This is a genomic window from Actinoplanes solisilvae (genome assembly GCF_003999975.1).
Lineage (GTDB): Bacteria > Actinomycetota > Actinomycetes > Mycobacteriales > Micromonosporaceae > Actinoplanes > Actinoplanes solisilvae.
On record NZ_RJAC01000003.1, the window covers coordinates 57,672 to 115,342 of the forward strand.

The window sequence follows — 57,671 nt, forward strand, 5'->3', positions numbered from 1 at the left end:
TCGGAGTAGTAGTCGTCAAGCTCGGTCGCCGAGATCTCGCTGCACACCCCGGTGAACTGGGCCCCGTCGGTGGCATCGATGTCGAGCCCGGCCGTGCTCGGCGGCAGGAACAGAGCTCCACTGACGGCGGGATTGGCGGCGACGTCGAGCCCGTGCCGGGAGCTGGTCGCCGAGCCGAACACCAGCCGCAATGGCGCCGCGAACCAGACGTACTCCAACGTGGCGACCCAGGGCTGCCCCTGCGGCGACACCGTGGCCAGGTTGATGTAGCGCGCGTGATCGAGAAGCCGACGCGTCCTGTCGAGCGGTGTGCTGCCGAGGGTCATCAGCTCTCCTCCGCGGTGCACGGGCGAACGCCGCCGACCCTGTCGCGTTCGACGGCATCGGCCAGTGCTCGCCAGAACTGTGCTTCGTACGCGTGCACCATGCCGGCCGTCCGCAGAGCGTCGCCGGGACTGTCGTGCGCGGCCAGGCCGTCGCGGACGGTTTGCGTCGCCCGGTCCAGCAGTTCCTCGGGTGTCTCGGCGAAGAACCGGAAGTGCCCGACCGCCTCCTCGTCGAGCCCGTACTGCTTGACCAACGCATCGGCTACCCGCGTGTACAGGGTTCCCGAGTCGGCGGCATTGGCGAGCAGCGCCAGAGCGACCCCGCTGCGTGTGCCGTGCTGTGCCGTTTGAGCCAGATAGGCAGGGTACGCCTGGGCGAGGGGTGTCGGCTTGTGCGCCCGCAGATCCTGCTCGTTGAGGCCGACGGCGGACGCGAAGTCGATCAGCAGCCGAAGCGCCAGGGATTCGCCCTGAGCCATGGCTAGGAACAGGTCGCCGGCTGGAACGGGTGGGAAGCGGGAGGCCAGCAGGGCGAAGCTGCGCCGGTCGCTGTCGACCAGGTGATACAGCTCGCCGGCCAGGGCGCGCAGGTGTTCGTGACGCACCGCGCCCGACTCGAGGAGATCGACGAAGCGGTTGGGCTGCCGCTGGACGAACATCTCCTGCCGAGCATTGGTGAGCAGGGCGTCAACGTCGTCGGTCATCGTCTGTTCTCCTGCCGATGGTGGGGTGGGCGGCGCGCCGCAGGTCAGGGCGGTTTGACGGGCCGGGTTGCGGCTGGGCGATCCAGGGTCCGTCGATGGACGGGTCGGTGACGCCTTCTTCCAGCCAGGTGAGATCACCGGCCAGGACGGTGCGGGCGAGGGTGCGGTCTTCGGTGTCGGTGTTGTCGTCCATCCGGGTGAAGTGGTGTGCGACCCGCAGCCGTGCCTGCCGGCAGAACGTGTCGGCCAACGCGATGGCCGTGTCGTCGTTCCCGGCGAGAGCCGTGGCGTAGGCGCATGCCGCGGTCATCGCGTACAGCTCCGCACCGGCTTCGATGAGCCGGCCCAGCCGGAGCTGGTGTGTGCTGAGGTCCTCGTCGCTTCGGGCCAGGCCGGCGAAGGCGTCCGCGATACGTCGGGCGGTTTGTTCGGCGAAGCTGACGTGGGTGGCGAGCGTTTGCAGGACGGCCGAGCCCGAAGGTGCGATCTCTGTGCCGGTGGCTTGCTGGTGGTGGGTGATCACGGCGTCGGCGATGAAGCCGCGGAGAGCCTCGGTCGACCCGTCGAAGATGCGTCCGATGCGCAGGTCGCGCAGGAGTCGTTCGACCGGGACGCCGCGCTCACCCCGTGCCGCACTGGATTCGGCGGTTTCGTATCCGCGGCCGCCGCGCAGCTGCATGAGGTCGTCGGCGACCCGCCAGGTGTGTTCCGAGGCGAACAGTTTGGCCAGTTCGGCGTCGAGTGAGGTGTCGGCGCCCAGGTCGGCGAGGCGCCCCGTGATCTCGGTCATCGCCTCCAGCGCGAAGGCGGTGGCCGCGATGTACGCCAGCTTCCCGGCGACCGCGTCGTGCTCACCGATCGGGCGTCCCCACTGGACGCGGACGCTCGTCCATTGCCGGGCGATCTTGAGGCTCCACTTGGCGGCGCCCGCGCAGACAGCGGGCAGCGACAGCCGCCCGGTCTCCTGTGCGGCCAGCGCCACGGTCAGGCCCTCACCCTCACCGCCGATGCGGTTGGCCGCTGGAACCACGACGTTGTAAAGCCGGATGACACCGTTCTCGAGACCTCGCAGACCCATGAAGGAGCTGCGGTGTTCCACCGTCACGCCGGGAGAGCCGGCTTCGACGACGAAAACCGTCATGCCTCCGGCGCGATCGCCGGCCGGCGTAACCATGGCCATGACCACCAGCAGGTCGGCGATGGTGCCGTTGGTGGTCCACAGCTTCACACCGTTGAGGGTGTACGAGTCTCCCGCCGCGCCGGCGACGGCGGTCGTGTGCATCCGGAACGGGTCGTTGCCGATGTCCGGTTCGGTGAGTGCGAACGCGGAGATCTCCCGCGTGCACCGGGGCAGGAAAGCGCGTTTCTGGGCGTCGGTGCCGAACAGCAGGACCGGCTGCGGCAAGCCGATGGCCTGATGGGCGGCAAGGAGTTCGCCCAGCGCCGAGTGAGTGCTGTTGACGATCATCAGCGCGCGCAGGTAGCAGCGTCCCGACAGGCCGAGCCCGCCGTACTCCCGGGGAATTTTCATCGCGAACGCGCCGAGCTGCTTGAGGCCGTCGATCACTTGATCGGGTATGCGGTCGTCACGTTCGATCAGATGGCTGTCGACGTGCTTGTCGCAGAACTCACGCAGCGCGACGAGGAATTGCTCGTCGCTCTCGCCGAGACGCCTCGGGTCGCCTGGTGGCGGGGTGAGCAGATCGGCGCGCAGCCGTCCGAGGAACAGCTGCGTACCGAAGCCGGGCGTGGTCATCGCGCGGCGGACGGCGTGGCCTGGATCATGGACAGCGGCCCGGCGGCCCCGATCTGTACGGACTGCACGGTGAACCCGGTCGCTGAGAGCATTGCCCGGAATTCCGGCTCGGTTCGTTCCCGGCCGCCGGCCATGACCATCATGTTCACGTCGGTGAAGTAGGCGACCGCCTGCCCGGAGTCGGCGGTTTCCGGCAGCACCGTTCCCACTATGAGCAGGGTGGCGGACTCGGGCAGCCGGGCGCGGCAGGAGCGCAGCAGGGCCAGCGCGTCCTCGTCGTTCCAGTCCTGGAAGACGCTCTTGATGATGTAGAGGTCACCGTCCTGGGGGATGTCCTGGAAGAAGTCACCCGGCTGGACCTCGCACCGGTCGGCGACGCCGGCCTTGTGCAGCACGGCGGGGGCGTCAGCGACCCCGTTCGGGCTGTCGAAGACCGTCCCATGCAGGTGGGGATGGGCGGTGAGTACGGTGGCGAGCAACGTGCCGTCACCCCCGCCCAGGTCGATCACCTTGGTGACCCGGGAGAAGTCGTAGGCGGCGGCAACACGACCGGCCGCCACCCGCGACTCCTCACCCATCGCGTCGTGGAACAGCGCGCTGAACTCGGTGTCCGCGGCCAACGCGGTGTAGAAGTCGGAACCCTTGGCTTGATCGAACGCGAGGTCACCGGTGGCGACCGCCGGGCCGAGGCCCTGCCACGCGGTGAACCACATCGGGCTGCAGAACACCCGGGTGAAGGCTCGCAACGAATCCGGGGAGTCGGTACGCAGCAGCGCCCCGACCTCGGTCAGGCCGAACCGGGCCGGCTCGGGTTCCGTGGTGATCCCGACCGCGGCCAGCAGGCGCAACACGCGGCGCAGCGACGGCTCGTCCGCTCCGGTCTCGGCAGCCAGTTCGTCACTGCCGCGGACGTCGTCCTTGATCAGGTCGGCCAGTCCGAGATCGGCGATGACTCCGAGGGCGTGGGAGGTCATGTAGCCGCCGATCCTTTCGATCATGGCGGTCCTGAGCCGAAGACGCTCGGTGGTGTCCTTGTCCAGTCCACTGATGCTCATGACGTTGGGTGTCCTTCGTGTCAGTTGGTCCGTGCATGACAGGCAGGCGGGTGCGGGAGAGGATCAGAGGCGGTGGCGTACCCAGATGTTCGGCTCGACGTAGACGGCATAGCCTTGCTCGACGTCGGCGATCACGGGTGCGAGCGCGCCGGGGACGTCGACGGGGCCGCTGGTGTCGAACGGCAGCCCGGTCCAGCCGCGCCACTGCGGGAGGCTGCCGGAGATGGTCATCGACGCCGGGCAGACCTTGACGATCTCGCCGCCGCTGCGGACGTGGACGCGCAGCCACGGGTCCTGGGGAAGGCCGTCCGGACGGGTCTGCGCGGCGTAGCCGGCCATGCTCAGGTGGGTCGCGGTGTGTTTGAGGCTCGGCCGCACCGGCGCGACCAGGTCACCGAAGCCCTGGTCGCGGGCATGCTGTTTCAGTGCTTGCAGGGTTCTCGCCGACAGGTTGCGCTGCTGGTGGCCCGGCACGACGGCGATCTCCAGGGCGCACAGTGCGGTCAGGCGGTGACCGGCGTAGGTGTCACTCATACATTGGCGCAGGGCCTCGTCCCAGCCGGTGTCCGGAAGGTTGCCGACCTTGCCGTCCCAGGCCAGGGGTGCGCTCGCGGCGCGGGCGACGACAGTCCGGTTCTCGTCCAGGACCACGAGCTGATGCCGGGCGTGCCGTTCGAAGATCCAGTGGACGAGGATCGGGTCGGGCCGGATGTAGGCCGGCCAGGTCGACTCCATCGTCAGCATGGCCGTCTCCAGGTCGGGGCGGTCGGCGAGGTCGGCAATCTGCAGTCCGGTGCCGGCGGTGCTCGAAACCATGAGGGTTCTCCCGCGGGGTGGTGGGTCTCGGTCGTGTCAATCGGCGAGCAGCTCGACGGCCCGGCGCCCGGTGGGCAGCGGCGCGGGCGGGTGCGGGGTGCGAAGCAGGGCCAGATATCGCCGGCGGGCCACAGGCTCAGCGCCGAGCAGCCTGACGTGGTCGCTGTCGCGCTGGACGTCGACGGCGACGCCGCCGGCCTCGGCGAACCGGCGGCTCAGTTCGACCACGGCGACCCGACCGGCGCCGCTGCTGAGGGTGAATTGCGAGTCGGCGCTGAAGACGGCACCGATCCGCATCCCGAACACTCCGCCGATGAGATCCTCGCCGTCCCACACCTCGACGCTCTGGGCATATCCACAGACGTGCAGCCGAGTCAGGCTGGCCATCAGCTCGTCAGTCAGCCAGTGCTCCGCGCGCCCCTCCCGGCATCGGTCGACGACCTGCTGGAAGCAGAAGTCGACCGTGGTCGTCCAACCGGATCGGCGTAGCTGCCGGCGAAAGCTGCGCGGGACATGCGCCCGGCCGGTCGCGATGACGGGGCGCGGGTCGGGGGAGCACCAGGCGACGCCGTACGGGTCACGGCTGCCGGCCTGCACCGGGATCCGTCCGGCGGAGACATCGTCGGCGTAGCTCAGTTCGTTGAGTAGCCGATGCTCGATGGTGGCCGCGGGGAACGGGTACAGCCCGCACCGATACGCGTCGAGCAGGTTGCGGGGACCGAGGTCGTCGCCGAAAGCCACCGGGCCGTCGGCGGGGGCGGTGGCCAGATCCAGGTCTTGCCAGGCGGATCGGGGCCGCACCGGAGTCGGCATCAGCACGAGGGCCTCACAGGAAGTCGACGCGGGTCAGGTAGTCGATGTAGCGGTCGAGCAGTTCGGTGCTCACCGGGGGAATCTCGATGCCGCTGCCGCGCAGGGCCGACTCCACGTTGTCGCGGGTGAAGACGGGGAACGTCGTCTCCAGGTACATCTCGGCCACGCTCATCGTGCCGGCGGCGCAGCGGTCGATGAACAGCGGTGCGAACGGTGTCATCGGATGGCCGGGCTGCTCGATCGCGACCTCGGCGATGCGCTCCACCCATTCGTCCCAGGGCACCTCACGGACCTTGTGACCGTGAGATCGCAGCCGTTCGGCGAGCACGGAAATGTTCACCTTGCCCGGGTTGGTGAGGTGGTAGATCTGCCCGCGGGGCAGGCGGGTCGCGGCGATGTGCGTGACGGCCGCGGCGAAGCAGTCCACCGGGGTGTAGTCCAGCGGGAGCTCCGCGATCGGGGACAGGCCGGTGTCGACGACGAACTTCTTCATCGCGCACATTTCCGTCGCTGTGTTCCAGGCACCGGTCTGCTGGTCGCCGGAGATGTCGGCTGCCCGGTAGACGGCCACGGGAAGTCCTTGCCGGGCTGCTTCGAGCAGGAGTGCCTCGGCCACCCATTTGCTTTCGACGTAGCCGACTGACAGGTGGTCGGGGTAGTCCGGTGGGGTGAGCTCGGTGACCTGCCGTATCCCCGCGGTTCCGAAACCCGCGACCACCGCCATGGTCGAGGTGTAGTGGACCGGGATGTTGCGGTACCGCGCGGCCATACGGATGATCTCGCGGGTGCCTTCGACGTTCGCCGGGCGCATGTGGGCGTACGGATAGAGGAAGTTGACGATTCCGCCGGGATGGTGAATGACGTCGATGGATCGAGCCAGATGGTCGAAGTCGTGGTCGGTCAGGCCGAGGCGAGGCTCGGCCAGGTCGCCCGGCAGGGCACGGATGCGTCCGGTGTCGCGATACCGCTGCAGGTCGTCGCGGAGATAGTGGGCGGCGTTGGCGTGCAGCCGAGCCATCGCCTGGTCCTGGTCGTCGGCTCGCACGAGGCAGTGCACGACGGCGTCGGTCGAGGCCAGCAGCTGCCGCAGCAGGTAGACGCCGAGGAACCCGGTGGCTCCGGTGAGGAGGATGTGAGCCGGATTTCGCCACGACGCTGAGCCGGCCGGGCTGCGGGTGATGGGGACGTCAAGCGTGGCTTCGGTTCGGAAGTCGATGGGCCGGGCGTCGTCGGAGAGCATGCCCGCCCTGGCTCGCTCGACGGCGGCGGCGAAGGTGCGCAGCGTCGCGTCGTCGAGCAGCAGGCGAATCAGCGGACGGATCTGGGTGATGAGGATGCCGAGTGATTCACGGAGGTTCGCGAGCAGCTGGGCGGCCTTGAGGGAGTCGCCGCCGAGGCGGAAGAAGTTGTCCTGAGGATTTACGCGGTCGACGTTCAGAACCTGCCGCCAGATTCCGGCCACGACACGTTCGGTCAATCCGGCGCTGCGTTCGCCGTCGCTGTCGGACGCGGTTTCGGCGAAGTCCGGTGTGGGCAGCGCCGCCAGATCGATCTTGCCGGTGGTGGACATGGGCATGGTGGGCAGGTGCAGGAAGGCCGACGGAAGCATGTACGGCGGCAGACGGCGAAGGAGGAATGACCGCAGCTCGTCGGTGGTCGGGCTCTTCTCGTCGGCCTCGGGGCTCGTGGTGAAGTACGCCGCCAGCTTCGTCTCCCCGTCCGGCATCGATGTCGTCACGGCCGCGTCGACGACAAGGTCGTGGGCGGCCAGGGCCGCCTCGATCTCGGCCGGCTCGACCCGGAAGCCACGAATCTTCACCTGGCGGTCGCAGCGTCCGATCACCTCGAGGTCACCGGCGGGAGTCCAGCGGCCCCGGTCGCCGGTGCGGTACATCCGCGCGTCCGGCTGCTGGGCATGGGGGTCGGGCAGAAACCGGGATTGTTCGTCGGTGCCGGTGAGATAGCCGTGCGCCACTCCGGCGCCGGCTATGTAGATCTCGCCCGGCCGGCCCGGTCCGACGGGTCGCAGATCGTCGTCGAGTACGTGGATCGTGGTGCTCGGCAGCGGGCGGCCGACCGGTGCGGGACCGTGCTCCGGCAGCGTCCCGGCGGTCACCTCCATGGTGCAGGAGGTGATGGTCGTCTCCGTGAGGCCGTACGCGTTGATCAGCCGGGAGTGCGGCGTCAGACGCAACGCCGTCCGGCAGTCGTCGGCGTACACGGCGCTGCCGCCGACGATGGTCAGGCGCACCGGCACGTCGACCGGATCGTGGTCCAGCTCGGACAGGAACGCCCGCCAGTACGACGGCGTCAGGTCCATCACCGTGACCTGGTGGGCGTTCAGCCGGCCGGCCAGATCAGTCGGTGCCCAGAGGCTGTCGGGCAGGATGAGGGTCGCACCGTTGAGCAGCGGAACAAGGATCTGCTCGATGGAGGTGTCGAACGAGACGGCGGCGAATTGCAGGACCCGGTCGGCGGGGCTGATGCCGTACCGTTCGTTGACCTCGTCGCACAGCCGAGTCAGGGATCCGTGGTCGACCCGGACGCCCTTGGGCCGGCCCGTCGAGCCCGAGGTGTAGATGACGTAGGCGCCGTCGCTGTCGTCGATCTCGGCCGGAACCCGCGTGCCGTCGTCCATCTGATCGTCGACCACTACGACCGTGACCGGCAGGCCGGAGAGCGCGTCGGCGTCGGCCCGGCGGGTCAGCACAACCGCGCAATGCGTCTGCTCGATGTATTCGGCCAAGCGTGGACCCGGAACACCGGGCTCCACCGGCAGGTACATGCCTCCCGCCTTGAGGATCGCCAGCAACGAGGCGATCTGGTCGGCCGAGCGTTCCAGGTGCGACACGACTACGCTGCCGCGTCGCACTCCGTGCCGGCTCAGGACGTGGGCCAGCTGGTCGGCTCGGCGGTCAAGGTCGCCGTAGCTGATTTGCCGCACGCCGTGGACGACGGCGACCGCGTCCGGGTGGGCTGCCGCGCGGGCGGTGAAGCGTTCGTGGACCAAGGTGGGTTTGCGCATCCCCGGTGACTCCCTTATCGCGAGCGGTGGTGCAACAGCACGGGCAGGGACGCGACGCCGTTGCCGATGAAGGTGTGCTCGGGTTCGATCTCGTCAGGTTCGACCGCGAGCTCGAGCCGGGGAAAGCGTTCGAACAGCGACCGCAGCGCGATGCCGGCTTCGAGCAGGGCCAGCCTCGATCCAGGGCAGAAGTGGGGGCCGAGGCTGAACGCGATGTGTTCCTTGTTCTCGCGGTCTATGTCGAAGACTTCCGGCCGCTCGTGGACGGCGGGGTCGCGGCCGTGGGCGCCGTAGGCGATCAGGATGGCGTCGCCGGCGCGGATGACCACGCCGTCGCCGAGATCGATGTCTTCGGTTGCCCATCTCATCGGTAGGTGCATGACCGGACAGTGCAGGCGAAGGGACTCCTCGATCGCGTCGCTCCACCGGTCCGGATTCTGCTGGAGAACGTGCAGTTGATCCCGGTTGACAGTCAGCTCGCGGACCGTGTGGTCGAGCAAGTTGATCAACGTTCCGCTGCCGCCGCCGATCATCAGGAGCAGGGTTGCGATGAGCTCGTCCTCGGTGAGCGGGGTGCTGCCCTCTTCCCGGGCGGCGATGAGGAAGCTGGTGAGGTCGTCGCCCGGGTCCCGGCGCCGGGCATCGATCAGCGCGTGCATGGCCGCGATCAACCCGTTGCTGATCTCGACGGACTCGTCTTCGCTGGCCTTGTCGGTCTCACCGACCGCGCGGAACAGGCGTAACAGCTCGGCGCGCTGATCGTCGGGAACGCCGAACAGGTCGCAGATCGTCTCGGTGGGCACGCGGTAGGAGAAGGCCGCGTGAAGGTCGATCGGCTGGTCGGCGGGGAGGGCCTCGAGATCGTCCAGCAGGCGAGCGACGACGGCTTGGACCTGGGGTTGAAGGTTCCCGACCCGGCGAGGGCTGAACGCGGGCGTGATCAATTTCCGGAGCCGGGCGTGTTCCTTGCCGTCGGCGGTGGCCATGTGGTCGATGTCCACCCACGGCGACAGCCAGGCGACCGAGCCCGGTTCGTAACCAGGCACGGTGCCCTTGAGGTCCCGGGAGACGCCGGGGTGCGTCAGGAGCCGCTTGACAACGTCACCGCGGCTGACCGACCACGCAGCTACCCCTTCAGGAAGTTGCACGGCGACGGCCGGCCCCATGTCCCGCAACTGATCTACCTGGGCGTACATGCACTGTCCGCCGGTGCTGTCGAGGGGCACGGTCGGCGTGCTGCTGAAAGCGATCACGTCATTCTCCTGTGCGAGCGCGGTGTCGGCCGAGGACGTCGGAGCTGTCTGCACGGGTTCGGTGGGCAGCCCTGACACCCCCAGCCGGGGGAGATGGGGGTGTCAGGGGATTCGGGGTGACGGATATCAGACGGTGACCGGCGTGTAGAAGTTGAACAGGAGCCATGCCGCGACGAACAGCAGCAGAAATGCGGCGGTCATCAGGAGCCAGTTGGTGAACCGCATGGGGCGGCCTCCTGCGGGCGTCGCGGGCGATCGGACTGTTCGTGACTCCTCGCCAATTCGTGGATCACCGAACCTCGGGACCCAGGCTAGGCCGGATATGTACAACGAATCGTCAAGTGCAGTGCAGGGGATGGTTCAGCTTCGGGCATGGAGCGGCCGCCAGAACGGTCCGGGCCTGCTCATATCAACATCCACAGCCCGATACAAGAGTTAAATCGATTTACATCTATCGCAGGAATGTTGGCTAGACTTCGGACTGCTGAATGGAGCGCCGTCCTATTTCGGGGGAGTTGGGACTTCGTTGCGCATATTGGTGGCTGAGGACGATGAGCACGTTGCCGACGCACTGACAGACGCACTCCGCCAACACGGCCACACCGTTCTGTGGAAGAGCGACGGCGGTGACGCGGTGGAGGCAGCCGAGCAGGCCGACTTCGTCCTGCTCGACCTGGGACTTCCGGATCTCGACGGCTACGAGGTCTGCCGGCGGATCCGGGCCACGTCGACGATTCCCATCATCGCTCTGACCGCACGGTCCGAGGAGATCGACAGGGTGATGCTCCTGCAAGCCGGAGCTGACGACTACGTCGTCAAGCCCTACGGCTTCCGTGAGCTGCTGGCTCGCATCGAGGCGGTGACCCGTCGCACCACCCAGGCAGCCGTCCCCACCGGCACACCCACGCCGGAGGAGCCACCGTTGACGATGGGTGCCCTCACCATTGACATCCGGGTGCGTAAGGCCTCCATGGCCGGTGGGCCGCTATCGCTGACCGCCAAGGAGTTCGACCTGCTGGCTCTCCTGGCCGCCGAACGCGGCGCGGTCCTGACCCGGGAACAGATCATCGAGCGGGTGTGGGACGAGAACTGGTTCGGCTCGACCCGGACCCTCGACGTCCACGTCGGGACCCTGCGCACCAAACTCGGCGACAAACGATGGATCGAGACCGTTCGCGGTGTCGGCTTCCGGCTGACCGATCCGCGTGGCTGAGAGGGTGGCCTGTGCGCAAGAAGCTCCTGCTCACCTACCTCACCCTCACGGCCGTCATCCTGCTGATGCTGGAGGTCCCGCTCGCCCTCAGCTACTCGCTCAACGCCTACCACCAGCTGGCCGGAGAACGAGCCCGGGAGACCCGTGAACTCGCGACCGACGCGAGAGTGGTCCTGGGCAGCCGCACCCTGGTGGCGCCGTTCGAGGAGCGGCTGCGCCGCTATGAGGCGGGCCGGCAGACGAAGGTCGTGCTGGTCGACCTGAGGGGCCGGGTGGCCGCGGCGTCGCACACCGACGTCGACGGCACGGCGTCCGCGCTGCGCTCGTCGCTGGCGCAAGCGTTGCAGGGCGAAAGCGCCGGCCCGTCCCAGCACGCCCGGCACGCACTCTGGCCCGGCGACGTCGTCATCGCCGAACCTGTCCTCGAGGACGGTGAGGTAGTCGGTGCGCTGGGCGCCGTAGCCTCGGGGGCCGCGGTCCAGCGTGACGTCACCCGGCATGCTCTGCTGCTTCTGGGTGCGGCGGTCCTGGCCCTGACCGCGGTCGGGCTGGCCAGCGTCCCCCTGACCCGATGGCTCCTGCGGCCCCTTCGTCAGTTCGACGACACCGTACGCTCCATCCTCGACGGGGCGTACGACGTCCGCGTGCGGGTCGGTGGAGGCCCGCCGGAGATGCGAGGGCTGGCCGACGGGTTCAACCGGATGGCCGACCATCTCGTCACACTGCTGGACACCCAGAGAGCCTTCGTCGCCGACGCCTCTCACCAGATGCGCAATCCACTCACCGCGCTGCGACTGAGGGTCGAGACGCTGGACCCGGGTGAACGGCCGCAGTCCAGAAGGCAACTTCGTCAGGCGGTCGCCGAGATCGAACGCCTCTCGCAGATGCTCGATCAACTGCTGCGGCTGGCCCGGGCCGAGGGCCGCGACCAGTCGGTCGCCCCGGTGCACGTCGCGGAGGCCGTTACGACCAGGGTGGACGCCTGGGAGCGGGCTGCCGTCGCGAAACGGGTCACCCTGATCGCTCCCGACCCGACCGGCACCGTCGCGGCGTGCGTGCCCGGCCATCTCGAACAGATCCTCGACGTGCTCATCGACAACGCGATCCACGCCTCGGACGCCGGCACAGCGATCACCGTGCGGCATCGAGCCGCCGGAGCGTACGCGCAGATCCAGGTGGTCGACGAAGGCGTCGGCATGTCGGCCGAGGACTGCCAGCGCGCCCTCGGCCGGTTCTGGCGCGGCACCAACTCCGCCCGGCGGGAGGGGTCCGGCCTGGGACTGGCCATCGCCGACACCCTCGCCAAGGCCAACGGAGGATCGCTGCGCCTGCTGCCGGTGACTCCGCGTGGCACCGAGGCCAGGCTGGAGATACCGCTGTGCCCCCGCACGGTCCCGGCGACCGAGACTCAGGTGCTCATGTCGTCGTGCACCCGCAACGCCACCGCCCGCGACGGCCGGTTCGCCCCGACCGCCAGGGCGACGGCCGCCGGCTCCGTCGAGGACGCCTGACGCCAAGCGCCCGCCCTTTGCCGCGCTCTTGCCCCGCCCTTGAAGTTCTGCTGAACATCCTCTGATCCGCCCCTCGATACGGTCGTCGATGTTCCACGAACCAGTCGATCACTGACATGCGGGGGACCGAGGATGACGCTTCAGGCGCCAGACTTCACTCAATTCCAACTTGACCGATATTCGCGCCAGCTCCGCCTTGACGGCTTCGGCATCGAGGGCCAGCGTCGGCTCCGCGACGCGCACGTCGCCATCTCACGAGGCGGGGGAGTCGGCGGCACCGTCGCTTCGCACCTGGCCATGGCCGGGGTGGGCCGCCTCACCGTCGCCCACGGCGGGGAAATCGTCCCGGAGTACTTGAACCGGATGCTGCTCGCCAGCCCGAAGGACGTCGGCCGGCCGTGCGTGGACGCCTTCGCCGACAGCCTCGCCCGCATCAACCCCGACGTCCAGGTGACCACATACCCGGAATACGTCACCGACGACAACGTGCGGCGGATCGTGGGCGACGCCGACCTCATCGCCGACGGCGCTCCACTGTTCGAGGAGCGCTACGCCCTCAACAACGCCGCGGTCGAGCTGGGCCGCCCGTTGGTCTCCGGGGCGATGTACGACACCGAGGGTTACATCACCACCGTTCAGCCCGGTCGTACGGCGTGCTTGTCATGCATCTATCCGACCAAGCCGCCCTACTGGACCGACATCAAGGTGTTCCCGGCCATGAGCACGGCGCCCGGAATGGTCGGCGCGGTCATGGCCATGGAAGTGATCAAGGTACTCACCGGATTCGCCGAGCCGTTGAACAACCAACTCATGTTCTTCGACCTGCGCACCAACGTGAGCCGCCTGTTGAAGGTCGCCCGCCGGCCGGACTGCACTGTCTGCAGCCATCTCGACAACAACGACGTTTGAGGGAGAGGCCCCGCCATGCCGAAGATCCTTGTCCCCACCATCATGCGCAAACACACTGCGAACAAGTCGAGCGTCGAGGTCGACGGCACCACCGTCTCCGAGGCGATCGACAATCTCACGGTCACCTACCCCGCTGTGGGCGACCTGCTGCGCGGCAGCGACGGCCGGCTGCGGGCGTACGTGAATGTCTTCGTCAACGGCGACGACATCCGTGGGCTCGACGGGGAACAGACCGGCCTGACCGACAGGGACGAACTCCTCGTTCTCCCGGCCATGGCCGGCGGCTGACCCTGATGTCACGACAGTGGTTCGCCAGGGCCGTCGTCTGTACGGTGACGGCCCTGGCGGTGACCGGATGCGGCAACGCACACGGCGCCCCTCGCAGCGCACACGGGCAGCAGACGGTCACCGTCTTCGCCGCGTCGTCGCTCAGCGGCGCTCTGGAAGAGGCGAAACACGAGTTCGCCAAGATCCATCCGGGAATGGACATCCGGCTCAACCTCGGTGGCTCGTCGACCCTGGTCGCGCAGCTGCGCAACGGTGCTCCGGCCGACCTGTTCGCCTCCGCCGACGAGCCGACCATGGACAAAGCCGTGCAGGCCGGTTTGACCGAGGGATCCGTCCAGCACTTCGCCGGCAACAAGCTCAGCATCCTCGTCCAGACGGGCAACCCGCAAAAGATCAGCGGACTGGCCGATCTGAATCGCGCGGACCTGACGGTCTCCCTGTGCGGGCCGCAAGTTCCCGCCGGACGTTATGCACGTCAAGCCCTCGAGCGGGCGAAGGTGCCCGTTCCCGGCGGCGGCGAGGAACTCGACGTCAAGCAGGTCGTCAGCCGAGTGACCCTCGGCGAGGCGGACGCCGGTGTCGTCTACGCCACCGACGCCAAGTCAGTGGCCGGCAAGGCCGACGAGGTGGACATCCCCGCGGCCCACAACGTCGTCGTCCGCTACCCGGCCAGTGTCCTGAACACCGGGGAGAACCCCGCCGGCGCCCAGACGTTCCTCGACTACCTGCTCTCCACGGAGGGCGAAAAAATCCTGAAGAAGCACGGCTTCCAGGAGCCACGATGACGGTCGTCGTCCAATCCCCGGCCACGACACCTCCGCCGCCACCGCGAGTTCGCCGCTCGCGGTGGCTGACGGTGACTGTCGCGCTGCTCGGAGGTCTGGGTCTTCTGCTGTTCGCCGTCCCGCTGGCGTCGCTGCTGTTGCGCGTCCCCTGGGCCGACACCGCCTCGCAGCTCACGTCCCCACAAGCGCTCGACGCGCTGCGCGTCTCACTGCTGTGCTCGGTGTGCGCGACGGTGCTGTGCCTGGTTCTCGGACTTCCGGTGGCCTGGATCCTGACCCGCACCCGAATGCCCGGCCGCTCCGTCCTGCGCGCCATCACGACGCTGCCGGTGGTGCTCCCACCGGTCGTCGGCGGGGTGGCGCTGCTGCTGGCGTTCGGCCGCGAGGGGGTCCTCGGCCGGTTCCTCGACGAGGCGTTCGGTATTCGCCTCGCGTTCAGCACCTCAGGCGTGATCCTCGCCGAGACGTTCGTAGCGATGCCCTTCCTGGTGCTGACGGTGTGCGGCGCGCTGCAGTCCGCGGACCGCCAGCTGGAGGAAGCGGCCCGCACGCTCGGCGCGAGCCCGTGGACGGTGTTCCGCCGGGTGACCCTGCCCCAGATCCGGCCCTCCCTGCTGTCAGGAGCCGTCCTGTGCTGGGCCCGCGCCCTGGGCGAGTTCGGCGCCACGATCACCTTCGCGGGAAACCTTCCGGGCACCACCCAGACTCTGCCGCTGGCGGTCTACGTCGCCCTGGAACAGAGTCCTGAAGCTGCCGTCGTGCTCAGCCTGCTGCTCCTGGCGGTCTCGTTGAGCATCCTCATCGGGCTGCGCAAACAATGGGCGGCCGGGCTATGACCCTGACCGCGCGGATGCGCCTGACGAACGGAAACTTCGGCCTCGACGTCGACATCGAGGTCGCCGACCGGGAGACCGTCGCTGTCCTCGGACCCAACGGGGCGGGCAAAAGTACCCTGTTACGCGCCCTGGCCGGGCTGCACCGTCTCGGCGCGGGCCGGCTCGCTCTCAACGGGCGGGTGCTCGACGACCCTGCCGCCGGTTCGTTCGTGCCGCCCGAATGCCGCCCGGTCGGGGTGGTCTTCCAGAACCTGCGCCTGTTCCCCAACCTCACCGCGGTCGACAACGTCGCGTTCGGATTGCGCTGCCGGGGGCTGAGCCGGCGCGAAGCGAACCAGCGGGCTGCCACCTGGCTCGACCGGGTGGGCCTGGCCGACCGCGCCGGCGCACGACCCGCCGAGCTCTCCGGCGGGCAGGCGCAGCGGATCGCCATGGCCCGAGCCTTGGCCGTTGCCCCGGAGATGCTGCTGCTCGACGAGCCGTTGTCCGCGCTCGACGTCGGGATGCGCGCCGAGATGCGCCGCGACCTGCAGCGGGCACTCGAATCCTTTCCTGGCGTGCGGCTGGTGGTGACCCACGACCCGACCGAGGCCTTCACCCTCGGCGATCGGCTGATCATTCTGGAGGAGGGCCGGGTCGTGCAGACCGGCACCCCGGCCGAGGTGACCGCGCGCCCGCGCTCGCAGTACGTCGCCCAGTTCGTCGGCATCAACCTGCTCCGCGGTTGGGCCGACCGCGGCCGGCTGACCGTGGAAGGAGGCTTCGAGCTGGTCGTGCCCGAGACCGCCCACGGCGAGGTGTGGGCAGGCATCCGGCCCCGGTCGGTGGCTCTGCACCGGACGCGCCCCGACGGCTCCCCTCGTAACACGTGGCTGTGCCGCATCGAAAGCCTCGACGTCGAACGTGAGGTCCTGCGCGTGGTGCTGGCCGGCAAACCGTCGCTGGTGGCCGAGGTGACCGCCGAGGCGTTCGCCGACCTCGCGCTGCGTACCGGGGACGCGGTCTGGGCATCGTTGAAGGCCACCGAGATCGAAGTGTTCCCGGCATGACCGCGCTGGACAGGCCCGCCCGGCGCCGGGCGACGGCCGAGGTGTTCTGGGTTTTCCTGCGCATCGGGGCGTTGTCGTTCGGCGGCCCCGCGGCCACAACCGGTCTGGTTCACAGCAAGGTCGTCCTGGGCCTGAAGTGGATCGACCAGCGCGATTTCCTGGATCTCGCCGGCATGGTCAGTGTGCTGCCCGGGCCGAACGCCGTGGAGATGGCCATGCACATCGGCCGGCACCGGGCCGGACGAGCGGGCTTCCTGGCCGGCGGGGTGGCCTTCCTCCTTCCCGGCGCGGTGCTGGCCACTGTCCTCGGCGCGTTGTACGTCCGGTACGGGACGACACCGGCGGCCGCCTCGCTGCTGTACGGGGTGAAGCCCGTGGTCGTCGCGGTCACCGCCTGGACCGTTATCCGGCTCGCCAAGTCGGCCCGCCCTCGCCGCTTTCACCGCGCCGCGCTCATGGCCGCAGTGGCCATCGCGTACGTCGTCGGGGTCGACGAGTTGCTCCTGCTCGGCGTCGCCGGACTGGCCGGGCTCGCCGCCCACCTTCGTCGGACCGCCCGGTCGAACAAGCCCGGCGCCGCGGCGCTCGTCCTGGCCGTGCCCATCGGCCAGCCCGATCTGTGGTCGCTGGCCGGCGTGTTCCTCAAGGCGGGCGCACTGCTGTTCGGCGGCGGAGCCGTGTTGCTGGCCTTGCTGCGCGGCGAACTCGTAGTCGACCGGGGCTGGATCACCGAGACGCAACTGCTCGACGCCATTGCGGTAGGGCAGGTCACCCCGGGCCCGGTGCTCAACACGGCCACCTTCCTCGGCTACACCCTCGGTGGGCTGCCCGGGGCGTTGATCGTCACGATCGTCGTCGTGCTGCCGTCGTTCCTGCTGATGGCGGCGGCCGGCCCTCTGCTACGGCTGATCCGGGCGCACGACTGGGCCCGGGCGACGCTCGACGGCATCACGCTGGGCGCGATCGGTGTGCTTGCCGGGGTCACGGTCGAATTCGGTCGCACCGGGATCGTCGATCCGCTCACCGGGGCCGTTGCGGTGGGTGCGGCGCTGATCCTGTGGCTCCGGCCGCAGTCCGCACTTGTCCTCGTCGCCGCCGGCGCCGCCTTCGGGCTGCTTCGACTAGGTGCCCAGCACTATCTGTGAAGGAGGAGCAGTGCCCCGGTTCACTCTTGTGTGGGCGGAGCTGCGAGGCAGACCGATCCGCACCCTGACCGGTGCGGTCAGCCTGGCGATCGGGCTCGCGCTTTTCCTGAGCCTCCAGGCGTACGGCAGCGGGTACCGGCAGGCGGCGCGGGCTCCCCTGTCCGAGATCGGCACCGACATCGTCGTGCAGCGCGAAGGTGACCGGCCGGAGGCCTTCGAGGGGGCGGTCTTCCCGCACTCCGCCGCCGTGATCACCGACGACCAGGCATCGTCGGTCGCCGACACCGACGGGGTCGAGGCGACCAGCCGGGCCCTGATCTTCTGGTCGTTCCAGGGCGACGACCTCGTCGTCGCGCTCGGCATGGATCCGGCCGAGCGGATCGGGCCCGGGAGGTTGAACGCCGGTCTGCGCGACGGCCGTTTCCTGCGGCCCGACGACTCCGGCGTTGCCGTACTCGACCTCAGCTACGCGGAGCAGAAGAAGATCCGGACCGGTGACTCCTTCACCGTCGCCGGTCAGGCCTTCACCGTCGTCGGGCTCGTCGACACCAGCAGGGCCGGTCAGATCGCGAACGCCAACGCCTACCTGCCCCTGGCCGACGCGCAGAAGATCACCGCAGCCGCCGGAATCTCGAGCCCGACCGACGTGAACATGGTCTTCGTCACCGCCCAGCCCGCCCGCAGCGAAGCCGTCGCCCGTGAGATCGGCGCCGCGCTCGGCCGAGACAGCCTCATCACCACGCCTCAGTCCTTCGACGACGCGTTGGGCTCCACCTTCTCTCTGATCGACCGCTTCGGCCTGCTGGTCGGCATCGCCGCGCTGCTGGTCGCCGCGGCTGGGCTGGCCCGCACCGTCAGCGCCAACCTCGCCGAACGACGACGTGACGTCGCTGTTCTGCGCGCCGTCGGCTGGCCCCGCCGAGCCGTGACCGCCCAGCTCAGCGCGGAGACGACAGCCATCACCAGCCTCGGCCTGGTGCTCGGTGTCCTGGGAGCTATGGCGGTGACCTGGGCAGTGAACAGGACGACGGTGACCGTGCCGGTCCCCTGGGAACTCAGCCCCACCCCGCACTTCCTGGCCGGCGGAGCCCGGCAACTGTCCCTGACCGTCCCGATGAACGCGTCGCTGGACGCGCTCCTGATCGTCGCCGCCGCGGTGGCCAGCCTGATCGCGGCGGCCCTGGTGAGCTTCTTCGCCGCCCGGCGCGCCGCCGGCATCAAACCCATGGAGGCCTGGCGTGTCCAGTGACATTCTGAAGGCCGAGGGAATCCGCAAGTCCTTCGGCAAGGTGACCGCACTAGCCGGCGTCGACCTGGCCATCCGGGCCGGCGAGTTCCTGGCCATCGTGGGCCGATCGGGATCCGGTAAGAGCACCCTGCTCAATCTGCTGGCCGGGCTCGACGCGCCCGACTCCGGCCGGATCAGCAGTCAAGGCCGGGTGCTGCCCACCGGTGAGGACGAGCTGGCCGACTGGCGCCGCGAACATGTCGGCCTGGTCTTCCAGGCCTTCCACCTGATCCCGACCTTGTCGGCGCTGGAGAACGTGGCCATCCCCCTCTATCCCCGCCGCATGAGTGACACCGCGCGCCGGGAGCGGGCCGGCAACTGCCTGGAGCTCGTCGGCCTGAGCCACCGGACGGGACACCGGCCCGGTCAGCTCTCCGGCGGCGAGCAGCAGCGGGTCGCGATCGCGCGGGCCCTGGTCGGCGACCCTTCGCTGGTTCTCGCCGACGAGCCGACGGGCAACCTCGACACCACGACCGGTCAGGAAATTCTCGACATGTTCGAACGGCTGCGTCACGAGACCGGGTTCGCGCTGGTCGTGGTCACGCACGACGAGAAGGTGGCGGCCGCCGCGGACCGCCAGATCAGGCTTCAGGACGGAGTGGAAGTCGCATGAGAAGCACACGGACAGGCGCGCTGGCGTTGAGTGCCCTGCTCGCCGTCGGCGGCTGTGGTTCGCCGGATCCGAAGTCCGACGGCGTGGATGTCGATCTGGTCTACCTCAACCACCCGCCGGTACAACCGGTCCTGCGCGACATCGACAACGTCCTCGCCGGCTACCAGGAGAAGATCAACCTCACCCGGTACGACGCGGACACCCCGGAAGGTAAGAAGTACGCCGACGAACACCGGCTGACCGGTCACGTCGCGATCGCCGTCGTCATCGACGGAGAGGTGACCTTCCAAGGCTTCCCGACCGGCGCGGCGCCGGTGAAGGGCGTCGAGGGTGACTGGGAGATGAAGGACCTCGACGCCGCCCTTCAACAGCGGACGACGAACGGCTGACCCGGTGAATCACTACATTCGCTCCCAGCTGCGTCACCGCCGGCGTCGGGCCGCGGCGGTGATCGCCGCCGTGGCGCTGGGCGCGGCTCTGCTGATCGCACTGACATCCCTCGGCTCCGGCTTCCGCGAGGCGGCCCGGGCCCCGCTGGCCGGCATCGCCGCCGACCTCGTGGTCACCCGGCCCGACAGCGCCGCCCCGTCCCAGCAGACCGGGCGCGGTGTACGCCAACCCTTCGGCCTGGGCACCTTCGACAGCGGCGAGGTCGGGCAGATGAGCGCCGTGCCTGGCGTCGACACGGCCGTCGGCACGCTGCAGATCTGGGATTTCGGCCCTCGCTCGACGGTCACCATCGCCGGGGTCGACCCCGCCCAGCAGACCGTCGGCCCTGGGCGGATCCTGCACCACAACCTCATCGCGGGCCGTTCCTTCCACTCAGGCGAGTCCGGCGTCGCTGTCCTCGACCGCCACTATGCCGCGTTCTACGACAGCAAGGTGGGGCAGCGGGTCACCGTCGGCCAACGCACCTTCGAGGTGGTCGGCGTGGTCGAGGTCAAGGACTCGGCCCAGACCGCGGCCTCGAACATCTACCTTCCCCTGGGCGAGGCACAACAACTGGCCGGCCTGGCCGAGACCCAGGTCAACCAGGTGCACGTGCAGGTCGGCAACTCGGCCGACACCGAAGCTGTGACCGCGGGGATCACCGAGCGGGTCGGACCGGTCAGCGCCATCACCCCCGACAGCCTCGTGCAGATCATGGGCGCTGTAGGGCGGATCTCCGCTCGGTTCTCCACCATCGCCGCGATCATCGGCGGTCTCGGCGGGCTGATCCTGAGCTGGACGGCGCTGCGCGGTCTGGTCTCCGAACGCACCCGCGAGATCGGGCTGCTCATGGCCGTCGGATGGCGACGGTCCCACGTCGTCGGTGTCTTCCGCACCGAAGGCCTGATCCTGGGCCTGGCCGGCGCCGTTGTCGGGATCGCCCTCGGCGTGGTTCTGGCCTGGCTGCTCTCCTTCATCCCCGCGCCCGACCTCGGCGCCGCCACCACTTCGATGGCCGGCCACGACAGCACCACACCGGCCGCCGGCACCGGACTGCCCGTGAGCATCAGCCTCACCGCGGTCGCCGCCGCCGCACTGGTGGCCCTGGTCGGGGCAACCACCGCCGGCATGGTGGCGGCTCACGCCGCCACCCGGCTCAAACCCGCACGAAGTCTCGTAGCCCTGTAGGACGCGGCCGCCGTGCCGCCCGCTGAGCGATGGAGCTGTCATGACCGACGAATTCGTACCGATCATCGATCTGTCCGGACGGGACACCGAAACCGGCCGCACGACGATCGCCGCCGAGATCCGGCGAGCGTGTGAGACGTCCGGCTTCTTCACCATCACCGGGCACGGGGTCTCCAAGGACCTGGTCGACCACATGTACACCACGACCAAGGGCTTCTTCACCTTGCCCGAGGAGCAGAAGGACCGCAGCGCCAACCAGGGCGTCGGCGTGTCCGGGCTGCGCCGTCCCGGCGGCCCGTACGAAGCATTCGCGGCCCACGTGACCGGTGACCTCAACGAGGAGCAACGCGCGAAACTCGGCGACTACCCGGCCACCTGGAAAGCGGCGAACATCTGGCCCGACGCCAACTTCAAGGCCACCTGGTACGACTACCTCGCCGCCATGACCGCGTTGTCGGCCGACATCATGCGGCTGTTCGCGCGGGCCCTCGAACTGAACGAGGACTTCTTCGACCGCAAGTTCGACGAGCACGTCTCCCTCCTGCTGGCCAACTACTACTACCCCGACCCGAAAGCCGACGAGCTGCGCCGTGACGCCCACACCGACTGGGGCAGCCTGACCGTGCTCTACGTACAGGACGCCGCCGGCGGGCTGCAGGTGCAGCGCGACGAACAGTGGCTGGATGTCCCCTCGATCCCGGGCAGCTTCGTGGTGAACATCGGTGACCTGATGGCGTACTGGACCGGAGGCCGCTGGAAGTCGACGGTGCACCGGGTGGTCAACCCGGCGCCCGAGGACACCTCATCGCGGATCTCCATCCCGTTCTTCTACCTGCCGAACCACGACACCTCGATCGAGCCGATGAAGCCGTACGCGGCGGGCACCGGCGAGGCCGACCTCGACCGTGTCACGGTCGGTGAGTGGTTCGCTTGGAAGATGAAGGCGACCTACCAGGCTTCCTCGTAGCGGCGCCCGGCGGGCCGGACCGGCCGTTGGCGACAGCTGCGGCTGTCTCGGCCCGCGCCCGCCGTCATCGACGGTCGCCGTCAGCGTGCCCGACCCGGTCGCACGCGCTTTCCGGCTGCCCTCCTCCACGAATGAACGGCCTTCGGCAAGGCCTTCACGAAGGTGAGCGAGATGCCCGAACACGATCTGATGACGCTCGATCCGCTCAGCGGGCGCGTCACCTCGGCACCCAGCGTTCTTCTGCACGACGAAGTCCTCGCCCCTCAGTTCCGGTACGAGGCCGAGAACTTGCTGCCCTGGTACGTCACCATCGAAAAGGTCCTCGCCTTGGAGTACGGGCGCATGGGGCTGGTGCCCGAGACACAGGTCGAACAGATCGGACGCCTGCTGTCGGACGTCACCGCTGACAGCATTCAGGCGGACCCGGCCGGAAATATGTCGGACATCGCCTTCGCGCTGGAACGTTTCCTCGACGGGCAACTCGACAGCGCCGTCCCCGCCTGGCATCTCGACCGCAGCCGCAACGATCTTCAATCATGTGCGCAACTGCTCTTCGGCCGGCAGCAACTGATGCACACCGCGGAGCACCTCCTGCGATTCGCCCGGACGGTCCACCGCGTCGCCGCCGATCACCTCGACACCCCGATGCCCGGCTACACCCACCAGCAGACCGCCCAGATCATCACGCCCGGCTTCTACCTCACCGCCGTCGCCGATCAAGCCATTCACACACTGTCACGGCTGCTCAACACCTATGACGGCATCGACCTCTGCCCGCTCGGCGCCGGCGCCATGGCCGGACAGGAACTGCCCTGGGACCGCAGCCGTATGGCCGGCCTGCTCGGCTTCCGCGCCGCCGGCAACCACGCGCTCGCCGCTGTGGCCTCCCGCGGCTGGTCGCTGGAGATCACCGCCGAGCTGTCCATCCTCGGAGTCGCCCTGAGCCGCTTCGCCACCGACCTGATGAACTGGGGAAGCAGCGAATACGGATTCATCGACCTGCCCGACGACCTGTCCGGCATCTCGTCGGCGATGCCGCAGAAGAAGAACTACCCCGTCCTGGAACGGATTCGCGGCAGAACGGCACACCTCAGCGCCTTCCACCTCGACCTCGTCCTCGGGCAACGAAACACGCCGTACTCGAACTCCGTCGAGGTCTCCAAGGAGGCCGGCACCCACCTGCTGCCGGCCTTCACCGCCACCCGCAGCGTGCTGCTCCTGCTCGCCACGGTCCTGGACAACCTGCACTTCAACCGGGATCGGATGCTGGAGGTCTGCGAACGCGACTACCTCGGCGGCTTCACCCTCGCGAACCTGCTGACCCTCGACGAGAACGTGCCGTGGCGTAAAGCTCAGGTCATCGCGGGGCAGTACATCGTGGCCGCCATCGGACGGGGACTGCCGCCCCGGGCAACCGCGCCCGACCTGCTGCACGACACCGCCCTGAAGCACGGCTTCACCCTCGCCCGACCCGGACGGGCCCTGACCCTCGCCTTCGACGTGCGCGAAAGCCTGCGCCGCAAGCGGTCAGCGGGGTCAACGCACCCGGACGCGGTCCGCGACCTGCTGGCCGAACACGCCGTCCGCCTCGAGCAACAGCACGCCCAGTGGGAGCAACGCCGGGAACGCGTCCACAACGCACTCGCCGACATCGATCGCCAGCTCGGTCTCTGACCGCTGCGGAGGAACGGCACCAAACGGGGGGACAGATGAACGGATCACGTGAACCGCACCGGCCGACGCGTAACGACCCGGCAGTCGGAGTCGGCGAGGCCCACGGAACCTTCGGCGAACTGCTCCAGGGAGTGCTCCCGCACAACGATCTCGATTTTCTCGTCACCTTCCCGATCACCCACACCTCCGTCGCCCATTTCCACCTCGTCGCCGCCCGCCACGACGTCGTGGTCCAACCCGCGCACAAGACCAAATCTCAGCTGCTCGCCCACCGCATCCTGCGAACCCACGGCCACCGGGGCGGGGGATCACTGACCATCACCACCAGCCTGCCCGAAGGCAAAGGGCTCGCCAGTTCCTCAGCCGACCTGGTCGCCACCGCCCGCGCCGTCGGCGACGCGGTGGGCGTACGCCTCAGCGAGAAGGACATCGAGTCTCTCCTGCGCGGCATCGAACCGACCGACGGCGTGATGTATCCCGGAATCGTCGCCTTCTACCACCGTGAAGTGCGGCTGCTGGAACCGTTGGGGTACCTGCCGCCGCTGACCATCGTCGGCCACGACGCCGGCGGAACAGTGGACACCGTCGCTTTCAACCGGACGAAGAAGCCACGCAGCGACGGCGACAAACGCGAGTATCAGCAACTGCTCGACGCGCTCACGGGCGCCGTACGCATCGGTGACCTCCGTGCCGTAGGCGAGATCTCTACCCGAAGCGCCGAGATGAACTCCACCCTGAAACCTCGCCGCCATTTCGGTGATCTGCTGCGCCTGTGCCACGACGTCGACGGACTCGGGCTGGTACTGGCCCATAGCGGCACCAACCTCGGCATCCTGCTCCCGGGCGGCGTGGACGAGCACGTTGACGACATTGCCTACATCCGCAAGTCGTGTGCCGCGTTCCCCGGCACTGTGTCCGTCTACCGCTCGCTGGGCCCGCAGAGTCATCGATCCGAGGGTAGCGAACGACCGGCAACACCCTTCACCACTCCTGTCGGAAACCATCCAGGGACGTGAGCATGCTCTTCAACAGCGTGGTCGACACCATCGGACACACCCCGCTGGTCCGTCTGCGTATCGACGGCCCGCCGGACGTCGGCGTCTACGCGAAGCTCGAACTGCAGAACCTGTTCGGCATGAAGGACCGCGTCGCCCGCACCATGATCCTCGAAGCGAAACGCACCGGCGCCCTCCGTGACGGCGCACCCATCATCGAGAGCTCGTCGGGCACCATGGCGCTCGGCATCGCTCTGGTCGGCATCGCCCTCGGACACGACGTGCACATCGTCACCGACCCCCGCATCGACGCGGTCACCCTGGCCAAGCTGCGCGCACTGGGTTGCCACGTCCACGTCGTCGAGGCGATGAGCGGGCAGGGTTGGCAGAGCGCCCGCCTCGAACTGCTCGACCGGCTGATCTCCGACCTGCCGGGTGCTTTCTGGCCGCAGCAGTACAGCAACCCGGACAATCCTGGCGCCTACCGGCTGCTCGCCGAGGAGATCGTCGACGACCTGGGGCAGATCGACGTGCTGGTCGGATCGGTCGGCAGCGGCGGATCGCTGTGCGGCACGGCCCGTACCCTGCGGGAGAAACTGCCGGACCTGACTGTGGTCGGTGTCGACGCCGTCGGAAGCGTGCTCTTCGGGCAGCCGGACCTTCCCGGCCGGCTGCAGAGCGGCCTCGGCAACAGCCTGCTGCCAAAGAACCTCGACCGGCGCCTCATCGACGAAGTGCACTGGCTCAACGATGCCGAGGCGTTCGAGTCGACCCGCGCCCTCGCCCGGCAGCAGCAGATCTTCGCGGGGAACACGTCAGGCTCGGTGTACCGAGTGCTGTGCGACCTCGCCGCCCGTGCCGAGCCCGGCACGCGGATCGTCGGCATCTTCCCCGACCGTGGTGACCGATACGCCGGCACCATCTACGACGACCCGTACTGGGAGCAGAAGGGCCTGCACGACCTCGCCACCGCCGCTGAACCCCGGACAGTGGAACCTCGCCGCGTCGTGCACCGATGGTCGCGCACCGCACGGCAGGGCGACGGCACCGACGGACTCGCTCAGCACCTGCTGTTCGTGGAGTCCAACACCACCGGGACCGGTATGTTCGCCCTCGAAACCGCGCGACGGCTGGGATTCGACCCTGTCCTGTTGACCAGCCGTCCGAGCCGGTACGTCGGCCTGACAGCGACGCGGTGCGAGGTGCTGACCTGCGACACGAACTCGCTGACCGACCTGCGGCGCACCGTCCAGGACCGCTTCCGCCGCGAAGAGATCGCCGGCGTGACCACCACCAGCGACTTCTACGTAGGCCTGGCCGCTGAGCTCGCCGCCTGGCTCGGACTGCCGGGCAACCCGGTCGAGGCAGTGGCCGTCTGCCGCGACAAAACGGCGCTCCGGCGCAGGCTCAACGCGACCAAGGTGTGTCAGCCGAGCTTCGTCGCCGTCACCGAAGTCGAGTCGGTGGCTGCGGCCGTCGCCGTGGTCGGGCTTCCCTGCGTCGTCAAACCGGCGGACGAGTCCGGCTCGACCAACGTGCTGCTGTGCGCTACCCAGGAGCAGGCCGAAGCGCAGGTGAGCAGGATCCTCGCTGTCCGGACCAACGCCCGCGGACTGCCGTCGGCCGGCTTCGCGCTGGTCGAGCAGTACCTGCGCGGACCGGAGTTCAGCGTCGAGATGTTCAGCTGGAAAGGGCAGACGCACTGCATCGGCATCACGGAGAAGAGCGTCACCGGCGCCCCGTTCTTTGTCGAGCACCGCCATGTCTTCCCCGCCGCCCTGTCGGCGGACGTCCGGGCCGAACTCGAGAACACGGTCCGCCGGGCGGTGGAGGACCTCGGAATCACACTCGGCCCCACCCACACCGAAGTACGGCTCACCGAGGACGGGCCGGCCATCATCGAGATCAATCCCCGGCTGGCCGGTGGCATGATCCCCGAACTGATCCGGCTGGCGACCGGAACGGACATCCTCGAGCAGCAGCTGCGGGCGGCCGTGGGCCAACCACCAGGACCGGTCGCCGAACCGATCCACCACGCCGGAATCCAGTTCTTGCTGGCCGAGCACGACGGTGAACTCACCGGGGTCGACGGGGTCGAACAAGCGCAGGCCGTCGCCGGTGTCGACTGCGTCGTCGTCACAGCCGGGCCCGGAAGGAAGATACGCCCGGCCCGTGACGCCTACGACCGGCTCGGCTACGTCATCGCGCACGGCGAGACACCCACCCAGGTCACCCGGGCGTGCGCCGACGCGATCGGCCACCTGGACCTGCGGACCCGCGAATCCGCCCAGCCGGAAGTGGTAGCACAGTGAGCGAGCTTCAGGTCCGCCCATCCGCCGCGTTCGCCTCCATCCCCGCCGCCCTGTCACATTGGGCCGACCAACAGCCGGACACCGTCGCGTACACCTTCGTGAACGGCGACCTGACCGTCCGACGCCGGGTCACCTATCGAGAACTGGAACGGGCTACGCGCGCGATCGCCGCCCACCTGCGACATGCCACCCGTCCCGGCGACCGGGTCCTGTTGCTTCTGCCTCCCGGCTCCGACTACCTGGCCGCCTTCCTGGGCTGCCTCTACGCCGGCGTCATCGCTGTCCCTCTCTACGCACCGCGGCCCGGCGCCAGACTGGACCGTGTCGTGGCGGTCGTACACAGCTGCAGGCCCGCACTGGCGCTCACCACCGACGAACTCGCCACGACCGTGGGCGAGGCGTTACGAACGGCCGGCGGTCCGCCGGTCCACACCGTCGCGGCCGCCCGCACGGGCGGCCACCCGCTTGCCGGCCGTGCCGGACCCGACCCCGCAGACGTCGCCTTCCTGCAATACACCTCCGGCTCGACCGGCCGGCCCAAGGGTGTCATGGTCAGCCATCACAACCTCGTGGCGAACGAGACAGCGATCATCGAGGGCTTCGGTATCAGCTCGAGCGACGTCATCCTGAGCTGGCTGCCCATGTACCACGACATGGGACTCATCGGCACCGGGCTGCTTCCCCTCTTCTACGGCATACCCGCCGTACTGCTCGACACGTTCTCCTTCATCCACGACCCGATGATCTGGCCGACGGCGATCGGACGCTTCGGCGCCACCTGCTCCGGCGGACCCAATTTCGCTTACCAACTTCTTGCCGACCGCTACGACCCGGCGCGGCTGACCGGGGTGGACCTCAGCTCCTGGCGGGTCGCGTTCAACGGCGCGGAACCGGTCGACGGGCGCACGCTGCGCGCTTTCGCCGCCCGCTATGCCGCTCACGGCTTCGACCAGGACGCCCTTTACCCGTGCTACGGCCTGGCCGAGGCAACCTTGTTCGTCTGCGGATCCCGACCCGGCGCCGGTTACCGGTCGACCAGATTCCATCGCGGCGCTGTCGAGACCGGACAGCTCCAGCCCGTCGGCGAGGGCGCGAGCGCTGTCGAGGTCATCTCCTCCGGCAGCCCCACCGCCGGCACCACTGTCATCGTGCGTGGCGAGGACGGCCGGAGCCTGCCTGACGGGCATGTCGGCGAGATCTGCGTACAAGGTCCGGGCGTGGCCGGCGGCTACTGGGGTGAACCCGCGATCAGCGAGCGGACCTTCCACGCCCGTATCGCCGGACAGCCAGGAACGTTCCTGCGCACCGGGGACCTCGGCGCCGTTCACGACGGCCACGTGTACCCAGTGGGACGCAGCAAAGACCTGATCATCATCGGTGGTCGCAACTTCCACCCGCACGACGTCGAAAGTGTCGCATCACACCTGTCGCCACAGCTTCGGCCCGGCGGTGCGGCCGCGTTCCAACCGGACCCGGGAGAACGCGACGTCGTCCTGTTGCTGGAGGTCACCCGTGAGGCCGTCGCCGCCCTGCGCTCCGACGCGGACGCAGCCCGCCGGCTTGCCGAATCGGTGCGCCGGGAGGTCGGCACGCGATGCGACCTCCAGCTCAGCGACGTCGTGTTCGTCTTCCCAGGCGCGCTGCCCAAAACCTCGAGCGGCAAGATCCGTCGAGCCGAATGCCGCCGGCGCCACCTCGACGGAACCCTGCGAACGATGCGGCGCCACCGGCCGGAAGCCGCCGCCGACGTCCCGACGCCCACGGCGCGGCAGCAAAGCCAAGCATCCTTGGCCGGCGCGGTCGGGCGGCTTGCCGGAGCCCACCTCGGATACGAGCTGAGCGGCCAAGATCTGCAACAGTCCCTGGCCGCGCTCGGCATGGACTCGCTCAAACTGGTGGCACTCAAGAACAGCGTGGAGCAACTGCTCGGTCGGCCGGTCGAAACACGCCTGTTCTTCGGGGACCGCTCCCTGGCCGAGATCGCCGAGCACCTCGCCGTCTCGGACTCACCGACCGAGCCGGCCCGGACGGTTTCCGGTACACGGCCGGGGACGTTCCCCGCTTCCGACGGCCAGGTTCAACTCGCCTTCCACGACGAGCTCCACCCCGACGACACCGCCAACATCCTGCCGATCGCCGTACGCGTCGCCCGGCGACTCGAGCCCGACCGCTTGCGTACGGCGGTCACCGCGGCTGTCGCCCGGCATCCCGCCCTGCGCACCGTTCTGGGCCCGCTGGGCACCGGCACCCAGGTCGTGCACCACAGCCGCCCGCCCGACCTGCAGTTTCAGGAGACTGACGTCGAGGACCTGGCGCGGGCCCGGCTTTTCCTCGAAGACGTCGCCTTCCGTCGATTCGCGCTCACCACCGGCCCGCTGGTCCGCGTCGCCGCCGTCGTCACGCCCACCAGCACCCTGCTGCTGCTGACCTGCCACCACGTGATCGTCGACTACTGGTCGTTGCGGATCGTCATGGCCGAGATCCTGGCCGATGTGCTGGAAGCTGAACAGGAACCCGGCGATGACCGCCCGAACCGTGCCACCGCCATCGACTGGGCGGACGCTCAGGCCCGAACCGCGCACCCCGCGTCGGCGAAGCAGGAGCTTGCCGTCCTGGCCCAGCGCTGGCGCCACCTGCGCAACCAACAGCTCTTTCCCTCGGTGCCGGCCCGGCGGCGGCGCAACCCGGCCGGGATCGTCGACTTCGAGATCGACGCCGCAACCACGAGGGACCTGTACGACCACTCCCGCTCCCGCGCGTACACCCCCTTCGCCGGACTCGCCGCCGCCTACCTGCGCGCCCTGCACCGGGTTACGGGACACCAGCAGGTCGTCATCGGTACGCCCCATCACGGTCGAAACGACCGGCGCTACGCCGACACAGTCGGCTACCTCGTCAACATGCTGCCCCTGGTCGGCGACTTCCGCGACGGTGACGCCCTCGACGATCTCGCACGGCGTACCTGGCGTGAACTTCACGCCGGCCTGGAGACGGCGCATATTCCGCTGTCTCGTCTCATCAGAGAGCTGGCACCGGACCGGCACGGGCAGCATCCGCTGTTCCAGGCGACGCTGACCTTCCAGCAGTCGGCCGACGGCCGGCTCGACGACGGATTCGCCCTACCGTCCAGCGGCTGCCGCCAGACCTTCGCCGGCGTCGAACTGCAGGCTGTCGATCTGCCACCCCGCGACGTCGCGTTCGCGATCAGCCTGTACGGCGCCCGTCACCGTGACCGCCTGGTGTTCCGCTGCCAGTACCAGCGAGAACTGGTCGGCCGGCGCGTCGCGGAGCGGGTGTGCGATCACTTCCGGTCCGGCCTTCGAGATCTGACCGCCCAACCCTGACCCCGAGACGGACCATCTGGAGGTTTGCGATGACCCAGCACCAGACCCAGAACCCGGCCCTGACGTCCGTCGGCGATCTGGCGGAGGCGTTCACCGCCGCGGTCGCGGCCTACCCGGAGCGCGTGGCGATCGTCGACGCCGACCACTGTTGGACGTATCGCCAACTGGACGAGAACGCCGCGCGACTGGCAGCGGCGCTGCCGGAGCTCGCCTCGGCCCCGGACCGGCCGGTCGGGATTCTGCTCGAACGGTCGGCCTGGATGGTGGCCGCAGCCCTCGCGGTGGTGCGTACGGGTTCGTCCTACGTCCCGCTCGATCCGCAGACGCCGCCCGCCCGCCTCCGCATGATCGCCGAGGACGCACAACCGGCGGCGATGATCACCTCCCGGTCGCTGGCCGGGCAGGTCCCCGACGGTGTCGCCGCCGTCTGCGTCGACGGCCCCCTGCCGGCCGCAACCGTCGACAAGCCGTCCGCGGCCATCACCCGGGACACCCGTGCGTACATCATCTTCACCTCCGGAACCACGGGCCGGCCGAAGGGTGTGCAGGTCTCCCACGGCAACGTGCTGAGCCTTTTCACCGCCGCCGAGCAGGTGTACGACTTCGGCCCGGAGGACGTGTGGTCCCTGACCCATTCCTTCGCCTTCGACGTCTCCGTCTGGGAGATGTGGGGCGCCCTGCTGCACGGGGGTCGTCTCGTCGTCGTCCCAGCCGAGACCGCGAAGGACCCGACGGCGTTACGCCGGCTGCTGTCCGAGGAACGGGTCACGGTGCTGAGCCAGACGCCGACGGCCTTTCAGCACCTGTGGATGGAGGACACTCGCTTCGGCGACCGGTTGCCGCTGCGCTGGATCGTGTTCGCCGGTGAGCCGCTGTACTTCTCGGATCTGCGGGTGTGGATGGGTAAGTACGGCGACGACGGGCCACGCCTGGTGAACATGTACGGGATCACGGAGACGACCGTGCACTCGTCGTTCCGCCGGGTGCGCGAGGAGGACTTGCGAGCGAGCGTGTCGTTGATCGGCCGGCCCCTGCCGGGCACCGAGTTCGTGCTGGTCGACGACGACCTGTCGGAGGTCGCGGACGGACAGATCGGCGAGATCGTGGTGATCGGTCCCGGCGTGAGCCTCGGCTACCTCAACCACCCCGAACTGACCAGCGACCGCTTCGTACCGCTGCGCGGCGCCCGCGGCTACCGCTCCGGTGACCTGGCCCGCCGCACCGCCGCCGGGGAGTACGAATACCACGGCCGCAAGGACGACCAGGTCAAGATTCGTGGCTTCCGCATCGAGCTCGGCGAGATCCGCTCCGCCCTGGCCGACGTCACCGGCGTTCGCCAAGCCGCGGTGATCGCTACCAGGCCGGCCTCGTCGGCCAACCCGGTGGTGAAGAAACGCACCGTGTCTGACGAGATAACCGGCATCCGGGACCTGATCCGGGGCGGCGACCGTCCCCGCGCCGCCACCGCCGACAGCACACCGCGCATCGTCGCCTACGTCGTCGCCGACCACGACCTCGACCCGGACCAGCTCTTCGCCCACCTGGGCCAGCGACTGCCGCACTACATGATTCCCACGTTCGTCATCCCGGTCGACGCCCTCCCGGTCACTGTCAACGGCAAGATCGACCGAACCCGGCTGCCGGCCCCCACACTCCTGGGCAGCCTCAAGCCGACCATCACCTCGGATCCCCACCCCGACGGTGAGCCGCAAGCCGGTCCGGAAGACGCCATCCGCGCCCTCGTCACCCTCTACGAGGAGGTCCTCGAGGTGACAGGAGTGACCGAGAACGACTCGTTCTTCAGCGTGGGCGGCGACTCCATCCTGGCCCTCGAGCTGCGGGCGAACGCCGAACAGCGAGGCATGTCCCTCGAGCTGGCCGACATCTACGCCCTGCAGACACCGAAGGCTCTGGCCGCCGTGGCAGGACAGACAACCACTGCGACGCAGCCGGTCGCACCGTTGAGCCAGCTGACGCCCGAGGACCATGACAGGCTCGCGGCCACGACGGACATCGAGGACGCCTACCCCGTCGGCACCCTGCAAGCTGGTCTGCTGTTCCACAGCGCTTACCTGGCCGACGTCAACATGTACTGCGACGTTTTCTCCTTCCGGATCAGGGACGCCTATGACCACCCCGCCATGCAGCGGGCCATCGCCCGGATCGTGGACCGTCACGACATCCTTCGTACCTCGTTCCACCTCACCGGTTTCAGCGAGCCGCTCCAACTGGTTCACCGCAGCGCCACCGTCCATCCGGCCCGCACCGATCTGAGTCACCTGCCGGCCCTGGACCAGGAAGCGGAGCTGGCGGCATGGCACGCTCGCGAGGAGAACGTCCCCTACGACTGGGCCAGCCCACCGCTGTCCCGATTCCACATACACGTCCTGGGCGAGCAGGAATTCGTGTTCTCGATGAGCTTCCACGACGTCCTGCTCGACGGGTGGAGCGAAGCGTCGCTGATGACCGAGCTCCTCAGCGACTACTGGGCCATCAAGAACGGCCGGGAACCGCACCTCGCAGCCCGCCCGGCGCGCCGCTACGCCGACTTCATCGCGCTGGAGCAGCAGGCGCTGCGCGACCCCGAGGCCCGCGCGTTCTGGGTGGCCGAGCTCGACGGGGTCGAGCCGACGCTGCTTCCCCGGCTGGTCGACGACGCCTCCGACGTCCACGAGGGCACCATGGGTTTCCTCAGCGTGGACATCGACCCGGAACTGTCCGATGCTCTGGACCAGGTGGCCCGTACCTGCGGCGTCACCGCCCGCCACGTCCTGATCGCCGCTCATGCCCGGGTTGTGGCCATCCTCAGCGGACAGGACGACGTCGTGCTGTCGGTGATGTCCAACGGCCGTCCGGAGGACGCGGGCGGCGCCGATGTGTTCGGCCTGCACCTCAACATGGTCCCGTACCGGATACGCACCGGCGACGCCCGTTGGAGCGACCTGATTCGCGCCACCTTGGACAAGGAGACGTCGCTGCTGCCGATGCGGCGATATCCCCTCGCCGAGATCCAGCGACAGATCGGCATCCGGGAGCTGACCGACATCAGCTTCAACTACACCCACTTCCACAGCTACCACCGGCTCGCGGCGAACACCGGCCTGCAGGTGCTGGACGGCAAGGCGTACATGCACACCAATTACACGCTGCGCGCCGAATTCAATCGGGACCCGTTCAGCGGCCTGCTCGCGCTGGACCTCGAAGGGAACATGAAGCGGGTCTCCGAGCGACAGCTGCGCGACGTGGCACAGCTGTATCGCAGCACGCTGGAGAGCATCGCCGGTGGTGTTGATCGGACACCGACCCGCAGGGAGCTGCTGGGCGACGAGCAGTGGCGCGCGTTGCTGGCCGGATTCGGTGACCCGACACCGCAGCCGCTGTCGGCTGCGGGCTGGTTCCAGGTGTTCGAGCAGGCCGCCGCTGCGCATCCCGACAGCATCGCCGCCATCTGCGGCCCGCAGGCGTGTTCCTACCGGGAGCTGGCCGAGCGCGTCGGCGGACTGGCCGCCCGGCTGGTCGAGCGGGGCGCTACTTCCGGCGCGGTGATCGGACTGGGAGCTGACCGCGACCTCGATTTCCTCACCGCCGCCATGGCGATCATGCGCACCGGCGCGATCTACCTGCCCCTGCCCAACGGCCCGGTCCCGCGGGTGGCCAGCATGCTCCGCACCAGCAGACCCACCCTGGTGCTGGCCGGTGCCACCTTCGCCGGCACGCTGACCGCCGCCGCCGAGGCGACCGGCGAGAACCTGGCGGTGCCGGTGCTGGACCTGGGGAAGGTCCTTGTCGAGGCCGCGGGTCGGAAGCCGTACGCCGGTCCTGTGCCAGCCGGTCGCGACAGCGCCTACGTGACCTTCACGTCCGGGTCCACCGGCGAGCCGAAAGGCGCGCTGATCCGGCACGACGGCATGCTCAACCACATCGAGGCCAAGGTCGCCGCCCTGGACATCGCGGCCGGAGACCTGGTGTCGCAGGACGCCGCCGCGACTTTCGACATCTCGGTGTGGCAGATGCTGGCACCTCTCGGCGTCGGCGCGACCACGGTGATCTACCCCGACGAGGTGAGCCAGGACCCGCCCCGGCTGCTGCGCGCCCTCGTCGCCGACGGCGTGACGATCCTGGAGGTCTCACCGTCGGTCCTCAGCGTGATCAACGCGGAACTGACCTATTACGGCGTGGACGCCTTCCCCGGTCTGGCTCTGCGCTGGGTCGTCTGCGCGGGCGAGGCCCTGGCCCCCAAGACCGTCAACGCGTTCCGGCGTCTGCTGCGGAACGTGCGGTTCCTCAACATGTGGGGGGCCACGGAGATCTCCGACGACGTCACGCACTACGAGGTCGTCGAAGATGTCGACGAGCGGATCACCTCGGTGCAGCTCGGCCGGCCGATCCGCAACGGCGCCGTCTACGTCCTCGACAACCGTCGCGAGCCGGTTCCGGTCGGCACCCCGGGTGAGCTGTACGTGGGAGGCATCGTGGTCGGCGCCGGCTACCTCAACGACCCCGACCGCACCGCCGCGGCGTTCGTTCCCGACCCGTTCGCCGGCGACCCGGAAATCGTCACCTACCGCACCGGTGACCGGGCCCGCCAACTCGCGGACGGCGGCTACGAGTTCCTCGGCCGCATCGACAGCCAACTGAAGATCCGCGGCCAGCGCGTCGAACTCGGCGAGATCGAAGCCGCCCTGGCCGCTCTCGACGACCTGCAGGAGAGCGCGGTCATCGCCCGCACCTTCAGCGAGGCTCGCGGCAAGCAGTTGGTCGCCTTCTACGTGCCGAGGGTGGCTTCGAACGGCGCCGGCCAGCCGGTCACAGCGGCCCCGGCCGAGCCGGTGCGGCGCATCGAGGTCACCGCGGCCGTCGTTCGCGACCGGCTGGCCGCGGTATTGCCCCGCTACGCCGTCCCCGACTTCCTGATCCGCCTCGACGAGCTGCCGCGCAACACCAACGGCAAGGTCGACACCAAGGTCCTCGCCGCCTGGGACGTCGGCAGCTTGGTCACCGCACCCACGGAGACCGACGGCGAAGCGGCCACCGCCACCGAGACGGCGGTGATCGACATTTGGACGTCCGTTCTGCGACTGGAACACCGCCCCGGCCCGGCCACCGACTTCTTCGACCTCGGCGGGCACTCGTTGCACGCCACCCAGGTCATGGCGCGCTTGCGGGACCGCTACGGCGTCGACCTCGCCGTACGGAACCTGTTTGAGAACCCGACCCCCCGGGCGCTGGCCGCCCTGGTCGACGATGCGACCGCCCACGACCGGCCCGCGTCCCTCACCGCCGTGACCATCGCCCGCCGGCCCGAGGGAACGACGGAGCTACCGCTGGCCGGCAACCAGGCCAGCCTGTGGTTCCTCAACCAGGTCGACCCCGACGATCGCTCCTACGAAGGCGTCAGTCTGCTGCACCTGCGAGGCCACGTCGACGTGGAGGCCCTGCGATATGCGGTCGGCACGCTCGTGGACCGCCACGAGATCCTCTCGATGCGCTTCCTCGTCCGCGACGGCGTCCCCTACCAGGTGCCGTCGGCCGAGGCCCGGGTCCACCTCGAGGTCGAGCAGGTGGCAGCCGACCTCGCTGATGCCGACGCCCGCAGGGCGTACGCCATGCACCGTGCCACCGACCACCGATTCGACCTGGAGCGCGGGCCGCTGGCGGTCATCCGGCTCCACTCCTTCTCGACCACCGAACACATCTTGGCGTGGAGCACCCATCACGTCGTCTCCGACGGCTGGTCGATCGACGTCGCCGTCCGCGAGATCACCGAGGCCTACCTCGCCCACCGGCAAGGTCGCCCGCCGCGGCTGCCCGAGCTGACCGTCCAGTACGGCGACTACGCTCTTTGGCAGAACGGCCACGCTACGTCCGCCGCCGAACAGGAACGAGCGTTCTGGCGTTCCTACCTGAACGGCTACCCCGGAGAGCTCGCTCTCGTCACCGACCACGAGCGCACCGAGGACCGGGCCCGGACCCCGGGACACGCCACCCGCACGTGGGACGAGCAGACCACCCGCCGCCTCGCCGCTTTCACCCAGGCCCGCCGCACCACCCTGTTCATGGTCGTCCAGGCCGCCACCGCGGCCGTCGTGTCCCGGTTCGCCCAGCAGACCGACGTGGTTCTCGGCACCGGTGTCGCCGGCCGTGCGGTGCCCGGCACCGAACACCTGCTGGGTTTCTTCGCCAACACCCTGCCCTGCCGCTACCGACTGGACCCGGGCCACACCGGCGACGAGCTGCTCGCCTCGGTCACGGCCAGCGCGCTGACCGCCCTGGAGCACCAGCTGACCCCGTTCCACGAGATCGTCCGGACCCTCGACGTGGTCCGCACCCCGGGCGTACCGCCGCTGGTGCAGGTCCTCGTCACCGTGGACAACTATCCGATGCAGCTGCGGGAGCTGCCGGGCCTGACCGCCACGCTGGAGCAACTGCCCCCGCAGACCAGCATGTTCGATCTGCTCCTGCGGTTCCTCGAAGGCGACCGCCTGCGCCTCGAGGTCCAGTACGACTCCACCCTGTTCACCGCGGCCACCGTGCGGCGACTCATCGACGCGGTAGCCCAGGTCCTCGACGTCTTCCTGCACGAGCCGGACCGGGTCGTGGCAACGATCCCACTGACCACGGCGGACGAGTGCGAGCAGCTCGAGCGGATCTGGACCGGCCTCACCGGCGACAGCCTCGACGTCGGCGACCAGCAGCAGCTCGGGGCGGCGGCCGATTCCCCGCACTGGCCGGCGTTCGTCGACCAGGTGGAAGCGCGGGGACTGCTCCCGGCGCTGTTGTTCCTTCTCTGACCCGGTGACGCGAGCGAAGGAGAACCGATGACCGAGAACCGGGCGCAGCTACTGCGCCGACGTGTTGCCCAGCGCCGCGCCGCCCCCGCCGCCCCCGCTGCCGCCGCCGCCCCGCGTCGGGCAGAACACCTGGTGGAGGCCTTCGCCGCAGTGGCCGCCCAGCATCCTGACCGCACAGCCGTTCAGGACGGGCTCCGGAGCTGGACCTACCGCCAGTTGGACGAGACCGCTGATCGGCTGGCCGCGGCTCTGCGCGCGGTGACAGCCGATCCGGGCCGCCCGGTCGGGATCCTGCTGGAGCGCTCGGCGTGGATGGTGGCGGCGGCTCTGGCTGTGGTGCGTACCGGCTCGTCGTATGTGCCGCTGGATCCGGACTCGCCACCGGCGCGGCTGGAGATGATCGTCGAGGACGCCGAACCCGCCGCCCTGATCACGTCCCGGTCGCTGACCGGCATCGCCCCCGGCGGGGTGCCCGCCGTGGTCGTCGGCGAGCCACTGCCGGAGGCGACCGGCACGGCGGATCAGACCATGATCGACCGGGACACCCGGGCCTACATCATCTTCACCTCCGGCACCACTGGCCGCCCCAAGGGAGTACAGGTCTCGCACGGCAACCTGCTGAGCCTGCTCGCCGCCGGCGAGGGGGAATTCCACTTCGGTCCCGACGACGTATGGACGCTGTTCCACTCGTTCTCCTTCGACTTCTCCGTCTGGGAGATGTGGGGCGCTCTGCTGCACGGCGGCCGGCTGGTCGTCGTACCGGCGCCGACCGCGCAGGACCCTGCGACGCTGCGGCGGCTGTTGCGCGACGAACGAGTCACCGTCCTTTGCCAGACTCCCTCGGCCTTCACCCCACTGATCACCGAGGACACCCGCTTCGCGGACCGGCTGCCGCTGCGGTGGGTGATCTTCGGAGGGGAAACGCTGCACTTCTCCGACCTGGCTGCCTGGTTCGCCAAGTACGGCGACGAGTCGCCTCGTCTGCTCAACGGCTACGGCATCACCGAGACCACGATCCTGTCCTCCTTCCACCGGGTGACCGAGGATCAACTGTCCCTGCGGGAATCACTGATCGGCTGGCCCATTTCCGGTACCGGGTTCGTTCTGCTGGACGACGCTCGGACGCCCGTACCGGCCGGCGAGATCGGTGAGCTCGTGGTGACCGGGCCGGGTGTCAGCCTCGGCTACCTCAACCGCCCCGAGCTCAACGAGGAACGGTTCATCGACCTGCCAGGCGGTCAGGGCCGCGGCTATCTCTCCGGTGATCTGGCCCGGCTCACCTCTGCCGGCGCGTTCGCTTTCCACGGCCGCAAGGACGACCAGGTGAAGATCCGCGGCTACCGGATCGAGCTCGGCGAGATCGAGCAGGCTTTACGGGCCGTTGCACAGGTCACCGAAGCCGCGGTCGTCGTCCGTGACCTCCCGGGACGAGGCGACAGCTTGATCGCCTACGTCGTCGGCGCGGGCGGAGCGACACTGTCGGTCGAGTCACTGCACGAGGCGCTCGCGGTGACACTGCCCGGCTACATGATTCCGCGGCTGTTCATTCCGCTCGAACGGCTGCCGCTCACCGCGAACGGCAAGTCCGACCGCAAGGCACTGCCCGATCCCGGCACGGCTGCGGCCCTGACGCTGCCCGCCGGCCCCGAGCGCGATCCGGCCGACGCGGTCGAAGGCCGGATTCTGCAGATCATCACCGAACTGCTGCACCTCGACCGAGCCGATCCGGAAGCCGGCTTCTTCGATCTGGGTGGCCACTCCTTGCTGGCCACCCGCCTGCTGGCCGCCGTGCGATCCGCCTTCGACGTGGATGTGCCGCTGCGCGAATTCCTGCGTGAGCCCACCGCACGCGCGCTGGCCGCCGCCGTCCGGGACCGCCAGGCCGAGCCCTCGCGCCACCGCAGCGGGGGTGTCAGCCTCGAGAAAGCACCCAGGGACGTTTACCAGCCGGCCACCGACGCCCAGCGACGGCTGTACTTCCTGTCCGAGCTGCAACCGGACAGCGCGGCCTACCACCTGCACAGCACCCTGCTGCTCGAGGGAGGCCTGAATGTGCAAGCGCTGCAACGGGCCTTCTCCGTCGTGGTCGAGCGGCACGCCCCGCTGCGCACCGTGCTGCGGGTGGAGAACGGCGATCTTGTCCAAGTCATCCAACCCCCGGCACCCCTGCTGCTCCAGGCCGAACAGTTGCCCCGGATGCCGGGGGAGGACTGGCGGGAGAGCATCGACCGATGGGCTCACCGCGAGTCGGTCCGGCCATTCGACCTGGGCAAAGATCCCATGCTGCGGGTACGCCTGGCCGAAGTCGCCCCGGGCCTGCACGTCCTGTTCGTCACCGCGCATCACATCGCCGCCGACGGCTGGTCCATCGCCCTGCTCAGCCGTGAACTGAAGGCCCTGTACGGCCACTTCCGCAGCAACCCGGACGCACCGATGCCGCTCGCACCGCTGCCCTACACCTACGCCGACTACGCATACAGCATGCACAGGTGGCTCGAGAGCCCGGCGGCGGAAACAGACCTCGTGTACTGGGAGCAACGCCTGGCTTCGCTGCCCGACGTACACAGGCTGCCCCTCGACCACCCAAGACCGGCGCGGACCAACGCCGCGGACACCGTCACGACCACGTTGACGGGCCCGGTCACCGAGACGATCAGGCACACCTGCCGCGACGAGAACGTCACCCTGTTCACCTTCCTGCAGGCCGCGTTCTCGTTGCTGCTGGCCCGCCGCTCGGGCACCGACGACATCGTCATCGGCTGCGCCGTTGCCGGCCGGCCGGTGTCGGAGCTCGACGACGTGATCGGCATGTTCGTCAACACCCTGGTCCTGCGAACCCGTCTGGAAGGCGCCACCACCTTCCGGGCCCTGCTGGCCCGGGTGCACGAACAGACCACCCGTGACCTGGAACACCAGCACGTCCCGCTGGCCTCGCTGCTCAGACGGCTCAACCCGCCGCACCATCCGGATCACGCACCGCTGTTCCAGATGATGCTGGTCCTGCAGAACAACGAGCCGCCGGTCCTCGACTTCGACGGGCTGGACGTCACCTCCGTACGCAGCCCTGAGCTCGGCGCCCAGGCTGAGCTGATGCTCGACGCCGTCGAGGACGACGGCGAGCTGACGCTGCGCTGGCGCTACCACACAGGCCTGTTCCGGCGGGGCACGATCGCCGATCTGGCCGACGAGTTCGGTTCGATGCTGACCCGTTTCAGCAGCTCGGCCGAAGCTCGGACGCAGCCGTTGAATAACTTTGGGCCGTCCACGCCGCCGGCCCGCACGGGTGCGCCCGGTCGCGATCATGCACTGGTACGGCTCCGGCGGAATGGCGCGGACCGGCCGCCGGTCTTCGCCTTGCCCGGCGTGCTCGGCATGGGGGAGTCCTTCGCTCAGCTCTCCGCCCACTTCCAGGACCGCAGCTTCTCCGCCGTGTCCACCGCCGACCTCGTACGGTCGCTCGCGGGCCGCCCGGACGCCGCCGACCTCGCCGCGTCGTGTGCGCGAGTCATCGCCGGCGCGTCGGGCGGTCCCGTTCACCTGGTCGGCCATTCCTACGGCGGCTGCCTGGCCCTGTACGTCGCCGAGCAACTGCGCGATCGCGGCGTGCCGGTCGCCGGCCTGGCTCTGCTCGACGCTCTCGACCCGGCTGCCATGACGAAGGCACTGTCAGGAGGTCACGATGACCAGTTCCTCGCGTTCCTGGCCACCCTCGGCGGTCTGTTCCCCGACCTCGCCCGGCACCAGGACACCGATCTGAGGCAACTGCTGCGGACCGAATCGACCACATCGATCCTGGAGCGGGTGGAGAACATCATCGGACCGCACGCGGCGGGATTCTTCGACGGCGGACTGACGGCGACCTTCCAGACCTACCGGCAGATGTGCGATCTCCGCTGGCCTGCGTCGCGGCCGGCCGACTACCCCACCCTCCTGGTCCGGGCGACCGGCACGGCTGGGCGGCCCGGCGCAGCAGACCCATCGGGCTGGGCACGGCATCTGCCCGGCACGCTACAGGTCGAACACATCGACGCCAGCCACGAGGGCATGTTGCGCAACCCGCACGCCCGACGCCTGGCCGAGCTGCTCCGCCGGTTCCTCGGCGAGCACGATGACGCTTGCGAGGCGCCGCGACGGGACAGCGCAGCGCGATGACGCCTACCACCGCAACCGCGCCGTTCCCCGTCCTCGCCCGGGTCCTGATCGCCGGGGCCGGAATCATGAGTCTGGCCAACTCGGTCACCATCCCTTTCCTGGCCGTGTTCCTGCGCAAGGACCTCGGCCTGGAACCGGGAATGATCGGCTTCATCATCGGCTCGTCGGTGTTCTTCTCGATCTTCGCCGGGTTCGTCGGTGGCTCCCTGTCCGACCTGCTCGGGCGCGCGCGGCTGCTGGTGGTCTCGCTGCTCGGCGTGATGGGTTCCTTCCTCGGTCTCTACTTCAGCGACGGTGTCCTGGCCGTCTTCGTCTTCAACGCGACGCTGGCCTTGAGCAGCAGCTCCTTCGCGCCGGTCGGCAAGGCGCTGCTCAGCGACCTGCTCCCGCGGGAGCGCCGGGCGAAGACGTTCTCGTACCAGTACATGGCTACCAACATGGGCTACGCCGTGGGCCCGGTCGTCGGGGCGGCGGTCGGGTTGGCCGGCGGCCGGGCGGCGTTCCTGGCCGGCGCGGTCGGCTACGGCCTCTACCTGGTCGGTCTGGTCGCCGTTCTCCGGTTGGCTCCGAAAGCCGCCGCCGGAAGGCTGGGCGGCGGTGAAGCCGGGAAGCAGCACTTCGGCAGCGTGCTGCGAGGGCTGGCGGACAGTGCCCGGATCGTCGCGATCGACCGGCGCCTGCTGTTTCTGATTCTCGCCGGTTTGCTGCTGGAGGCCGTGCACGGCCGGATCTCCTCACTGCTCGCGCAGTACCTGTCGGTCGGCTTCGCCGACGGTGTCACCATCCTGGGCTACGTGCTGGCCACCAACGCGGTCACCGTGGTGGTACTGCAGGTGTTCGTCTCCCGCTTCATGGTGAAACGTAACCCCGTCACGTCGATCACCGTCGGGGGCTTGCTGACTGTCGCCGGCATGGTCGGATTCGCGCTGGCGGGCAACGTCTGGCACTTCATCGTCGCGATGGTGGTGTTCTCGCTGGGCGAGATCCTCATCTATCCGGCCGAGTTCGCGATCATCGACCGCATCGCACCGGAGGAGAGCCGCGGCGCCTACTTCGGGGCGCAGACCTTCGCCCAGATCGGGGTGTTCATCGGTCCGTTCACCGGTGGTCTGCTGCTCGGCGCCTACGGCGGCACGACGATGTTCCTCGGCGTCGGCGTGTTCGCCCTGGCCAGCGTGTTCATCTATCTCCTCGTCGGCCGCCGGGTCCCCGGGTTGGCCGGTGACGCGTCCATCGTGAAGAAGGAACAGTCTGATGAACTGGCGTGAGAAAGGCTTGCGGCTGCTGGCGGTGCCCAGCGTCCGTGCTCAGCGGACCAGTGGCCGCCTGTGCCTCCCCGGACTGGTCGAAGGTGCCGACATCGGGCGAGACGAGCGTGGAATTGCTTTCGTCTCGGCAGCTGTCGAGCACGACCTGTACTTCGCTGTCGGGTATGCGCAGGCGGTCGACAGGCTCTGGCAGATGGACGTGTTGCGACGCCGGGCCCGTGGACGGCTGGCTGAGATCTTCGGCGCTGCCCTGATCGACGAGGACGTCAAAGCTCGCCAAGTCGGTCTTGGGCGGCTCGCTCGTCTCTCTGAACCGCTGCTCTCCGACGAGCATGGGGCGAACCTGAGGGCCTTCAGTGACGGTGTCAACGCGGCTGTCCGGCGGATGCGGCGTCGTGGGGGTCTACCGGTCGAATTCTTGTTGCTGCGCTACCGTCCCGAACCCTGGACCCCTCAGGACTCGATCGTCGTCATCAAATACCTGGGGTTCGACCTCGGCCGCAATCTTGCGCACGAGGCGTTCCGCGCGCGGGTGGCTCAGGAAAGCCCCGAGCATGCCGCGGCTTTCAGCACGCCGCGATATCCCGCTGAAGGAGCGGTCACCGTCCGCACTCACCTGTCCGCCGGGCCGATCGAACCCGGCGCGGCCGAGCCGTCGACGGCTGACCTGCCAGCCGCGTCCCGGGCCTGGTTCAGCACGCTGCTGAGCGGCGAAAATCCGACCGGCTCCAACGCCTGGGTCGTCTGTGGAGCCCGCACGGCGACAGGCCATCCGCTGCTTGCCAACGACCCGCACATCGTCGTGACTCAACCCAGCATGTGGTATCAGATGGGCCTACGGCTCGACGGACCGCAGGACAGTGCGGCGGCCTACGGTGTCACTGTGCCCGGTCTGCCCGGCCTGGTCGCCGGAGCCAACCACAACCTGGCATGGGGTGTCACCAACGCCACCGTCGACACTCAGGATCTCTGCGCCCTTCCCACCTCAGTCGTTCCGGAGTGGACCGAGCAAAGCGTCATTACCGTACGGGGCGGTGAATCCGTCCCGGTCCGGGCGGCCGGTGGCGATCGCCACGTCGAGCTGACCCTGCCCGGCTCGAACCCAGGCACGCGGCACGGGCTGTTCTGGAGCGGCTTGCAGCCATCGGCGGAGATCGCGGCCTGCCAGCAGATGTGGCGGGCCGGTGACTACGGTGAACTCCGCGATGCGTTGCGGTCGTTCGGAGTGCCGGTTCTCAATGTTCTGGTCGCCGGCCGCGACGGCACCATCGCCTTGAAAACGGCCGGCAACATCCCGATGAGAGAAGCGGGCAGCGGAACCGTCCCGGCCGAATATCACCGGGTGGCGCGTTCGTGGCAGCACTTTCTGACCTTCGACGAGCTGCCTGAGGCGGTCGACCCCGCGGAGGGTTACATCGTGTCCGCCAACCACCGGTTGCTGCCCGACGGGGCCCCGGTTGACCTCGGGATGGACTGGTTGCCGCCGTATCGGGCGGAGCGGATCGAGGAGCTGATCACCCAGGAGCGGGCGGTCACCGCCGAAGCGAGTGCGCGGTGGCAGTCCGACGTCCTGGACGGACGGGCGCGCCGGGTGCTGCCCATCCTGCTGGCCGCGATCGACCAGGCGCCGCCTGAGTCCTCGCCGGCGGATGTGTGCCGGCGGATGCTCGTCGACTGGGACGGACACGACCACGGGCATCTGGCGGCGCCGCTGGTGTTCTTCCGGCTCATGCAGGCGCTCGCGCGGCACTGGATCGGCAGCCGGCTCGGGGAGGACCTGGCCGCGGCCATGCCGGACGTGGCATTGCAAGTTGATCACCTGCTGGTCGATCCCGCCGCCCGGGTAGCTCTCGGCGACACCGAAGCTCTTCCACTCGTCGTGGGGCGCGCTCTGGCCGAGACCGCGCGACAGATCGCCGCTGATCTGGGTGACGACCCGGCGCGGTGGCGTTATGACCAGGTGCACCGGATCCGCGACCAGCACCCGATCGCCAAGGCGGTTCCCGGACTCGCCCCGTTGTTCGGTACGCCGTCGACCCCGGTCGGCGGCAGCTCCCACTCGGTCTGCCTGACCTCCGCGGGGCCGAGTGGCGAAGTGGTCGACGCGGCGCCGTGGCGGTTCGTCGCCGACATGTCCCCGTCCGGGCCTGAGCTGTGGGACGTGCTCCGGCACGGGGCGTCGGGCAACCCGGTGTCCCCGCATTACGACGACCAGACCTTGGCCCATACCGAGGGCCGGCACTATCGGGTGGACCTGCACGAGTGGCCGGACAGCCCGTACACCCTGCGCTTGCGGGGCCGATCAAGGCCTGATCAGGCCACCGCCTGGAACAGGTAGAGCACGGCGAGGGCGGTCGCGAGGACGCCGAGCAGCTGTCGCAGCCGGGTCTCCGGCAATCGGGGCTGCAACCGGGCCCCGAGGTAGCCGCCGATCAGCCCGCCCGTGCCGCAGAGCAGGCCCATCACCCACAGCGGAGAGACGTCGCCCGGGGTGACCATAGCGAGCAAGACGTACGTTCCGGCGCCGGCGATGGAGGTGATGAAGGTGCACGCGAGCGCGGCCGGGGCGAGCTGTTTCATCGCCATGCCCCGGCCGGCCAGCAGAGGGCCGATGAGCGATCCGCCACCGATGCCGTAAATCCCGCCGACGGTGCCGACGGCGAGGCTGAGCGCGAGAATGCTGCGTCGTGACGGTGGGGGACGCTCCCGGCCGGGGCCGCGGTGGGCTCGCAGGCACAGCCACAACCCGAGCGGCAGCAGGACGGCCACCACCACCAGCCGGAACACGCGCGGGCCGGGAACGGCGAAGACGCGCAGCGCCGCCCCGAGCGCGACGCCCGGCAGGGTTCCGGCCAGCAGCAGGCGGGTGAGCGGTCCGAACAGGCCGAACCGGCGGTAACGCATCAGGGCTCCGGGGCCCGACACGATGTTGAACAACAGATTCGTCGGTGTGACGGCCGGGCTGGGCACGTGCAGGACGCTGAGTTGCACGGGCAGCAGGAACACGGCGCCGGACACCCCGACGGGCGAGGTGATGAGCGAGATGAGCAGTCCGGCGGCGAAGCCGAGCAGCCCGGTCTGCCACGTCATGCCGTGTCGACTGGTGTGCTTCGCGAGGGCATGGCAGCACACCGTACCGGTGGATTGTTGCGTCCCATGCGGACCGTCGTTGATGGTTGTACGGTCGAACTAGATAGTTGTACGGTGGAACCATGATGGACGTGGAGGTGCTGGCGTTGCAGAACCGGATCAGCGCTTTCGTGCGCGCGTTCGGCCTGCATCAGCCCGACCGAACGCCCTGCGGTGAAGTGGTGCCGGTGTCCGAGGTGCACGCGATGGCCGAGTTGGCCAACGACGGCGCGCTGACGCAGACCGAGCTCATGAGCCGGCTACGGCTGGAGAAGAGCACGGTCAGCCGCCTGGTCGGACAGTTGATCGGCCGCGGCTGGGTGCGGCGGGGCAAACGTCCGGGCGACGCCCGTCTGGTCTGGCTCGAGCTGACCGACGGGGGCAGGGCTGCCGCCCAGCAGCTCGCCGCGGCGCGGGCGGCTCGCTTCGCGGCGCTGCTGGACAACATCCCCGTCGAGCAGCGCCCCGCCGTGATCGATGCCCTGGCATTGCTGGTGCAGGCCGCGGCCGGCCCCTTGGAAGTGCCGGCCGGGCTTGATCGGCGTGCCTATCCCGCCGAGGCGCTTCCGTGACGTCCGGTGCCCCGCCTGCGGTCCCGAAGGCGCCGGCCGGGGGTCAGGGCCGGGCGGGTGCCCGCCCGGCTGCGGCTGTGCTCGGCGTGGTTCTCGGGCTGCTGCCCCACCTCGTCCACCACATCGGCTGGTTCGCCGGCGCCGCTCTGATCGCCGGGGCCGGCGGTACGGTCCTGTTCGCGGTGGTGGGCCTGGTGTTCATGGCGCCGATGCTGCTGCGTCTGCACCGCCGGTTCAGCTGGAAAGGGTCGGCCGTCGCGTTGGCCGCGTACGCGGTGATGTTCACCCTGTCGACCACGGTGATCGGGCCCGCCTTGCGGTCCACGATGGAAGATCCTGCTCCGCGGACGCCGACGGTCATCGACCACACGCCACCCCCGGGCGGCGGGCACGGGCACCGCCCGGGATAGCGGCCGAGCGCCCCGCGAGTTCTCGCCGGTCTGCCGCGTCTCGCGCGCGGCCGGCGTGAAAGACCGCGGGGAGCTTCACCTGTCTGAAGGCTTTGCGATGCGACTCTCGGCCCTCCTGATGCATACCCCAAGGGGGTATGGGTATAGTTGGTGAAGTGAGGCGGCTCCGGGCCGCTGAGAAACTTGAGGAGACCTCCATGGAGATCCGGAACACCTACACCGTGACCGGTATGACCTGCTCGCACTGCGTCAACTCCGTCGACGCCGAGCTCCGTCAGCTTCCCGGCGTGTCCGAAGTGCGGGTCGACCTGACCTCCGGCGGCGTCACCGTCACCAGCGACCAGCCCCTCGACGAGGCCGCGGTGGCCGCCGCCGTCGACGAGGCGGGTTACAACCTGGTCAGGTCGTCGTGAACACGCCCATCAAGCTGGGCGCCTTCGGCTTGGGACTGGTGGTGGTCTTCACCGCGGCCCTCGGCCTGGGCCGCGCGGTCGGCCCCTCCGCAGCCCCCGACGCTCCCACCGGCCACAACCAGCACGACGCGCCCGCCACCGCAGCCGCCGTCGCGGCGTTGCCGGCCGGACTGCAGGTCACCCAGGACGGCTACCGTCTGCAGCCGATCAGCGCCGGCCTGGCCGTCGGCGCCGCGAAACCGTTCCAGTTCCGCATCGTCGGACCCGACGACAAGCCGGTCACCGACTACACCGTCAGCCACGACAAGGATCTCCACCTGATCGTGGTGCGCCGGGACCTGTCCGGCTTCCAGCACGTACACCCGGACCTGGCCGCCGACGGCACCTGGTCGATCCCGCTCGCCGTCACCGAGGCCGGGCAGTACCGGGTCTTCGCCGACTTCCAGCCCGCCGGCCGCGCCGACGGACTGACCCTCGGCGCGGACCTTCCCGCCGCCGGTGACTACCAGCCCCGCCCGCTGCCGCCGGCCGAACGCACCACCACCGTCGACGGCTACACCGTCACCCTCGCCGGTGACCTCACCCCGGGCGGCTCGGCACAGCTGAGTCTGTCGGTGAGCAAGGGCGGCAAGCCGGTCACCGACCTGCAGCCCTACCTCGGCGCGTACGGCCACCTCGTCGCCCTGCGCGAGGCCGACCTGGCCTACCTTCACGTGCACCCCGACGGGGCGCCCGGCGACGGCAGGACGAAAGCCGGTCCCGAGATCGTCTTCCACGCCGACGTCCCCTCCACCGGCAACTACCGCCTTTATCTGGACTTCCAGCACCAAGGCAAGGTCCGTACGGCCGAGTTCACCGCGACCGCCGGCGCCTCGCCGTCCCCGCCCCCGGCCAGCCCCGCCCCGACCACCCCGTCGCCGGCGCCGAGCGCGTCCGAACACGACGCCGACGGCCACACCCACGGTTGAGGAGAAGCAGCCATGACGACCACGCGGCCGCTGCCGGTAGCCCCGAACCAGCTCGAGTTGTCGATCGGCGGCATGACCTGCTCCTCGTGCGCTTCGCGGATCGAGAAGAAGCTCAACCGCCTCGACGGTGTCACCGCGACCGTCAACTACGCCACCGAGAAGGCCTTCGTCACCTACGACAACACGATCACCCCGGACGATCTCATCACCACCGTCGAGAAGACCGGCTACACCGCGGCGCTTCCGCCGCCACCGGCGTCCGTCGACGAACCCGCCCCGCCCGTCGACGAACTGCGCGTCCTGCGGACCCGGCTGTTCACCGCGATCGCGCTCAGCATCCCCGTCGTCGTGCTCGCGATGGTCCCGGCCTGGCAGTTCACCTACTGGCAGTGGGCGTCGTTGACGCTCGCCGCGCCGGTCGTCGTCTATGCCGGCCTGCCGTTCCACAGAGCGGCGTGGATCAACCTGCGGCACGGCGCCGCCAGCATGGACACCCTCGTCTCACTGGGCACCCTGGCCGCGTTCGGCTGGTCACTGTGGGCACTGTTCTTCGGCACCGCCGGTCAGCCCGGCTTGACGCATCCGTTCAGCTTCGACATCGGCGGCACCGACGGGATGGACGCCATCTACCTCGAAGCCGCCGCCGGTGTCACCACCTTCCTGCTGGCCGGCCGTTACTTCGAAGCCCGCTCCAAGCGGCGGGCCGGCGCGGCACTGCGCGCCCTGCTCGACATGGGCGCCAAGGACGTCGTCGTGCTCCGCGGCGACACCGAGGTCCGCGTCCCGGTCGGACAGCTCGCCGAAGGAGACCGGTTCGTCGTGCGGCCGGGCGAGAAGATCGCCACCGACGGCGTCATCGAGGACGGCACCTCGGCCGTGGACGCGAGCATGCTCACCGGCGAATCCGTGCCCGTCGAGGTCGGGGTCGGCGACACCGTCGTCGGTGCCACCGTCAACGCCGGCGGCCGCCTGATCGTGCGAGCCACCCGCGTCGGCGCCGATACCCAGCTCGCGCAGATGGCCAAACTGGTCGAGCAGGCCCAAAACGGCAAGGCCGCCGTTCAGCGCCTCGCCGACCGCATCTCCGGGGTGTTCGTGCCGATCGTCATCACCCTCGCCGCCGCCACGCTGGGCTGGTGGGTCGGTACCGGCAACGGCTGGACACCGGCGTTCACCGCCGCCGTAGCCGTGCTGATCATCGCCTGCCCCTGCGCACTCGGGCTGGCCACCCCGACCGCGCTGCTGGTCGGCACCGGCCGCGGCGCTCAGCTCGGCATCCTGATCAAAGGACCGGAGGTCCTCGAGTCCACCCGCCGCGTCGACACGATCGTGCTGGACAAGACCGGTACCGTCACCACCGGCCGGATGACCCTCGCCGCCACCCTGGCCGCCGACGGCGAGGACCAGAACGAGGTGCTGCGACTGGCCGCCGCGGTCGAGGCCGCCTCCGAACACCCGATCGCCCAAGCCATCGCCGACGCCGGCGCCGCTCGAGGCCCGCTGCCCGCGGTAACCGGATTCAAAAACCTGGAAGGCCTCGGCGTCACCGGCACCGTCGAGAACCACGACGTGCTCGTCGGCCGGCCCCAACTACTACGAGAGCACGGCTACACCCTGAGCGACGAGATCGAACAAGCCGTGGCCACCGCGCAAAAGACCGGCCGCACCGCGGTGGTCGCCGGCTGGGACGGCCACGGCCGAGGAGTCCTCACCGTCGCGGACGCCGTCAAACCCACCAGCCGCGAGGCGATCACCGCGCTACGTGGTCTCGGACTGACCCCGGTCCTGCTCACCGGCGACAACGACAACGTCGCCCGGGCGGTCGCCGCCGAGGTCGGCATCGACGAGGTCATCGCCGACGTGCTGCCCGCCGGCAAGGTCGACGTCGTCAAACGAATGCAGGCTCAGGGCAAGGTCGTCGCCATGGCCGGCGACGGGGTCAACGACGCCGCCGCCCTCGCCCAGGCCGACCTCGGCCTGGCCATGGGCACCGGCACCGACGTCGCGATCGAAGCCTCCGACCTGACCCTGGTCCGCGGCGACCTGCGCGCCGCCGCCGACGCCATCCGCCTGTCGCGGCGCACCCTGCAGGTCATCAAGAGCAACCTGTTCTGGGCGTTCGCCTACAACGTCGCCGCTCTGCCCCTGGCCGCGGCCGGCCTGCTCAACCCGATGATCGCCGGCGCGGCCATGGCGTTCAGCTCCGTCTTCGTCGTCGGCAACAGCCTGCGACTGCGCCGCTTCACCAGCATCACCTCCCAGTAGCCGCAACGCGCCGGTGCCGTCCTGCCGCCGACACGCGGCGGGCCGGCGCCGCGCGACAGCCGGCCCGGGGGCGGTAGCAAGACTCGGCGAGCCGAGGATTTCACGGGACGTGGTCATGGTGGGGTGGCGGGCGGTCGGTGGTGTGCACGCGCCGGTCGAGGCGGATCGCGGCATAGCCGAGACTGGCCACCGCGGTGACGATGAGCAGGTCGGTGATCGCCAGCGGCTCGGTGCCCAGCAGGGATTGCAGGGGTGGCAGGTAGATGCCGGCGAGTTGCAGGGCGAGTGCGGCGCCGACGGCGGCGAGCAGCATCGGGTTGGCCCGGGTGCCGGGCCGAACCCGAGAGCCCAGCGCGACGGCGAGCTGGGTGACGCCGAGGGCGAGGAAGGTCAGGGTCTGCCACGGACGGTCGGTGGCGTGCGCCCAGACGCCGACGCCGATGGTGATCGCGGCGATGACTACGCCGACGCGCAGGATGCGTTGCCATAGTCCGGCGCCGAGGATGGTCTCGGACGGCGGCCGTGGCGGGCGGTCCATGATGTCGGTGTCGACGGGTTCGCTGCCCAGGGCGAGTCCGGGCAGGCCGTGGGTGATCAGGTTGATCCACAGGATCTGCGCGGGTAGCAGTGGCAGGGCGAGGCCAACGAACGGGCCGGCGAGCATCACGGCGATTTCTGCGGCGCCGCCGGACAGGGCGTACAGCAGGAATCGGCGGATGTTGGCGTAGACGCGGCGGCCTTCTTCGGCGGCGGCGACGACAGTGGCGAGTTCGTCGTCGGCCAGGACCAGGTCGGCGGCCTGCCGGGCGACTTCGGTGCCTCGTTTGCCCATGGCGACGCCGATGTCGGCGCGGTGCAGGGCGGGTCCGTCGTTGACGCCGTCGCCGGTCATCGCGACGACCTGCCCGGCGGCTCGGAGGGCGTCGATGATGGCGACCTTCTGCTGCGGGGTTGCCCGGGCGAAGACCCGGGCGCCTTGTCCGGCGCGGGCGCCGGGCTCGGCGGTACGGCAGTCGACCACGTCGTCGCCGGCGTCGATGATGCCGAGTTCGACGGCGATCGCGCCGGCGGTGGCCGGGTGGTCACCGGTGATCAGCACCGGGGTGATGCCTGCGCGCTGGCACGCGGCGATGGTCGCGCCGGCTGATGCCCGGGGCGGGTCGAGGATCGCGACGAGGCCGAGCAGGGTCAGGCCCTCCTCGCGGGCACGGGGGTCGGTGGGCGGCGGATAGTCGGCCTGGGCGACCGCGAGGACCCGGTAACCGTCGCCGGCGAGGGCGTCCGCGCGGGCCGCTGCGCGGTCGACCAGCTCGGCGGGGTCGGCGAGGACCGCTGGTTGCAGGACCGCCTCGGGGGCTCCCTTGCAGACGATCCGAGTCGCGCCGTCGGGGAGCCGGTGGGTGGTCGACATGCGTTTGCGGATGCTGTCGAACGGCTCCTCACCGATACGGGGCAGCTGGGCGTGGAGGGTCTCGCGGTCGACGCCGAGTTTCGCGGCGGCGGTGAGCAGGGCTACCTCAGTGGGGTCTCCGACCGGCAGCCAGTCCGGGTTGTCGCTGTTCGGCGGTTGCAGGGAGCCGTCGTTGCACAGTACGGCCGCGCGTAGCAGCTGCGACAGGTCGGGGGCGTCACCGTCGGCCACGACCGTGTCGTCGCGGCGGATGTCACCGTGCGGTGCGTAACCGGAACCTTCGACGAGGGCTTCTCCGGCGGGCGTCCACAGGTGTCGCACGACCATCTGACCTTTGGTGAGGGTGCCGGTCTTATCAGTGGCCAGGACGGTGACCGAGCCGAGGGTCTCGACCGCCGGCAGCCCTCGGATGACGGCGTTGCGAGTGGTCATGCGGCGGGCGCCAAGCGCGAGGCTGAGCGTGACGACTGCCGGCAGAGACTCGGGTACGGCGGCGACGACCAGGGTGATCGCCGTGACGATCATAAGTTGCAGCGGCTGGCCGCGAAAGACTCCGAGGGCCAGGACGACGGCGCACAGCACCAGGGCGCCGGCGGCCAGGAGACGGCCCACCCCAGCGAGGCGGCGTTGCAGAGGGGTCATGGCGGGCGCGGCGGTCATCATCGCGGCGATGCGGCCCATGGCGCTGGCCGCTCCGGTCGCGGTGATGAGTGCCTGTCCGCGCCCGCGGACGACCACGGTTCCGGCGGACACGTCGGCCGCCGGACCGTCCGGGCCGGCGGATTTGTCGACCGGCGCGGACTCACCGGTCAGGGCTGCTTCGTCGATCAGCAGGGCGTTGGCCTCGACGACGTGGGCATCGGCGGGCACGATGTCGCCTTCGGCGAGGACGAGCAGGTCACCGACGACCAGGTCCGCAGCCGGTACCTCGCGGTGCTTGCCGTCGCGGACCACCCGGGCGGCGGGTGCGGTCAGCGCGGACAGTGCGGAGATCGCCCGTTCGGCTTTGACCTCCTGGATCACCCCGACGGTGGTATTCACGACGATCACGAACAGGATGACCGACGCGTCGGTGAAGTCGGCGGTGGCCAGGGTGAAGCCGGCGGCGGCGAGAAGGACGAGGACGAGCGGGTCCCGTAGTTGCGATACGACCCGCCGCCACAACGGCGGCGGTCGGCGGACGGGCAGCACGTTGCCGCCGTCGCGCGCCAGCCGGTCCGCCGCTTGCGCCCAGGAGAGCCCGCCGGGCGTCGCCACCGGCGGCGGTTCGTCGGCGGTGATGGCGCCGCTCGTCCGGTTGGGGTGTGCGGGGCCGGTGATCGGCGAGGTCATCGCGCGTTCCTGCTGCTGATGCCGGCGGCGTTCGCTGCAGGGCCTCCGGGTCGGGTGGACCGTGACGGTCCTCGCCGTGTCAAGGCTGTTCGACGGTTCGCTCGGCCGGCAGGCGAGGTGTGCGCGGCGGGCCGACGGTGGCGCCGTCGACGACACCGAACCGCAGGACGAGGTACGGATGGCCGAGGCCGGACAGCAACTGCCGGACGGCTTCGCGAGTGAGCGTGACCTCGATGGTGGCGCTCAACGGTACGACCGAGAGTCCGAGCTCGGTGGCCTTGAGCCACACCGCGGACAGGGCCTCCCCGGCTCGTAACCAGTCGAGGTCATCGTCGCCGGGGCCGTAGAGGATCGCGAAGACGGCCGTGCGGTGGTGGGTGTCCGCGATGGCCGTCTTGCCGGGATGACCGAATTCGGGTCCGGGCACCGTCGTCTGCGATGCCTCACGGGCGACGACGGTGTCCGGGATGCCGGTGCCGGGAATGCGGTCACCGCCGGTCCAGTGGTCCATCTCCGCCTGCCAGGCCTCGTCCTCGGACTCGATCTTCTGGGCGTGGTCCGTGGCGGAGGCCAGGTCGAAGATCTGGCGTGGGCGCAGCACGTGCAGCGACGTGTTCTGCGACTCGGCTGCGGCGGCGATCGAGCCCAGTTTCTGAGCGTCGATCGCGGTGCTTTGCACGGGCCGGCGGTCGGTGTGCCGCAGCGCGATGGTCTGCAGGTGCCGGATCGCTGAAGCTTCGACGGGGATCCGGGCATCGGCCCGGACCGTGGCGAGATGTGTGGGTCTGGCCTTGTCGGGCAGCCGGGTCACGGTGGCGTGCCGGCCGTCCGCGGCGAGGCTGACCAGGGCGTGGTGCAGTGCGGCGCCGCAGCTCAGGATCGCCAGACGGCGGTCCGGGTCGGCGACGGCCAGGGTCCGGCTCTCGTCGAGGAACAGCTCGAGGTGATCGCCGTGCGCCCACCACCGCCACGGTTGGGTGTTGTGGATCGACGGGGCATGGCTCGCCGCGGTGGTGGCGTGCGCGAGCGCCCGGGTCACGGCCTGGGCGTCTGCGATCTGAACGGAAGGCATCCTGGTTCTCCTGGTGCTGTGCTGTGCTGAGCGGCGAGCTGGACGGGTGTTGGCCACCAGCCCGGGACCACCGTGGCCCGGCCCGGTCACGTAGATGGCCTCCCGGCCGCGGGCCGCGATGATCCGCGACAGGTGGGCGTAGATCAGGTTCAGGCCGGGGGTGGTGCCCCAGTGCCCGAGCAGCCGCGGCTTGACCTGCTCCGGCAACAGCGGCTCGCGCAACAGCGGCTTGCCCATCAGATAGATCTGCCCGACGGACAGATAGTTCGCCGCCCGCCAGTACGCGTCCACGCGGCGCAGCTCGTCGGCTGCCAGCGGCTCAGCCCGCGTCACGGAGAAGAGGCCGGACATCAGAGGGACGCCGTGGGCAGTATCTTGCCGTTGGCCGGAGTCGTGGCCGCGGCGGTGGCGGCCGCGTTCTCCCGGGCCAGGAACGTGCCGAGCTCACCGATGGTGCTCATGAGCGGAGCGGGAAACACGACGGTGCTGTTCTTGTCGACACCGAGCTCGACCAGGGTCTGCAAATTGCGCAGCTGCAGTGCGAGCGGGTGGGCCATCATGATGTCGGCGGCGGATCCCAGCGCGTCGGCGGCCAGGGCCTCACCCTCAGCGGCGATGATCTTCGCGCGCTTCTCCCGCTCGGCCTCGGCCTGCCGGGCCATCGCGCGTTTCATGCTGTCCGGGAGCTGGATGTCCTTGAGCTCGACCAGTGTGACTTCGACACCCCAGTCCTCGGTGGCGATGTCGAGGATCGTCTTGATGTCGATGTTGATCCGGTCGGTCTCGGACAGGGTCTCGTCGAGGGTGTGCTGGCCGACCACCTTGCGCAGCGTGGTCTGGGCGATCTGGTTGATCGCCGCACCGACGTTCTCAATCGCGACGACGGACTTCTCGGCGTCGACGATCCGGTAGTACGCGACCGCGGAGACGTCTACGCTGACGTTGTCGCGGGTGATGATGCCCTGCGACTGGATCGGCATGGTGACGATGCGCAGGCTCACCCGGTTCAGCACGTCCACGATCGGGATGATCACGGTGAGACCGGCTTTCCGGACGGCGATGACCTTGCCGAGCCGGAACAGGACTCCCTGCTCGTATTGCTTGACGACCTTCACGGCGAGCGACGCCAAGGCGAAAAGGACGATGAGGGCGATCCACAGGTACCACATGGCGGGAGATCCTGACTTCGGCCGCAGCCGGATAGTCGTGCCCGAGAACAGTCTGGGTGCGAAACGCAGTCGATCGCTGCGGCGGGCGACGCGACACCGAACGCTCACAGCGGCCAAATACCGAGCCACCGGGGTCCAGGGCGACACCCTGACCCTACGCCTGTTGACGCCGGCCGGGAGCAGGCATCGGCTGTCAGCAGACTCGGCGTAATGGGCGTACGGTCGAACTGTCGCCCTGGCCCCCGGTGGCCGCTGAGCCCACCGACGCCGCCGACGCCTCGCACCGATCGTCGATCCCCCTCGCCGCGATGCCGAGGAACAACAGTGCACCGGTCGCGTTCGTCTGCTGGCCTTCTGGCTCATCTGTCTCGGCGCTGCCCGCCGTGGCCGGCGCCACCACCGGCCCGGACCACAGACCGGGCCGTCCGCACCGACTCCGCCGCCCGTACGAGCCGGCTGAGCCCGTCAACCACGCACTTCCCGGAGGTAGACATGAGCGATCACGCACATTCCGAGGGCCGGTGCATCGTCGTGGGCGTCGACAGCTCGCACGGCTCCAAGGCCGCACTGAAGTGGGCGCTGGCTCAGCCCCGGCTGACCGGCGCGGCAGTCGAAGTAGTGGCCGCCTGGCAGCAGCCGGCGAGCCCCGTGATCGTCGTGCCGGACGACAAGTCCAGGAACACGTCATGATCAGGACGGCGGGTGTCTCCTCCCTCGTCATGTCGATGACCGTCGTCGTGGCGGCTGCCGTGTTGAGGAGGCGGCAGTTGCGGTGGGGCGCGACCGATGCCGAGATCACCGAACCGCTGGCCGGTGATGAGGTGATCTCTGATCCGGACCTGACGGCCACCCGGGCGATCACGATCCACAGCGGTGCCGACGACGTCTGGCCCTGGATCGTGCAGCTCGGCCAGGGCCGGGGCGGCTTCTACAGCTACGACAGCCTGGAGAACCTGGTCGGCTGCGACATTCACAGCGCGCTTCAGATCAACCCCGACTGGCAGCACCTCGACGTGGGCGACGCCGTCCGGCTCGCACCTGAGCTGGCACTGCGGGTCGCCGTCGCCAAACCACCCCGCACGCTGGTCCTGCGGGGCGGGGTGCTGCCGGGGACAACCATCGCGCCGTGCGACTTCACGTGGACCTTCGACCTGTCACCGGTCTCGGCGACCGAGACCCGGCTCGTCGTGCGGGAACGGTACGCGTACGCGCGGTGGTGGGCGCGGCTGATGGTGGAGCCCTTGACGTTCGTCAGTTTCCTGATGAGCCGGCGCATGCTGCGCGGCATCCGCGACCGCGTCGAGCATTCCAGCCGCAGATCGGAGTCATAGCCATGAGAATTCTGGTTAGCACGGCGAGCAGGCACGGTTCCACCACCGGCGTTGCGGTCCGCATCGCCGGGAGGCTCCGGGCCGGGCTGCCCGACGACGTCGTCGTGGATGAGCTTTCCGCTGCCGAGGTTGCTGACCTGGTGCCGTACGACGCTGTGGTCCTGGGCAGTGCTGTCTATCTGGGACGGTGGCTCGACGACGCCCGAACACTTGCGGAACGGCTCGCGGTGCAGCCCTCGCGGCCGGTGTGGCTGTTCTCCGTCGGCCCGATCGGTGATCCGCCCAAGCCGGTCGAGGAGCCGGCCGAGGTCGGTGACATCGTCCGGGCCACCCACGCTCGTGGCCATCGCCTTTTCGCCGGACGCCTCGACCGGCACGAGCTGGGCTTCGCGGAGAAGGCGGTTGTCATGGCTCTGCGGGTGGCGGACGGCGACTTCCGCGACTCCGACGCCATCGACGCCTGGGGTACACAGATCGCTACCGAGCTCAGTAGAGCGGAGAGCGAACCGGCGTGAGGCATGGGCGGACACACCCTGACGGTGCCGGTCGCGGGCGATGAGGCCGCTGACCGTGGCCGACCTGATCAAGTGGCTCGTCGACCTTCTGCCCGTCCTGCGGCACCTCTATCCAGGCCGATTCGCCCTGCTCGCAGGTCTGGATGGTGGGGAACGCCAGTGTGGTTCCGTCGGCTTCGGGGAGCTGGACGGCGACTTCGATGACCTCGCGGTAACCGTCCGGGAGCGGGGTGTCCGTGCTGAAGGTGACCGAGCTGACGCGTTCCACTGCCACGGGATCGGTTCGTTTCTCGACCCTCCACAGTGCTGTCCGGGTGGGGGTCACCGAGGTGACCTGCGGCGGTATCTGAATGGTGATCCTGGTGGTGGGTGACTCCTTGCAGCCGTGCTCGACGGCGAACCGGAGTACGGCGTGAGCACCGGCCGCGGTCGTAGAGGGGGTTACGGTGACGTGGGCGCCGGCTGGGGAAGCGAAACCGAGGAAAGCGAAACCGATCAGCGCGGCGGCACCGGCCGGCACGACGCGCCATGACCGCGTTCCAACAGAACGGTGCCGGTTCCAGGCTAATCCAATGTGAT

The 57,671-nt window shown here is 69.4% G+C and carries 42 protein-coding genes and 1 pseudogene (2 of these 43 cut by a window edge); 29 read left to right on the forward strand and 14 right to left on the reverse strand.

Going from position 1 to position 57,671, the window contains the following annotated elements:
• The 8 genes from EER30_RS11230 to EER30_RS11265 all read right to left on the reverse strand — a co-directional run.
• A protein-coding gene (locus EER30_RS11230; RefSeq protein WP_127500331.1) for a pyridoxamine 5'-phosphate oxidase family protein crosses the window boundary here: on the reverse strand, positions 1-326 show its 5' portion. 214 nt of this gene lie to the left of the window's left edge; the window shows 326 of its 540 coding nt (coding positions 1-326); it begins with the start codon at positions 324-326; its stop codon lies beyond the left edge, outside the window.
• Positions 326-1,030: a thiaminase II/PqqC family protein gene (locus EER30_RS11235; RefSeq protein ID WP_127500332.1), complete on the reverse strand. Its 705-nt coding sequence runs from the start codon at positions 1,028-1,030 to the stop codon at positions 326-328. The genes EER30_RS11230 and EER30_RS11235 overlap by 1 nt, the downstream gene beginning before the upstream one ends.
• Positions 1,014-2,786: an acyl-CoA dehydrogenase family protein gene (locus EER30_RS11240; protein ID WP_205650184.1), complete on the reverse strand. Its 1,773-nt coding sequence runs from the start codon at positions 2,784-2,786 to the stop codon at positions 1,014-1,016. Before EER30_RS11240 ends, EER30_RS11235 begins: the two co-directional genes overlap by 17 nt.
• Positions 2,783-3,841, reverse strand: coding sequence for a methyltransferase (locus tag EER30_RS11245; RefSeq protein WP_127500333.1), 1,059 nt, complete (start codon positions 3,839-3,841; stop codon positions 2,783-2,785). Before EER30_RS11245 ends, EER30_RS11240 begins: the two co-directional genes overlap by 4 nt.
• A 63-nt stretch (positions 3,842-3,904) precedes the next feature.
• Positions 3,905-4,657, reverse strand: coding sequence for an N-acetyltransferase (locus EER30_RS11250; protein WP_127500334.1), 753 nt, complete (start codon positions 4,655-4,657; stop codon positions 3,905-3,907).
• A gap of 36 nt (positions 4,658-4,693) precedes the next feature.
• On the reverse strand, positions 4,694-5,470 hold the full coding sequence (locus tag EER30_RS11255) for a leucyl/phenylalanyl-tRNA--protein transferase (RefSeq protein WP_240669991.1): 777 nt from the start codon (positions 5,468-5,470) through the stop codon (positions 4,694-4,696).
• A gap of 13 nt (positions 5,471-5,483) precedes the next feature.
• Positions 5,484-8,495, reverse strand: coding sequence for a non-ribosomal peptide synthetase family protein (locus EER30_RS11260; RefSeq protein ID WP_127500336.1), 3,012 nt, complete (start codon positions 8,493-8,495; stop codon positions 5,484-5,486).
• A 14-nt stretch (positions 8,496-8,509) separates the two neighbouring features.
• Positions 8,510-9,748 carry a cytochrome P450 family protein gene (locus EER30_RS11265; protein WP_205650185.1) on the reverse strand — a complete coding sequence of 413 codons (1,239 nt, stop codon included), beginning with the start codon at positions 9,746-9,748 and terminating at the stop codon, positions 8,510-8,512.
• Positions 9,749-10,286: 538 nt separating this feature from the next.
• Here EER30_RS11265 and EER30_RS11270 point away from each other — a divergent pair.
• From EER30_RS11270 to EER30_RS11370, 21 genes are all read left to right on the forward strand, one after another.
• Positions 10,287-10,961: a response regulator transcription factor gene (locus EER30_RS11270; RefSeq protein ID WP_240669953.1), complete on the forward strand. Its 675-nt coding sequence runs from the start codon at positions 10,287-10,289 to the stop codon at positions 10,959-10,961.
• A gap of 11 nt (positions 10,962-10,972) precedes the next feature.
• Positions 10,973-12,472: a sensor histidine kinase gene (locus EER30_RS11275; protein ID WP_127500338.1), complete on the forward strand. Its 1,500-nt coding sequence runs from the start codon at positions 10,973-10,975 to the stop codon at positions 12,470-12,472.
• A 132-nt stretch (positions 12,473-12,604) separates the two neighbouring features.
• Positions 12,605-13,381 carry a HesA/MoeB/ThiF family protein gene (locus EER30_RS11280; protein WP_127500339.1) on the forward strand — a complete coding sequence of 259 codons (777 nt, stop codon included), beginning with the start codon at positions 12,605-12,607 and terminating at the stop codon, positions 13,379-13,381.
• Positions 13,382-13,396: 15 nt separating this feature from the next.
• Complete coding sequence (locus EER30_RS11285) at positions 13,397-13,669, forward strand: MoaD/ThiS family protein (RefSeq protein WP_127500340.1); 273 nt, start codon at positions 13,397-13,399, stop codon at positions 13,667-13,669.
• Positions 13,670-13,674: 5 nt separating this feature from the next.
• Positions 13,675-14,454 carry a molybdate ABC transporter substrate-binding protein gene (gene modA, locus EER30_RS11290; RefSeq protein WP_127500341.1) on the forward strand — a complete coding sequence of 260 codons (780 nt, stop codon included), beginning with the start codon at positions 13,675-13,677 and terminating at the stop codon, positions 14,452-14,454.
• On the forward strand, positions 14,451-15,290 hold the full coding sequence (locus tag EER30_RS11295) for an ABC transporter permease (RefSeq protein ID WP_127500342.1): 840 nt from the start codon (positions 14,451-14,453) through the stop codon (positions 15,288-15,290). Before modA ends, EER30_RS11295 begins: the two co-directional genes overlap by 4 nt.
• Complete coding sequence (locus tag EER30_RS11300) at positions 15,287-16,339, forward strand: ABC transporter ATP-binding protein (protein WP_127500343.1); 1,053 nt, start codon at positions 15,287-15,289, stop codon at positions 16,337-16,339. Before EER30_RS11295 ends, EER30_RS11300 begins: the two co-directional genes overlap by 4 nt.
• Complete coding sequence (gene chrA / locus EER30_RS11305) at positions 16,336-17,484, forward strand: chromate efflux transporter (RefSeq protein ID WP_127500344.1); 1,149 nt, start codon at positions 16,336-16,338, stop codon at positions 17,482-17,484. Before EER30_RS11300 ends, chrA begins: the two co-directional genes overlap by 4 nt.
• 10 nt (positions 17,485-17,494) lie before the next feature.
• Positions 17,495-18,733, forward strand: a complete 1,239-nt coding sequence (locus tag EER30_RS11310) for an ABC transporter permease (protein WP_164842286.1) — start codon at positions 17,495-17,497, stop codon at positions 18,731-18,733.
• A complete protein-coding gene (locus tag EER30_RS11315) occupies positions 18,723-19,385 on the forward strand; it encodes an ABC transporter ATP-binding protein (protein WP_127500346.1) in 663 nt (220 codons plus the stop codon). The genes EER30_RS11310 and EER30_RS11315 overlap by 11 nt, the downstream gene beginning before the upstream one ends.
• Positions 19,382-19,774, forward strand: a complete 393-nt coding sequence (locus EER30_RS11320) for a hypothetical protein (protein ID WP_127500347.1) — start codon at positions 19,382-19,384, stop codon at positions 19,772-19,774. Before EER30_RS11315 ends, EER30_RS11320 begins: the two co-directional genes overlap by 4 nt.
• Before the next feature lie 4 nt (positions 19,775-19,778).
• Entirely contained in the window at positions 19,779-21,002 is a 1,224-nt protein-coding gene (locus EER30_RS11325) for an ABC transporter permease (RefSeq protein WP_127500348.1), read from the forward strand.
• Between the two features lie 40 nt (positions 21,003-21,042).
• Positions 21,043-21,969: an isopenicillin N synthase family dioxygenase gene (locus EER30_RS11330; protein ID WP_127500349.1), complete on the forward strand. Its 927-nt coding sequence runs from the start codon at positions 21,043-21,045 to the stop codon at positions 21,967-21,969.
• Positions 21,970-22,140: 171 nt separating this feature from the next.
• On the forward strand, positions 22,141-23,643 hold the full coding sequence (locus EER30_RS11335) for an argininosuccinate lyase (RefSeq protein WP_240669954.1): 1,503 nt from the start codon (positions 22,141-22,143) through the stop codon (positions 23,641-23,643).
• A gap of 35 nt (positions 23,644-23,678) precedes the next feature.
• Positions 23,679-24,659, forward strand: a complete 981-nt coding sequence (locus tag EER30_RS11340; protein WP_127500350.1) for a GHMP family kinase ATP-binding protein — start codon at positions 23,679-23,681, stop codon at positions 24,657-24,659.
• Positions 24,660-24,661: 2 nt separating this feature from the next.
• Positions 24,662-26,950 carry a pyridoxal-phosphate dependent enzyme gene (locus tag EER30_RS11345; RefSeq protein WP_127500707.1) on the forward strand — a complete coding sequence of 763 codons (2,289 nt, stop codon included), beginning with the start codon at positions 24,662-24,664 and terminating at the stop codon, positions 26,948-26,950.
• Positions 26,947-30,294 carry an AMP-binding protein gene (locus EER30_RS11350; RefSeq protein WP_164842287.1) on the forward strand — a complete coding sequence of 1,116 codons (3,348 nt, stop codon included), beginning with the start codon at positions 26,947-26,949 and terminating at the stop codon, positions 30,292-30,294. The genes EER30_RS11345 and EER30_RS11350 overlap by 4 nt, the downstream gene beginning before the upstream one ends.
• 29 nt (positions 30,295-30,323) lie before the next feature.
• A complete protein-coding gene (locus tag EER30_RS11355; protein ID WP_127500352.1) occupies positions 30,324-37,085 on the forward strand; it encodes a non-ribosomal peptide synthetase in 6,762 nt (2,253 codons plus the stop codon).
• Positions 37,086-37,112: 27 nt separating this feature from the next.
• The gene (locus EER30_RS11360) at positions 37,113-41,237 is read left to right on the forward strand and encodes a non-ribosomal peptide synthetase (RefSeq protein ID WP_127500353.1); all 4,125 of its coding nucleotides are present in this window, start codon (positions 37,113-37,115) and stop codon (positions 41,235-41,237) included.
• Positions 41,234-42,505, forward strand: coding sequence for an MFS transporter (locus tag EER30_RS11365; protein WP_127500354.1), 1,272 nt, complete (start codon positions 41,234-41,236; stop codon positions 42,503-42,505). Before EER30_RS11360 ends, EER30_RS11365 begins: the two co-directional genes overlap by 4 nt.
• A complete protein-coding gene (locus EER30_RS11370; RefSeq protein ID WP_127500355.1) occupies positions 42,492-44,843 on the forward strand; it encodes a penicillin acylase family protein in 2,352 nt (783 codons plus the stop codon). The genes EER30_RS11365 and EER30_RS11370 overlap by 14 nt, the downstream gene beginning before the upstream one ends.
• Here the strand turns inward: EER30_RS11370 and EER30_RS11375 are convergent.
• Positions 44,819-45,595 carry a sulfite exporter TauE/SafE family protein gene (locus EER30_RS11375; protein ID WP_127500356.1) on the reverse strand — a complete coding sequence of 259 codons (777 nt, stop codon included), beginning with the start codon at positions 45,593-45,595 and terminating at the stop codon, positions 44,819-44,821. The two genes, EER30_RS11370 and EER30_RS11375, sit on opposite strands and share 25 nt — an antisense overlap.
• Positions 45,596-45,717: 122 nt before the next feature.
• Here EER30_RS11375 and EER30_RS11380 point away from each other — a divergent pair, with 122 nt between their 5' ends.
• The 5 genes from EER30_RS11380 (at position 45,718) to EER30_RS11400 (ending at position 50,262) form a co-directional block, all read left to right on the forward strand.
• A complete protein-coding gene (locus tag EER30_RS11380) occupies positions 45,718-46,206 on the forward strand; it encodes a MarR family transcriptional regulator (protein WP_127500357.1) in 489 nt (162 codons plus the stop codon).
• Positions 46,203-46,616, forward strand: coding sequence for a hypothetical protein (locus EER30_RS11385; RefSeq protein ID WP_127500358.1), 414 nt, complete (start codon positions 46,203-46,205; stop codon positions 46,614-46,616). Before EER30_RS11380 ends, EER30_RS11385 begins: the two co-directional genes overlap by 4 nt.
• Positions 46,617-46,813: 197 nt before the next feature.
• Positions 46,814-47,029: a heavy-metal-associated domain-containing protein gene (locus EER30_RS11390; protein WP_127500359.1), complete on the forward strand. Its 216-nt coding sequence runs from the start codon at positions 46,814-46,816 to the stop codon at positions 47,027-47,029.
• Positions 47,026-47,997, forward strand: coding sequence for a DUF8832 domain-containing protein (locus EER30_RS11395; RefSeq protein ID WP_127500360.1), 972 nt, complete (start codon positions 47,026-47,028; stop codon positions 47,995-47,997). Before EER30_RS11390 ends, EER30_RS11395 begins: the two co-directional genes overlap by 4 nt.
• Before the next feature lie 12 nt (positions 47,998-48,009).
• Positions 48,010-50,262, forward strand: coding sequence for a heavy metal translocating P-type ATPase (locus EER30_RS11400; protein ID WP_127500361.1), 2,253 nt, complete (start codon positions 48,010-48,012; stop codon positions 50,260-50,262).
• 100 nt (positions 50,263-50,362) lie between these two features.
• Here the strand turns inward: EER30_RS11400 and EER30_RS11405 are convergent, their stop codons facing one another.
• From EER30_RS11405 to EER30_RS11415, 4 genes and pseudogenes are all read right to left on the reverse strand, one after another.
• A complete protein-coding gene (locus EER30_RS11405; protein ID WP_127500362.1) occupies positions 50,363-53,005 on the reverse strand; it encodes a cation-translocating P-type ATPase in 2,643 nt (880 codons plus the stop codon).
• Positions 53,006-53,084: 79 nt separating this feature from the next.
• Positions 53,085-54,077 carry an Acg family FMN-binding oxidoreductase gene (locus EER30_RS49905; RefSeq protein ID WP_432417533.1) on the reverse strand — a complete coding sequence of 331 codons (993 nt, stop codon included), beginning with the start codon at positions 54,075-54,077 and terminating at the stop codon, positions 53,085-53,087.
• A gap of 45 nt (positions 54,078-54,122) precedes the next feature.
• A pseudogene (locus EER30_RS47880) lies at positions 54,123-54,428 on the reverse strand (phosphoketolase family protein); the annotation flags it as partial.
• Complete coding sequence (locus EER30_RS11415) at positions 54,428-55,246, reverse strand: slipin family protein (protein ID WP_127500364.1); 819 nt, start codon at positions 55,244-55,246, stop codon at positions 54,428-54,430. The pseudogene EER30_RS47880 and the gene EER30_RS11415, both read right to left, overlap by 1 nt.
• A gap of 492 nt (positions 55,247-55,738) precedes the next feature.
• Between EER30_RS11415 and EER30_RS11420 the strand changes: the two genes are divergently transcribed.
• From EER30_RS11420 to EER30_RS11430, 3 genes are read left to right on the forward strand one after another with little or no spacing between them, the layout of a single operon-like run.
• Positions 55,739-55,936: a universal stress protein gene (locus EER30_RS11420; RefSeq protein ID WP_127500365.1), complete on the forward strand. Its 198-nt coding sequence runs from the start codon at positions 55,739-55,741 to the stop codon at positions 55,934-55,936.
• The gene (locus tag EER30_RS11425; RefSeq protein ID WP_205650186.1) at positions 55,933-56,577 is read left to right on the forward strand and encodes an SRPBCC family protein; all 645 of its coding nucleotides are present in this window, start codon (positions 55,933-55,935) and stop codon (positions 56,575-56,577) included. The genes EER30_RS11420 and EER30_RS11425 overlap by 4 nt, the downstream gene beginning before the upstream one ends.
• Positions 56,578-56,579: 2 nt before the next feature.
• On the forward strand, positions 56,580-57,092 hold the full coding sequence (locus EER30_RS11430) for a flavodoxin domain-containing protein (RefSeq protein WP_127500366.1): 513 nt from the start codon (positions 56,580-56,582) through the stop codon (positions 57,090-57,092).
• Here the strand turns inward: EER30_RS11430 and EER30_RS49910 are convergent.
• Positions 57,064-57,671: the 3' portion of a YcnI family copper-binding membrane protein gene (locus EER30_RS49910; protein ID WP_127500367.1), read on the reverse strand. It continues 10 nt past the right edge of the window; only the last 608 of its 618 coding nucleotides appear in the window; its start codon lies off the right edge, out of view; its stop codon occupies positions 57,064-57,066. The two genes, EER30_RS11430 and EER30_RS49910, sit on opposite strands and share 29 nt — an antisense overlap.

Bases quoted from the DNA above. Each gene is read 5' to 3' on its own strand.
- EER30_RS11235 (WP_127500332.1), bottom strand. From the start codon at position 1,030: ATGACCGACGACGTTGACGCCCTGCTCACCAATGCTCGGCAGGAGATG.
- EER30_RS11240 (WP_205650184.1), bottom strand. From the start codon at position 2,786: ATGACCACGCCCGGCTTCGGTACGCAGCTGTTCCTCGGACGGCTGCGC.
- EER30_RS11245 (WP_127500333.1), bottom strand. From the start codon at position 3,841: ATGAGCATCAGTGGACTGGACAAGGACACCACCGAGCGTCTTCGGCTC.
- EER30_RS11250 (WP_127500334.1), bottom strand. From the start codon at position 4,657: ATGGTTTCGAGCACCGCCGGCACCGGACTGCAGATTGCCGACCTCGCC.
- EER30_RS11255 (WP_240669991.1), bottom strand. From the start codon at position 5,470: ATGCCGACTCCGGTGCGGCCCCGATCCGCCTGGCAAGACCTGGATCTG.
- EER30_RS11260 (WP_127500336.1), bottom strand. From the start codon at position 8,495: ATGCGCAAACCCACCTTGGTCCACGAACGCTTCACCGCCCGCGCGGCA.
- EER30_RS11280 (WP_127500339.1), top strand. From the start codon at position 12,605: ATGACGCTTCAGGCGCCAGACTTCACTCAATTCCAACTTGACCGATAT.
- EER30_RS11285 (WP_127500340.1), top strand. From the start codon at position 13,397: ATGCCGAAGATCCTTGTCCCCACCATCATGCGCAAACACACTGCGAAC.
- modA (WP_127500341.1), top strand. From the start codon at position 13,675: ATGTCACGACAGTGGTTCGCCAGGGCCGTCGTCTGTACGGTGACGGCC.
- EER30_RS11295 (WP_127500342.1), top strand. From the start codon at position 14,451: ATGACGGTCGTCGTCCAATCCCCGGCCACGACACCTCCGCCGCCACCG.
- EER30_RS11300 (WP_127500343.1), top strand. From the start codon at position 15,287: ATGACCCTGACCGCGCGGATGCGCCTGACGAACGGAAACTTCGGCCTC.
- chrA (WP_127500344.1), top strand. From the start codon at position 16,336: ATGACCGCGCTGGACAGGCCCGCCCGGCGCCGGGCGACGGCCGAGGTG.
- EER30_RS11320 (WP_127500347.1), top strand. From the start codon at position 19,382: ATGAGAAGCACACGGACAGGCGCGCTGGCGTTGAGTGCCCTGCTCGCC.
- EER30_RS11330 (WP_127500349.1), top strand. From the start codon at position 21,043: ATGACCGACGAATTCGTACCGATCATCGATCTGTCCGGACGGGACACC.
- EER30_RS11335 (WP_240669954.1), top strand. From the start codon at position 22,141: ATGCCCGAACACGATCTGATGACGCTCGATCCGCTCAGCGGGCGCGTC.
- EER30_RS11340 (WP_127500350.1), top strand. From the start codon at position 23,679: ATGAACGGATCACGTGAACCGCACCGGCCGACGCGTAACGACCCGGCA.
- EER30_RS11345 (WP_127500707.1), top strand. From the start codon at position 24,662: ATGCTCTTCAACAGCGTGGTCGACACCATCGGACACACCCCGCTGGTC.
- EER30_RS11355 (WP_127500352.1), top strand. From the start codon at position 30,324: ATGACCCAGCACCAGACCCAGAACCCGGCCCTGACGTCCGTCGGCGAT.
- EER30_RS11360 (WP_127500353.1), top strand. From the start codon at position 37,113: ATGACCGAGAACCGGGCGCAGCTACTGCGCCGACGTGTTGCCCAGCGC.
- EER30_RS11365 (WP_127500354.1), top strand. From the start codon at position 41,234: ATGACGCCTACCACCGCAACCGCGCCGTTCCCCGTCCTCGCCCGGGTC.
- EER30_RS11370 (WP_127500355.1), top strand. From the start codon at position 42,492: ATGAACTGGCGTGAGAAAGGCTTGCGGCTGCTGGCGGTGCCCAGCGTC.
- EER30_RS11375 (WP_127500356.1), bottom strand. From the start codon at position 45,595: ATGACGTGGCAGACCGGGCTGCTCGGCTTCGCCGCCGGACTGCTCATC.
- EER30_RS11380 (WP_127500357.1), top strand. From the start codon at position 45,718: ATGATGGACGTGGAGGTGCTGGCGTTGCAGAACCGGATCAGCGCTTTC.
- EER30_RS11390 (WP_127500359.1), top strand. From the start codon at position 46,814: ATGGAGATCCGGAACACCTACACCGTGACCGGTATGACCTGCTCGCAC.
- EER30_RS11400 (WP_127500361.1), top strand. From the start codon at position 48,010: ATGACGACCACGCGGCCGCTGCCGGTAGCCCCGAACCAGCTCGAGTTG.
- EER30_RS11405 (WP_127500362.1), bottom strand. From the start codon at position 53,005: ATGACCTCGCCGATCACCGGCCCCGCACACCCCAACCGGACGAGCGGC.
- EER30_RS49905 (WP_432417533.1), bottom strand. From the start codon at position 54,077: ATGCCTTCCGTTCAGATCGCAGACGCCCAGGCCGTGACCCGGGCGCTC.
- EER30_RS11415 (WP_127500364.1), bottom strand. From the start codon at position 55,246: ATGTGGTACCTGTGGATCGCCCTCATCGTCCTTTTCGCCTTGGCGTCG.
- EER30_RS11420 (WP_127500365.1), top strand. From the start codon at position 55,739: ATGAGCGATCACGCACATTCCGAGGGCCGGTGCATCGTCGTGGGCGTC.
- EER30_RS11425 (WP_205650186.1), top strand. From the start codon at position 55,933: ATGATCAGGACGGCGGGTGTCTCCTCCCTCGTCATGTCGATGACCGTC.
- EER30_RS11430 (WP_127500366.1), top strand. From the start codon at position 56,580: ATGAGAATTCTGGTTAGCACGGCGAGCAGGCACGGTTCCACCACCGGC.